This window comes from Roseixanthobacter pseudopolyaromaticivorans (assembly GCF_043195145.2).
Taxonomy (GTDB): domain Bacteria; phylum Pseudomonadota; class Alphaproteobacteria; order Rhizobiales; family Xanthobacteraceae; genus NCEH01.
The window spans coordinates 400743-456929 of record NZ_CM195539.1 but is presented as its reverse complement, the minus strand read 5'-3'; the positions used below and the strand labels follow the sequence as shown (position 1 = coordinate 456929).

Annotated in this window: 51 protein-coding genes and 1 tRNA gene (2 of these 52 running past the window's edge); 37 read left to right on the top strand and 15 right to left on the bottom strand. The window is 67.6% G+C overall.

Annotated elements, in window-relative coordinates; genetic code table 11:
* From V5F68_RS02075 to V5F68_RS02025, 11 genes are all read left to right on the top strand, one after another.
* Window positions 1-642, top strand: partial view of an ABC transporter substrate-binding protein gene (locus tag V5F68_RS02075; protein WP_394014691.1) — the 3' portion only. 591 nt of this gene lie to the left of the window's left edge; only the last 642 of its 1233 coding nucleotides appear in the window; its start codon lies beyond the left edge, outside the window; its stop codon occupies window positions 640-642.
* A 151-nt stretch (window positions 643-793) separates the two neighbouring features.
* Window positions 794-1666 carry a branched-chain amino acid ABC transporter permease gene (locus V5F68_RS02070; RefSeq protein ID WP_394014692.1) on the top strand — a complete coding sequence of 291 codons (873 nt, stop codon included), beginning with the start codon at window positions 794-796 and terminating at the stop codon, window positions 1664-1666.
* 4 nt (window positions 1667-1670) lie between these two features.
* A complete protein-coding gene (locus V5F68_RS02065) occupies window positions 1671-3506 on the top strand; it encodes a branched-chain amino acid ABC transporter ATP-binding protein/permease (RefSeq protein WP_394014693.1) in 1836 nt (611 codons plus the stop codon).
* Window positions 3490-4194 (top strand): ABC transporter ATP-binding protein, encoded by a 705-nt coding sequence (locus V5F68_RS02060; protein WP_394014694.1) that lies wholly within the window; start codon window positions 3490-3492, stop codon window positions 4192-4194. The genes V5F68_RS02065 and V5F68_RS02060 overlap by 17 nt, the downstream gene beginning before the upstream one ends.
* An 18-nt stretch (window positions 4195-4212) precedes the next feature.
* Window positions 4213-5646, top strand: coding sequence for an aldehyde dehydrogenase family protein (locus tag V5F68_RS02055; protein WP_394014695.1), 1434 nt, complete (start codon window positions 4213-4215; stop codon window positions 5644-5646).
* A gap of 1 nt (window position 5647) precedes the next feature.
* The gene (locus tag V5F68_RS02050) at window positions 5648-6445 is read left to right on the top strand and encodes a shikimate dehydrogenase family protein (protein ID WP_394014696.1); all 798 of its coding nucleotides are present in this window, start codon (window positions 5648-5650) and stop codon (window positions 6443-6445) included.
* On the top strand, window positions 6442-7221 hold the full coding sequence (locus tag V5F68_RS02045; protein ID WP_394014697.1) for an SDR family NAD(P)-dependent oxidoreductase: 780 nt from the start codon (window positions 6442-6444) through the stop codon (window positions 7219-7221). The genes V5F68_RS02050 and V5F68_RS02045 overlap by 4 nt, the downstream gene beginning before the upstream one ends.
* A 51-nt stretch (window positions 7222-7272) precedes the next feature.
* Complete coding sequence (locus V5F68_RS02040) at window positions 7273-9480, top strand: alpha-ketoacid dehydrogenase subunit alpha/beta (protein WP_394014698.1); 2208 nt, start codon at window positions 7273-7275, stop codon at window positions 9478-9480.
* Window positions 9477-10886 carry an FAD-binding oxidoreductase gene (locus V5F68_RS02035; RefSeq protein ID WP_394014699.1) on the top strand — a complete coding sequence of 470 codons (1410 nt, stop codon included), beginning with the start codon at window positions 9477-9479 and terminating at the stop codon, window positions 10884-10886. Before V5F68_RS02040 ends, V5F68_RS02035 begins: the two co-directional genes overlap by 4 nt.
* Window positions 10887-10932: 46 nt before the next feature.
* Window positions 10933-12534, top strand: coding sequence for a GMC family oxidoreductase (locus V5F68_RS02030; RefSeq protein ID WP_394014700.1), 1602 nt, complete (start codon window positions 10933-10935; stop codon window positions 12532-12534).
* Between the two features lie 67 nt (window positions 12535-12601).
* Window positions 12602-13480: a LysR family transcriptional regulator gene (locus V5F68_RS02025; protein WP_394014701.1), complete on the top strand. Its 879-nt coding sequence runs from the start codon at window positions 12602-12604 to the stop codon at window positions 13478-13480.
* Window positions 13481-13484: 4 nt separating this feature from the next.
* Here V5F68_RS02025 and V5F68_RS02020 read toward each other — a convergent pair whose 3' ends face one another.
* Window positions 13485-14690, bottom strand: coding sequence for a hypothetical protein (locus tag V5F68_RS02020; RefSeq protein WP_394014702.1), 1206 nt, complete (start codon window positions 14688-14690; stop codon window positions 13485-13487).
* Window positions 14691-14838: 148 nt separating this feature from the next.
* Here V5F68_RS02020 and hemF point away from each other — a divergent pair, with 148 nt between their 5' ends.
* The gene (gene hemF / locus V5F68_RS02015) at window positions 14839-15723 is read left to right on the top strand and encodes an oxygen-dependent coproporphyrinogen oxidase (RefSeq protein WP_394014703.1); all 885 of its coding nucleotides are present in this window, start codon (window positions 14839-14841) and stop codon (window positions 15721-15723) included.
* Window positions 15724-15813: 90 nt separating this feature from the next.
* Window positions 15814-16026: a DUF2158 domain-containing protein gene (locus tag V5F68_RS02010; protein ID WP_394014704.1), complete on the top strand. Its 213-nt coding sequence runs from the start codon at window positions 15814-15816 to the stop codon at window positions 16024-16026.
* Window positions 16027-16143: 117 nt separating this feature from the next.
* On the opposite strand, the gene V5F68_RS02005 is transcribed toward V5F68_RS02010, so the two are convergent.
* From V5F68_RS02005 to V5F68_RS01990, 4 genes are read right to left on the bottom strand one after another with little or no spacing between them, the layout of a single operon-like run.
* The gene (locus V5F68_RS02005; protein ID WP_394014705.1) at window positions 16144-17361 is read right to left on the bottom strand and encodes a CCA tRNA nucleotidyltransferase; all 1218 of its coding nucleotides are present in this window, start codon (window positions 17359-17361) and stop codon (window positions 16144-16146) included.
* Window positions 17358-17618 (bottom strand): DUF6111 family protein, encoded by a 261-nt coding sequence (locus V5F68_RS02000; RefSeq protein ID WP_348846654.1) that lies wholly within the window; start codon window positions 17616-17618, stop codon window positions 17358-17360. Before V5F68_RS02000 ends, V5F68_RS02005 begins: the two co-directional genes overlap by 4 nt.
* Window positions 17618-18253 (bottom strand): CoA pyrophosphatase, encoded by a 636-nt coding sequence (locus V5F68_RS01995; protein WP_394014706.1) that lies wholly within the window; start codon window positions 18251-18253, stop codon window positions 17618-17620. Before V5F68_RS01995 ends, V5F68_RS02000 begins: the two co-directional genes overlap by 1 nt.
* 20 nt (window positions 18254-18273) lie before the next feature.
* Window positions 18274-18897 carry a DUF1285 domain-containing protein gene (locus V5F68_RS01990; protein ID WP_394014809.1) on the bottom strand — a complete coding sequence of 208 codons (624 nt, stop codon included), beginning with the start codon at window positions 18895-18897 and terminating at the stop codon, window positions 18274-18276.
* A 215-nt stretch (window positions 18898-19112) separates the two neighbouring features.
* On the opposite strand from V5F68_RS01990, the gene V5F68_RS01985 reads away from it, so the two are divergent.
* The 4 genes from V5F68_RS01985 (at window position 19113) to V5F68_RS01970 (ending at window position 26040) form a co-directional block, all read left to right on the top strand.
* On the top strand, window positions 19113-20114 hold the full coding sequence (locus V5F68_RS01985; RefSeq protein ID WP_348846656.1) for an AAA family ATPase: 1002 nt from the start codon (window positions 19113-19115) through the stop codon (window positions 20112-20114).
* A gap of 10 nt (window positions 20115-20124) precedes the next feature.
* Window positions 20125-21054 (top strand): DUF58 domain-containing protein, encoded by a 930-nt coding sequence (locus tag V5F68_RS01980; protein ID WP_394014707.1) that lies wholly within the window; start codon window positions 20125-20127, stop codon window positions 21052-21054.
* Window positions 21051-23912, top strand: a complete 2862-nt coding sequence (locus V5F68_RS01975) for a DUF4159 domain-containing protein (RefSeq protein WP_394014708.1) — start codon at window positions 21051-21053, stop codon at window positions 23910-23912. The genes V5F68_RS01980 and V5F68_RS01975 overlap by 4 nt, the downstream gene beginning before the upstream one ends.
* A 61-nt stretch (window positions 23913-23973) precedes the next feature.
* Window positions 23974-26040, top strand: a complete 2067-nt coding sequence (locus V5F68_RS01970) for a hypothetical protein (RefSeq protein WP_394014709.1) — start codon at window positions 23974-23976, stop codon at window positions 26038-26040.
* A gap of 75 nt (window positions 26041-26115) precedes the next feature.
* On the opposite strand, the gene V5F68_RS01965 is transcribed toward V5F68_RS01970, so the two are convergent.
* Genes V5F68_RS01965 through V5F68_RS01950 form a run of 4 tightly spaced genes read right to left on the bottom strand, consistent with a single transcriptional unit; the run spans window position 26116 to window position 29398 of the window.
* Window positions 26116-26481 (bottom strand): DUF6968 family protein, encoded by a 366-nt coding sequence (locus tag V5F68_RS01965; RefSeq protein ID WP_394014710.1) that lies wholly within the window; start codon window positions 26479-26481, stop codon window positions 26116-26118.
* Between the two features lie 5 nt (window positions 26482-26486).
* The gene (locus V5F68_RS01960) at window positions 26487-27305 is read right to left on the bottom strand and encodes an ABC transporter permease (protein ID WP_394014711.1); all 819 of its coding nucleotides are present in this window, start codon (window positions 27303-27305) and stop codon (window positions 26487-26489) included.
* Window positions 27302-28219, bottom strand: coding sequence for an ABC transporter permease (locus V5F68_RS01955; RefSeq protein ID WP_394014712.1), 918 nt, complete (start codon window positions 28217-28219; stop codon window positions 27302-27304). The genes V5F68_RS01960 and V5F68_RS01955 overlap by 4 nt, the downstream gene beginning before the upstream one ends.
* Window positions 28220-28231: 12 nt before the next feature.
* Window positions 28232-29398 carry an ABC transporter ATP-binding protein gene (locus V5F68_RS01950; protein WP_394014713.1) on the bottom strand — a complete coding sequence of 389 codons (1167 nt, stop codon included), beginning with the start codon at window positions 29396-29398 and terminating at the stop codon, window positions 28232-28234.
* 455 nt (window positions 29399-29853) lie between these two features.
* Here V5F68_RS01950 and V5F68_RS01945 point away from each other — a divergent pair.
* Window positions 29854-29928: transfer RNA gene (locus V5F68_RS01945), tRNA-Thr, on the top strand.
* A 234-nt stretch (window positions 29929-30162) separates the two neighbouring features.
* Window positions 30163-31578 carry a PAS domain-containing protein gene (locus V5F68_RS01940; protein ID WP_509274654.1) on the top strand — a complete coding sequence of 472 codons (1416 nt, stop codon included), beginning with the start codon at window positions 30163-30165 and terminating at the stop codon, window positions 31576-31578.
* Window positions 31579-31693: 115 nt separating this feature from the next.
* On the opposite strand, the gene V5F68_RS01935 is transcribed toward V5F68_RS01940, so the two are convergent.
* Window positions 31694-33346 carry a glycosyltransferase family protein gene (locus V5F68_RS01935; protein ID WP_394014714.1) on the bottom strand — a complete coding sequence of 551 codons (1653 nt, stop codon included), beginning with the start codon at window positions 33344-33346 and terminating at the stop codon, window positions 31694-31696.
* 553 nt (window positions 33347-33899) lie between these two features.
* Between V5F68_RS01935 and V5F68_RS01930 the strand changes: the two genes are divergently transcribed.
* On the top strand, window positions 33900-34253 hold the full coding sequence (locus V5F68_RS01930) for a DUF1428 domain-containing protein (RefSeq protein WP_394014715.1): 354 nt from the start codon (window positions 33900-33902) through the stop codon (window positions 34251-34253).
* Window positions 34254-34269: 16 nt separating this feature from the next.
* Here V5F68_RS01930 and V5F68_RS01925 read toward each other — a convergent pair whose 3' ends face one another.
* Window positions 34270-35088 carry a GntR family transcriptional regulator gene (locus V5F68_RS01925; protein WP_394100480.1) on the bottom strand — a complete coding sequence of 273 codons (819 nt, stop codon included), beginning with the start codon at window positions 35086-35088 and terminating at the stop codon, window positions 34270-34272.
* A gap of 169 nt (window positions 35089-35257) precedes the next feature.
* On the opposite strand from V5F68_RS01925, the gene V5F68_RS01920 reads away from it, so the two are divergent.
* The 6 genes from V5F68_RS01920 to V5F68_RS01895 are packed head-to-tail and all read left to right on the top strand — an operon-like array spanning window position 35258 to window position 41083.
* Complete coding sequence (locus tag V5F68_RS01920; RefSeq protein ID WP_394014716.1) at window positions 35258-36532, top strand: ABC transporter substrate-binding protein; 1275 nt, start codon at window positions 35258-35260, stop codon at window positions 36530-36532.
* A 15-nt stretch (window positions 36533-36547) separates the two neighbouring features.
* Window positions 36548-37429 carry a branched-chain amino acid ABC transporter permease gene (locus V5F68_RS01915; protein WP_394014717.1) on the top strand — a complete coding sequence of 294 codons (882 nt, stop codon included), beginning with the start codon at window positions 36548-36550 and terminating at the stop codon, window positions 37427-37429.
* Window positions 37426-38439 (top strand): branched-chain amino acid ABC transporter permease, encoded by a 1014-nt coding sequence (locus V5F68_RS01910; RefSeq protein WP_394014718.1) that lies wholly within the window; start codon window positions 37426-37428, stop codon window positions 38437-38439. The genes V5F68_RS01915 and V5F68_RS01910 overlap by 4 nt, the downstream gene beginning before the upstream one ends.
* 3 nt (window positions 38440-38442) lie before the next feature.
* Complete coding sequence (locus V5F68_RS01905) at window positions 38443-39240, top strand: ABC transporter ATP-binding protein (RefSeq protein ID WP_394014719.1); 798 nt, start codon at window positions 38443-38445, stop codon at window positions 39238-39240.
* Window positions 39234-39956 carry an ABC transporter ATP-binding protein gene (locus V5F68_RS01900; protein ID WP_394014720.1) on the top strand — a complete coding sequence of 241 codons (723 nt, stop codon included), beginning with the start codon at window positions 39234-39236 and terminating at the stop codon, window positions 39954-39956. The genes V5F68_RS01905 and V5F68_RS01900 overlap by 7 nt, the downstream gene beginning before the upstream one ends.
* Window positions 39956-41083 carry a Zn-dependent alcohol dehydrogenase gene (locus V5F68_RS01895; protein WP_394014721.1) on the top strand — a complete coding sequence of 376 codons (1128 nt, stop codon included), beginning with the start codon at window positions 39956-39958 and terminating at the stop codon, window positions 41081-41083. The genes V5F68_RS01900 and V5F68_RS01895 overlap by 1 nt, the downstream gene beginning before the upstream one ends.
* Window positions 41084-41127: 44 nt before the next feature.
* Here V5F68_RS01895 and V5F68_RS01890 read toward each other — a convergent pair whose 3' ends face one another.
* Window positions 41128-41784 carry an antibiotic biosynthesis monooxygenase family protein gene (locus V5F68_RS01890; protein ID WP_394014722.1) on the bottom strand — a complete coding sequence of 219 codons (657 nt, stop codon included), beginning with the start codon at window positions 41782-41784 and terminating at the stop codon, window positions 41128-41130.
* Window positions 41785-41907: 123 nt separating this feature from the next.
* Here V5F68_RS01890 and V5F68_RS01885 point away from each other — a divergent pair, with 123 nt between their 5' ends.
* The 8 genes from V5F68_RS01885 (at window position 41908) to V5F68_RS01850 (ending at window position 50136) form a co-directional block, all read left to right on the top strand.
* On the top strand, window positions 41908-42204 hold the full coding sequence (locus tag V5F68_RS01885; protein WP_348846722.1) for a DUF6166 domain-containing protein: 297 nt from the start codon (window positions 41908-41910) through the stop codon (window positions 42202-42204).
* 154 nt (window positions 42205-42358) lie between these two features.
* Window positions 42359-43150: a sterol desaturase family protein gene (locus V5F68_RS01880; RefSeq protein ID WP_394014723.1), complete on the top strand. Its 792-nt coding sequence runs from the start codon at window positions 42359-42361 to the stop codon at window positions 43148-43150.
* On the top strand, window positions 43147-43542 hold the full coding sequence (locus tag V5F68_RS01875) for a hypothetical protein (protein WP_394014724.1): 396 nt from the start codon (window positions 43147-43149) through the stop codon (window positions 43540-43542). The genes V5F68_RS01880 and V5F68_RS01875 overlap by 4 nt, the downstream gene beginning before the upstream one ends.
* 51 nt (window positions 43543-43593) lie before the next feature.
* On the top strand, window positions 43594-43779 hold the full coding sequence (locus tag V5F68_RS01870) for a hypothetical protein (protein ID WP_394014725.1): 186 nt from the start codon (window positions 43594-43596) through the stop codon (window positions 43777-43779).
* 340 nt (window positions 43780-44119) lie between these two features.
* Window positions 44120-45658 (top strand): glycerol-3-phosphate dehydrogenase, encoded by a 1539-nt coding sequence (glpD, locus tag V5F68_RS01865; protein ID WP_394014726.1) that lies wholly within the window; start codon window positions 44120-44122, stop codon window positions 45656-45658.
* Between the two features lie 30 nt (window positions 45659-45688).
* Window positions 45689-47188: a glycerol kinase GlpK gene (gene glpK / locus V5F68_RS01860; protein ID WP_394014727.1), complete on the top strand. Its 1500-nt coding sequence runs from the start codon at window positions 45689-45691 to the stop codon at window positions 47186-47188.
* 214 nt (window positions 47189-47402) lie between these two features.
* Window positions 47403-48269, top strand: a complete 867-nt coding sequence (pstB, locus tag V5F68_RS01855; protein WP_394014728.1) for a phosphate ABC transporter ATP-binding protein PstB — start codon at window positions 47403-47405, stop codon at window positions 48267-48269.
* 133 nt (window positions 48270-48402) lie between these two features.
* Window positions 48403-50136 carry a methyl-accepting chemotaxis protein gene (locus tag V5F68_RS01850; protein WP_394014729.1) on the top strand — a complete coding sequence of 578 codons (1734 nt, stop codon included), beginning with the start codon at window positions 48403-48405 and terminating at the stop codon, window positions 50134-50136.
* A 33-nt stretch (window positions 50137-50169) separates the two neighbouring features.
* Here the strand turns inward: V5F68_RS01850 and V5F68_RS01845 are convergent, their stop codons facing one another.
* Together V5F68_RS01845 and V5F68_RS01840 are read right to left on the bottom strand one after the other, a co-directional pair.
* Window positions 50170-50676 (bottom strand): DUF1993 domain-containing protein, encoded by a 507-nt coding sequence (locus tag V5F68_RS01845; protein WP_394014730.1) that lies wholly within the window; start codon window positions 50674-50676, stop codon window positions 50170-50172.
* Between the two features lie 76 nt (window positions 50677-50752).
* Window positions 50753-51496: a GntR family transcriptional regulator gene (locus tag V5F68_RS01840; RefSeq protein WP_394014731.1), complete on the bottom strand. Its 744-nt coding sequence runs from the start codon at window positions 51494-51496 to the stop codon at window positions 50753-50755.
* A 103-nt stretch (window positions 51497-51599) separates the two neighbouring features.
* Between V5F68_RS01840 and V5F68_RS01835 the strand changes: the two genes are divergently transcribed.
* From V5F68_RS01835 to V5F68_RS01825, 3 genes are all read left to right on the top strand, one after another.
* Complete coding sequence (locus tag V5F68_RS01835; protein WP_394014732.1) at window positions 51600-53006, top strand: class-II fumarase/aspartase family protein; 1407 nt, start codon at window positions 51600-51602, stop codon at window positions 53004-53006.
* Between the two features lie 80 nt (window positions 53007-53086).
* On the top strand, window positions 53087-54421 hold the full coding sequence (locus tag V5F68_RS01830) for a cation:dicarboxylate symporter family transporter (RefSeq protein WP_394014733.1): 1335 nt from the start codon (window positions 53087-53089) through the stop codon (window positions 54419-54421).
* A 56-nt stretch (window positions 54422-54477) separates the two neighbouring features.
* Window positions 54478-55875 (top strand): class II fumarate hydratase, encoded by a 1398-nt coding sequence (locus V5F68_RS01825; RefSeq protein ID WP_394014734.1) that lies wholly within the window; start codon window positions 54478-54480, stop codon window positions 55873-55875.
* 46 nt (window positions 55876-55921) lie between these two features.
* Here the strand turns inward: V5F68_RS01825 and V5F68_RS01820 are convergent, their stop codons facing one another.
* A protein-coding gene (locus V5F68_RS01820; RefSeq protein ID WP_394014735.1) for an MFS transporter crosses the window boundary here: on the bottom strand, window positions 55922-56187 show its 3' portion. Its footprint extends 1234 nt past the window's final position; 266 of the gene's 1500 nt are visible here — the last part of the coding sequence; the start codon falls outside the window, past its right edge; its stop codon occupies window positions 55922-55924.

Sequence of the window (56187 nt, the reverse complement as noted above, 5' to 3'; positions counted from 1 at the left end):
CGCGCGGCCGAGAAGAAGCTCAACGTCGTCGAGGCGCTCGCTTATTCCGCCAAATCGGTTGACCTCACCCCGGTGATCCTGCGCCTGAAGAGCGCGGGCGTGGATGTGGTGCTGCAGACCTCCTATCAGAACGACACGGTGCTGTTCTTCCGCCAGATGAAGGACCAGGGCTTCAAGCCCAAGGCGGTGATCGGCGCCGGCGGCGGCTATTCGCTGCGCGACACCGTGGCGGCGGTCGGCCCGGAGAACATGGAGGGCGCGCTGGACGTGGACTTCACCCAGTATCGCACCAATCCGAAGGCGGCCCCGGGCATCGAGCAGTTCGTGACCAAGTACAAGGCCAAGTACGGCACCGATCCGCGCTCGGGCCATAGCCTTGCGAACTACATGGGCGCCAAGGTGTTCTTCGACGCCATCGCCGCGTCCAAGGATCTCACCGCCGACAACATCCGCGCCCAGGTGCTGAAGGTGGACCTGCCCGTCGGCAGCACCGCCACCGGCTGGGGCGCCAAATTCTCCGAGCAGGGCCAGAACACCCGCGCCCTTCCCTTCCTGATGCAGTGGCAGGGTGGCGAACTCGTCACCGTGTTCCCGGAAGACGCCGCCGTCGCCAAGATGAAGGTCGGCGTCGGCACCAACTGAGCCTCCCGGCTTGCACCTTGCGGCCGCCGCCCCAAAGCGGCGGCCGTTTTTCAACCAGACGTCGTCGGCCGTCCCCTCAGGGGCCGTTGACGTTCGCCGTGCCGTTGCCCCCGGCGCTTTCCGCCCGCCCCGTCCGCCTGGAGTCCGCGCGATGGACGTTTTCATTCAGCTCCTGATCAACGGCATCCTGCTCGGCAGCATGTACGCGATCATCAGCGTTGGCCTGACCCTCATCTTCGGCATCGTCCGGGTGGTGAACTTCGCCCATGGCGAGTTCCTGATGGTCGGCATGTACGGCGCCTATCTGCTCGCCGCGAAATTCGGCCTGCATCCTTATGTGTCGGCCATTCCCATCGTGCTGCTTCTGTTCGCGTTCGGCGCCCTGGTGCAGCGCTTCATCATCCAGCCGCTGCTGTCGGCGGAAGAGCATATCCAGATTTTCGCCACCGTCGGACTGTCCACCGCGCTGATGAACCTCGCGCTGATGATCTTCGGCGCCGACCTCTATTCGGTTCCCCCGTCCGTGGTGCAGCATTCGATCAATATCGGCGGCTTCACCCTGGTGATCGGCCAGATCGTGATGTTCGTGTGCGCCCTGGCGCTGGTTGCGGGCCTGCATCTGTTCATGCAATCCACCCCGCTCGGCCGCGCCATCCGCGCCACGGCGCAGAACCGCAATGCCGCTTTGCTGATGGGCGTGCGCGTGGACCGCATCTATGTGATCGCCTTCGGCCTCGGCGCCGCTTGCGTCGGCCTCGCCAGCGCGCTGGTGATGCCGCTCTATCCCGTGACGCCCACCATCGGCACCTATTTCGTGCTCACCGCCTTCGTGGTGGTGGTGCTCGGCGGCATGCGCTCCATGTACGGCGCCTTCTTCGGCGCCATGATCATCGGCATCGTGGATAGTCTTTCGGGATATTACATCGCGCCCGACCTCAAGGAGGTCGTCTATTTCGTGATCTTCATCCTGATCTTGATCTTCAAGCCGACCGGCCTGTTCGGCCTCGGCCGCGGGACGGAGTGATCCCATGACCGTGAAAGCCACCTCCGCACCCGCCGCGCATCAGAAGGGCCCCGGCCTGCTCGCCGCCGTGACCAACCCGCGCGTCTATTGTTCGCTGATCGCGCTGGCCTTGCTGCTGATCATTCCGGTGGTCTCCGGCTCGCCGTTCGTGGTGCATGTGTTCGTCACCATCTGCGTGTTCGCCGCGCTCTCCACGGCCTGGAACATCGTCGGCGGCTATGCCGGCCAGCTCTCGCTCGGCCACATGGTGTTCTATGGCATCGGCGGCTACACGACCGCGCTGCTGATCACCCATTTCGGCCTTACCCCATGGCTCGGCATGCTGGTGGGCGCGGCGCTGGCGGCGATCGTCGGGCTGGCCATCGGCTATCCCTGCTTCCGCCTGCGCGGCCCGTTCTTCTCGCTCGCCACCATCGCGTTCCTGGAAGTGGTGCGGCTGCTGTCGATCCATTTCCACGAGGTCACCGGCGGCTCGGCGGGCCTGATCGTGCCGCTGAAGCTCGGCTGGACGTGGATGATCTTCCGCGAGAAGATCAATTATCTCTACATCGCCTTCGGCCTGCTTCTGCTGTGCATTGCGGTGTCCTATTTGATCCGCAATTCGCGCCTCGGCTTCTATCTGACCGCGGTGCGCGAGCGCGATCCGGCGGCCTTGGCGGCGGGCGTCAACAACACCGGGGTGAAGCTGCAGGCGATCGCCATTTCGGCGGCGCTCACGGCGCTCGTCGGCGCGTTCCACGCCATGTACATGACGTTCCTTGAACCGGCGACCATGTTCTCGCTGGCCACCTCCATCGAGATCGCCATGTTCTCGCTGATCGGCGGCCTCGGCACGGTGGCGGGGCCGCTGCTCGGCACGGTGCTGGTGGTGCCGCTGGCGGAACTGGCGCGCGGCTGGCTCGGCGCCTCGGCGAACGGCCTGCACGGCTTCGTCTACGGCACGGTGCTGGTGATCATCACCCTCACCTTGCCCGGCGGCCTGGTGGGCACGTTCGGCAAGCGCGTCGGCCGCTGGATCGACGCTTTGCCCGGCGGCGGCCGCGCGATCCCGGTGCGCGAGGCGCCCGCGCTCACTGCCATCACCGGCACGCCCGGCGAGCCGATCCTGATCGCGAAAAACCTGATGAAGACCTTCGGCGGCCTGATCGCCACCGACAATATCTCGCTCACCCTCAAGCGCGGCGAGATTCTCGGCATCATCGGTCCGAACGGCGCCGGCAAGACCACCTTCTTCAACCAGCTCTCCGGCTTCCTGTGGCCGAACTCCGGCACCGTCTCGATCATCGGGCCCGACGGGGTGGCCGTGACCCCCAAGAGCGCCGACGGCTTCGCCCGCATGGGCATCGGCCGCACGTTCCAGATCGTCCAGCCGTTCGGCAAGCTCACTGTGCTGGAGAACATCATGATCGGCGCCTTCCTGCGCCATCCCAAGGTGGAGGACGCGCGCGCCGCCGCCCTGCGGGTGGCGAAGGTGGTGGGGCTCGACGACGTGAAGGATGTCGAGGCCGGCACCTTGCCCATCGGCGGCCTCAAGCGCCTGGAAGTGGCGCGCACGCTCGCCACCGAGCCCAACATCCTGCTGCTGGACGAAGTGATGGCGGGCCAGAGCCAAGCCGATACCCAGCGGATGGTGCAGCTCATCCGCACCATCCGCGACCACGGTGTCACCGTGGTCGCCATCGAACACAACATGCAGGCGATCATGAGTCTGTCGGACCGCATCGCGGTGATCGATTCCGGCAAGCTGATCGCGGAGGGCCCGCCACAGGACGTGGTGCGCGACCGCCGCGTGATCGAAGCCTATCTCGGGGAGGATTATGCCGATGCTCAAGGTCTCTGAGATTTCGGCCGGCTACGGCCGCACGGTCATCCTCGAAGATGTCTCGATCCGCGTCGGGCGCGGCGAGGTGGTCACCATCATCGGCGCCAACGGCGCGGGCAAGACCACTTTGCTGCGGGCGATCTCCGGGCTGGTGAAGCCGGGGCGCGGCGAGATCGTCTTCGACGGCCAGCGCATCGACAAGCTGGACCCAGCCGAGATTGTCGGGCGCGGTCTCGTCATGGTGCCGGAAGCGCGCCAGCTGTTCCCGGTGATGACCGTGAAGGACAATGTCCTCATGGGTTGCTACCACCCGAAGGCCCGCGCCGGCGCCGCCCGGCGGTTCGAGGAAGTGCTGGACATCTTCCCCCGCGTGCGCGAGCGCCTGAGCCAGCTCGCCGGATCGCTCTCGGGCGGCGAACAGCAGATGGTGGCGATCGCGCGCGGCCTGATGGCGGCGCCGAAACTGCTGATGCTGGACGAACCCTCGCTCGGCCTTGCCCCCATCATCGTGCAGCAGATGTTCGATGTGCTCGACCGCATCTGCAAGATGGGCACGACCGTGCTGCTGGTGGAGCAGAAGGCGTTCCACGCGCTGAAGATCGCCGACCGCGCTTATGTGATCGAGAACGGCCATATCGCCATCGAGAACACCGGCCCCGGCCTGCTGGCCGATCCCCACATCAAGACCGTCTATCTCGGCATTTGAACCCCCGGAATCCTTGCCATGCTGCATAAGAACTTCATTGCCGGCGATTGGGTCGAGGGCACGCGGGTCAACCGCAACATCAATCCCTCCAATCTCGACGACCTCGTAGGCGAATACGCCCTCGCCGACGCCGCGCAGGCGCAAGCGGCCATCGATGCCGCCTTCACCGCCTTCCCGGCCTGGGCCGCCGCGAGCCCGGAACTGCGGGCCGACGCGCTCGACCGCATCGGCACGGAAATCCTCGCCCGCAGGGAAGAGCTCGGCACCCTGCTCTCGCGCGAGGAAGGCAAGACGCTGGCCGAGGGGATCGGCGAAGCCACGCGCGCCGGCCGCGTGTTCAAATTCTTCTCCGGCGAGGCGCTGCGCCTCACCGGCGACAAGCTCGCCTCGGTGCGGCCGGGCGTGGAAGTGGAGATCACCCGCGAGCCGGAAGGCGTGGTCGGGCTCATCACGCCGTGGAATTTCCCCATCGCCATTCCCGCCTGGAAGATCGCCCCCGCGCTCGCCTACGGCAATTGCGTGGTGTTCAAGCCTGCGGAACTGGTGCCCGGCTCGGCCTGGGCGCTGGCGGAAATCATCGCCCGCTCCGGCCTGCCCGAGGGCGTCTTCAATCTGGTGATGGGGCCCGGCTCGCAGGTCGGCAATGCGCTGGTGCATTCGCCCAAGGTGCGCGCCATCTCCTTCACCGGCTCGGTGCCGGTGGGCCGCCGCATCGCCGGCGACCTCGTGGCGCGCGGCGCCAAGTTCCAGCTGGAGATGGGCGGCAAGAACCCGCTCGTGGTGCTGGACGATGCGGACCTGAAGACGGCGGTGGAAGCCGCGGTGAACGGCGCCTTCTATTCCACCGGTCAGCGCTGCACCGCCTCCTCGCGCCTGATCGTCGAGAGCGAGATCCACGATCGGTTCGTCGCCGCCTTGTCCGAGCGCCTCGCCGCCCTGACGGTGGATGATGCGCTGAAAGCCGGCACCGATATCGGCCCGGTGGTGAGCCAGGACCAGCTCGAGCAGGACCTGGACTATGTCGGCATCGGCAAGGCGGAAGGCGCCAAGGTGATCGGCGGCGAGCGCCTGGAGCGCGGCACGCCCGGCTATTACATGGCCCCGGCGCTGATGACCGAGACCGACAATGCCATGCGCATCAACCGCGAGGAGATCTTCGGGCCGGTCGCGAGCGTGATCCGCGTGCGCAATTACGAGGAAGCGCTGGCGGTCGCCAACGACACGGAATTCGGCCTCTCCTCCGGCATCTGCACCACCTCGCTCAAGCATGCGAGCGACTTCCGCCGCCGCTCCCAGGCCGGAATGGTGATGGTGAACCTCGCCACCGCGGGGGTGGATTATCACGCTCCGTTCGGCGGCCGGAAGGGCTCGTCCTACGGCCCGCGCGAACAGGGCGCCTATGCCCGCGAATTCTACACGGCGGTGAAGACCGCATACACGCTGGCGGGATGACATGAGCGAGATCACCGGACACACGCGCCTCTTCGGCATCCTGGCCGATCCCATCCACCATGTGAAAACGCCCCAGGCGCTCAACGCGCTGATGAAGCGCGTCGGCTATGACGGCGTGCTGGTGCCCCTTCACGCCAGCGCCGACGACCTCGCCGCCGTGGTCGGCGGGCTGCGGCTGCTGCGCAATCTTGGCGGCCTCATCGTCACCGTTCCGCACAAGACCGCCATCGTCGATCTGTGCGACGAGGTGAGCGAGAGCGCGCGCCTCATCGGCGCCGTCAACACCATCCGCCGCGAGGCGGACGGGCGGCTGGTGGGCGAGATGCTGGACGGGCACGGCTTCGTCGCCGGGCTTCGGCGGAACGGCATCGAGCCGGAAGGCCGCAGCGCCTATCTCGCCGGCGCCGGCGGTGCGGCGAATGCCATCGCCTTCGCTTTGGCCCAGGCGGGCATCTCGCGCCTGACCATCGCCAACCGCACGCGCGCCAAGGCGGAAGATCTCGCCGGACGCCTCGCCGGCCCGTTCCCGAATCTGCAAGTGGACATCGGCACGCCCGACCCGTCCGGCCACGACCTGGTGGTGAACGCCACCTCGCTCGGCCTGAAGGCGGGGGATCCGCTGCCCCTGGACGCCGCCTGCCTGACGCCCGACCAGATCGTCGCCGAGATCATCATGCAGCCGGTCATCACCGCGCTGCTCGCGGCGGCGCAGGCGCGCGGCTGCCGCACCCAGCCGGGCCAGCCGATGCTGGAGTGCCAGCTCGACCTGATGGCGAAGTTCGTCGGAATGGAACCGTGAACGCGCTCCCCTCCCCCGCGCTCCCGGCCATCGGCCTGCTGAGGGATCGCTGCGCCCTGGTCACCGGCGGCGCCTCGGGCATCGGCCTTGCGATCAGCCGGGCGCTGCGCGCCCAGGGCGCGCGCCTGGTGCTGCTCGATCCCGATCCGAAGTCGGGCGATGTCGCGGCGGAGCTTGGCGAGACCGTCGCGGTTTCCGGCTCCGTGACCAGCCGCGCCGACGTGGCGCGGGCCTGCGACGCGGCGGACGCCTTCGGCGGGCTCGACATCGTGGTGGCGAACGCGGGCATATCCTCGAACCAGCCGACGCTCGACGTCACCGACGCCGACTGGCAGCGGGTGATGGACATCAACCTCACCGGCGTCTTCCTCACCGCGCAGGAAGCGGGCCGGCGGATGCAGGCGCGCGGGCGCGGCTCGATCCTGCTCATGGCCTCCATGTACGGCGTCGTCGCCGCACCGGAGCGCATCGGCTACTGCGTCTCCAAGGCCGGCGTCGTCATGATGGCGAAGGCGCTGGCGGTGGAATGGGCGGCGCGCGGCGTGCGGGTGAACGCCATCGCGCCGGGTTATGTGCGCACGCCGTTCCTGGACGACCTCGCCGCGCGCGGCCGGCTCGATCTCGACCGCCTGGAAAAGCGCACGCCCATCGGCCGGCTGATTACGCCCGACGAGGTGGCGCAAGCGGCGGTATTCCTCGCCAGCGACCATGCCGGCGCCATCACCGGGCAGGTGCTCGGCGTCGACGGCGGCTGGGCCGCCTACGGATATCTCTAAAGATTTGGACGCAGAGAACGGCCCGACCGGCCGGTCTTGAGGAGAATGACAATGCCGGACCGCATCGAGCTGCAAGCCGCGGCACCCTGGATCGAGCTGCGCACCACCGAAGCCGACTGGCAGCAGGCAGACCCCAAGCTCCTGGGCGAAATCCTCACCCAGATGAACCTCATCCGCGCCTTCGAGGAAACGGTGCTGGAGCTGGCCGGCGAGGGCCTGGTGCACGGCCCGGCCCATTCCTCGGTCGGCCAGGAGGGCGGCGCCGCCGGCTCCATCGTCGGTCTGCGGCCCGGCGACCAGGTGAACGGCTCCCATCGCGGCCATCACCAATTCCTCGCGAAAGCCCTCGCCTATATCGCCCCCGGCATCGATCCGAAGGCGGATTTCCCGAAAGGCACCGAGCCGCTGCTCTACCAGTCGCTGGCCGAGATCCTCGGGCTGGAGCCGGGCTTCGGCCACGGGCGCGGCGGCTCCATGCACCTGCGCTGGGGGGAAGCCGGCGCCATCGGCACCAATGCCATCGTGGGCGGCGGCGTGCCGCTCGCGGCGGGCGCGGCCATGGCCCACAAGCTCGCCGGCACGGGCGACGTCGCCATCACCTATTTCGGCGACGGCGCGGTGAACATCGGCGCGGTGCTGGAGACCATGAACCTCGCCGCCGCCTGGAACCTGCCGCTGATGTTCTTTATCGAGAACAACGGGTATGCGGTCGCGACGACCGTGGCCGAGGCGACGCGCGACCCGCGCCTCTCCGGCCGTGGCCCGGGCTTCGGCATTCCCTCCTGGCGGGTGGACGGCATGGACCCGTTGGCGGTCCATCTCGCGACCCAGGAAGCCCTGGCCATCATGCGATCGGGCCAGGGCCCAACCGTGATCGAGGCCGAGGTCTATCGCTATTTCCACCAGAACGGCCCCTTGCCCGGCTCGGCCTTCGGCTATCGCACGAAGGAGGAGGAAGCCTCCTGGCGCGCCCGCGATCCCATCGACCGCACCGGCCGCGCCTTGGTGAAGCGGGGTGAGCTGAGCCAAGGCGATCTGGACGCGCTGCGTGAACGCTGCAAGGCGCTGATGGGCGAAGTCGCGGCCCGCCTCGTGGAGCCGGACGGCAACCGCCGCCGCATCCAGGCGGCGCTCTGGCCCGACGTCGGCTTCGTGGATACCGGCATTCGCGGCGACCTGTCCGAGCTGAAGGACAAGCGCGCGGAAGAAGCTTCGACCTTCACCGGCGCCACCACCGAGCGCAAGTTCGTGGATGCCATCGCCGACGTGCTTCACCGCCGTTTCGAGACCGACGACAAGCTGGTGATCATGGGCGAGGACATCCATCGCCTGAAGGGCGGCACCAATGGCGCCACACGCGGCCTTGCCGCCGCCTTTCCCGGCCGTGTATTCGGCACCCCCATCAGCGAGGGCGCATTCGCCGGCCTCGCAGGAGGGCTTGCCATGGACGGACGCTACCGGCCGATCATCGAATTCATGTATCCCGACTTCATGTGGGTCGCCGCCGACCAGGTGTTCAACCAGATCGGCAAGGCGCGCCACATGTTCGGTGCCGATGTTGACGTGCCGCTGGTGCTGCGCACCAAGATCGCCATGGGCACCGGCTATGGCTCCCAGCATTCGCTGGACCCGGCGGGCATGTTCGCCACCTCGCCCGGCTGGCGCATCGTCGCCCCCTCGACCCCGTTCGACTATGTGGGCCTGATGAATGCGGCCCTGGCCTGCAATGATCCCGTGCTCGTGATCGAGCATGTGGACCTCTACCAGACCATGGGGACGATCCCGGCCGAGGACCTCGACTACATCATCCCGCTCGGCACGGCGCGGGTGGTGCGGGAAGGCAACGACCTCACCATTCTCACCTATTCGGCCATGGTCGCGCGCAGCCGCGAAGCCGTCGAGCAACTCGGCGTCGATGCCGAGATCATCGACCTGCGCACCCTCGACCGCGCCTCGCTGGACTGGGACACGATCGGCGAGAGCATCCGCAAGACCAACAATGTGCTGATCGTCGAGCAGGGCTCGGTGGGCACCTCCTATGGCAGCTTCCTCGCCGATGAGATCCAGCGTCGCTACATGGACTGGCTCGACCAGCCGATCCAGCGCGTCACCGGAAAGGAGGCTTCTCCCACCATCTCCAAGGTGCTGGAGCGCGCCGCCTACGCCGGCACTCCGGAAGTGATGGACGGACTGGCCGTGACCATGGCCGCGCGCGGCACGCCGCTTTCGCCGGCCGCATTGGCGCAGGCCGCATCATGAGCAATGCGAACGACACCCACGCGGCGCTGCTGACGCGCCTTTCGCAGATCGTCGGCCCCGCCGGGCTCATCACCGGCGAAGCCGACATGGAACTCTACGCCATCGACTGGCGGCGGCAGTTTCCTGGCAAACCCCTGTGCGTGGTCCGCCCCGCATCCACGGCCGAGGTCTCTGAGGTTGTTCGGGCCTGCGCCGAGGCGGGCGCGGCGCTCGTGCCCCAGGGCGGCAATACCGGCCTTGCGGCCGGCGCGGTGCCCGATGCCTCGGGCGCCCAGGTGGTGCTCTCCCTCACCCGTATGAACGCCATCCGTGGGCTCGACCCCATCGGCATGACGATTGAGGCGGAGGCCGGCTGCATCCTCAAGGTGGCGCAGGACGCCGCCGCTGATGCCGGCCGCCTGCTGCCGGTGAGCCTTGCGGCGGAAGGCTCCGCCACCGTCGGCGGCATCGTCTCCACCAATGCCGGCGGGGTGAATGTGCTGCGCTATGGCATGACCCGCGCGCTGGTGCTGGGCCTGGAAGTGGTGCTGGCCGACGGCACCATCGTCAACGGCATGCGGCGCCTGCGCAAGGACAATGCGGGCTACGACTGGAAGCAGATCTTCATCGGCAGCGAGGGTACGCTCGGCATCGTCACCGCCGCCATCCTGCGCCTCGTGCCGCGCCCCAAGCACACGGTGACGGCGCTGCTGAGCGTCCCCTCCCCTGCCGCCGCTCTGCATCTGCTGGACCTGGCGCAGGACGAATTGGGCGATTCCATCTCCGCCTTCGAGCTGATCTCCGCCCAATCGTTCGATCTGGTGCGCCGTCACGCCGGCCTGACGCCGCCGATCGCCGCCGGCGACTGGTTTGTGCTGATCGAGGCCGGCGCGAGCCTTTCCGGCCTGCGCGAGGCGGCGGAGAGCGCGCTTTCCGCAGCGCTGGAACAGGAGATCGCGCTCGACGGCGTGGTGGCGGAATCCGGCGCCCAGGCGACCCAGCTCTGGGCGCTGCGGGAGCACATTTCGGAAGGCGAGGCGCGCGAGGGCAAGAGCCTGAAGCACGACGTCTCTGTGCCCATCACCGACATTCCCGCCTTCCTGGAAGCGGCTGATGCCGCGCTCGCGGCCGGCGCGCCGGGCGCGCGGGCCAACGTGTTCGGCCACGTGGGCGACGGCAACCTGCACTACAACGTGCTGGTGGACGCCAGCCACGACGGCGCCGCCATCAACCGCCTCGTGCACGATGTGGTCGCCAGCTTCGGCGGCTCCATCTCCGCCGAGCACGGCATCGGCCAGTATCGGGTCGAGGAACTCCTGCGCCGCCGCTCGGCGGAGGAGATGGCCCTGTGCGCGACCCTGAAGGGCGCCCTCGATCCGCACCAGCGGCTCAATCCCGGAAAGGTGCTGCCGGTCCGCGCGCCCTGAGCGCGGGCCGGGGCCCCATCAAGAAGAGACCCCAAAGGGGGATGGCATGGAAACGTTCGACTACATCATCGTCGGGGGCGGCACCGCCGGGTGCATCCTCGCCGCGCGCCTCTCGGAAGACCCCAAGCACAGCGTGCTGCTGCTGGAGGCGGGAGGGCCGGACAACGGCTTCTGGATTCCCATCCCCGCCGGTTTCTCCAAGCTTCTGAGCGGTGCCGCGTTCAACTGGCGCTTCACCACCGAAAAGGAAGAGAACACCGGAAACCGCGAGATCGTGGTGCCGCGCGGCAAGGGTCTCGGCGGCTCCACGCTCATCAACGGCATGATCTATGTGCGCGGCCAGCCGCAGGATTATGACGGCTGGGCCCAGCGCGGCGCGACCGGCTGGAGCGCCGCGGACGTGCTGCCCTATTTCAAGAAAATGGAGACCTTCGCCGCGCCGGGCGCCGACCCCTCGCGCGGCATCTCCGGGCCGCTGAACGTGGTGCGGGTGGCCGAGCGGCCGGTGCTCTCGGAGGCCTTCATAGAAGCCGCCGAGGAAGCCGGCTATTCCCGCAACCCGGACTATAACGGCCCCGACCAGGCCGGCTTCGGCTATTATCAGGTCAACCAGAAGGACGGCCGGCGCTGGACCGTGGTGGACGCCTATCTGCGCCCCGCGCTCGGCCGGCCGAACCTGAAGGTGGTCACCCACGCCCATGCGCTGAAGCTGGAATTCGACGGCCGCAGGGCGAGCGGCGTGCGCTATCGGCTGGGCTCGCGCGATGTGGTCGCGACCGCGCGCGGCGAAATCCTCCTCACCGCCGGGGCGGTGCAGTCGCCGCAATTGCTGGAATTGTCCGGCATCGGCCATCCCGACACGCTCGCCGCCGCCGGCCTGCCGGTGTTCCATGCGCTGAGCGGCGTCGGCAACAATTACCGCGACCATTTCGCCACCCGCATGAATTGGCGGGTGAAGTTGCCCATCACCCTCAACGAGCAGACGCGCGGCCTGAAGCTGGCCCGCGCGGTGGCGCAATATTTCCTCACCCGCACCGGCATCCTCACCCTCGGCACCGGGCTCGCCCATGGCTTCGTGAAGACCCGGCCGGAACTGGAAACCCCCGACATCCAATATTTCTTCATGCACGCAAGCTATGCCAACGCCGCCGATCGGGCGCTGGACCACCTGCCGGGCATGACCATCGGCGTCACCCAATTGCGCCCGCAATCCGTGGGCTCGATCCATGTGAAATCGGCGGACCCGTTCGCGCAGCCCTCCATCCGCCCGAACTTCCTGGCGGTGCAGGAGGATTGCGACAGCCTCGTCGGCGGCATGAAGATCGCCCGCGCCATCATCGCGCAGAAGGCCATGGACCCCTACCGGGCCTATGAGATGAACCCCGGCCCGGATGTGCAGAGCGACGCGCAATGGCTGGATTTCGCGCGCACCACGGGACAGACCATCTACCACCCCATCGGTACCTGCGCGATGGGCACGGGCCCCTCGGCCGTGGTGGATCCGCGCCTGAAGGTGCATGGGCTCGACGGGCTGCGGGTGGTGGATGCCTCGATCATGCCCACCATCGTCTCGGCCAACACCCAGGCGGCGGTGATGATGATCGCGGAGAAGGCCGCCGACCTTATCAAGGCGGACGCGAAGGGCTGACATCCGCGATCGATTGGGCACAGGCGCCGTCCTGCGCTAGGCTCCCGCGTCGCTATTCCGGTGCCGCATGGACACGATCTGGCTCGAAGACTTCCTGGCCCTGCTGGACGAAGGCAGCTTTTCCCGCGCGGCGGGCAAGCGCGCGGTCAGCCAATCCGCCTTCAGCCGGCGCATCCGGGCCCTGGAGGATTGGGTCGGCGTGCCGCTGGTGGAGCGCACCACCCATTCGGTGCGCCTGACGGCGGCGGGCGAGCGCCTGCGGCCGGTAGCGGAAGAGACGCTGCGGCGGTTGCATCAAGGCCGGCACGAGGCCCTCGTCGCCGCCCAGGCGAGCGGCGCGGCCATCCGCTTCGCCGCGACCCACGTGCTCTCGCTCACCTTTTTCCCGCCCTGGCTGCGCGACCTGGAGGCGCGGCTCGATTCCCCGGCCACCTTCGAGCTTACCGCTGACCACATGGTCGCCTGCGAGAACCTGATGGTGGAGGGCAAGGCCCATCTGCTTCTGTGCCACCATCACCCGGCGGCACGCACGCGCCTGGAGGAGCCGGCTTTTCTCTCCACCACCATCGGCGAAGACCGGCTGGTGCCTGTGGGCACCCCGGCACGCGTGCGGGTCGGCGGGCCGTATCTCGCCTATGCGCCCACATCCGGCATGGGGCGCATTCTCGCCGCCTCGGGCGTGGCGCGCCGCGACGGCGGGGAACCTGCCTTCACCTCGCATCTGGCGGGCGTGCTGGTGACGCTGGCGCGGGACGGGCGCGGCATCGCCTGGGTCCCGCTCAGCCTCGTTGCCGCCGATCTGGAAGCCGAGCGCCTCGCCCGTGCCGGCAGCGCGGACGATCAGATCGCCATGGAGATCCGCCTGTTCCGTCCGCGCGCGCGGCAGAATGCGGCGGTCGAGGCATTGTGGGCGGCCGCGTCGGGAAAGGTCGGTCCCGCCGCCTGAGGCGCTATTTCGCCTTTACGACGATCTGCCAGTTGGGCGGAAAAGTCACCGTGACGTCCTGCTTGCCGATGAGATGCGCATAGCCGCGCCAGTTGGCGGCGAACTCCGTGGGCTTGCGCTCCGCCAGCGGCGTCGTCACCGCCTGGAAGACGAATTGCAGCAGCAGCAGGCCCGCGGGCAGGCGGAGCCACCGTGCGCCGGGGTCCGCCACCAGGCTCGCCCAGATGAAGGCCGCCATCACCGAGGGGATGAAGAAATAGCGGTCCGCATTGGGCGCGTTCAGACTGTCGATCGCATTGGCGAACTTGTGGGCGGTCGCGAACAGGATCATCAGCCCGAAGCCGAGGCAACCGGCGCGCAGCACGCGGTCCCGGCCGAAGATCAGGCTGCCCAGCAGGGTGACGACGAACAGCAGGCTGAGCACCGAGACGGGGCCCGTGCACTGGACCATCCAGCGCAGCAGGAAGGTGCCCAGCGCCAGCGGAAAATCCCGAACCGTCCCCGCCACGTCCACCATGACCGCTTGGCGGGTCATGAAATAAAGCTGCACCAGCGCGCCCGCCGCCGCGATCGCCACCAGCGCCGCGCCGTGCCGGTCGCGCGCACGCCAGCACCGCACCGCGCGCACCGCCCAGAGCGGCGCACTCAGCACCATGAACGGCCCGGTGAGGGCCGCCAGCACCATGAAAGCCAATTGGCTGACACGCACGAACCGGCTCTCGGGCACCGGCGAGAGCGCGATCACCGGCAAGGCGCACGCCATGATCCATTGCAGATTGGTGGGAGTCGCCCAAACCTCGCCCGTGTGGGGCACCACGACCATCAGCAGCGCAAAAGCCAGGCCGACCGCGCGCCGCTGCACCGAGACGCACACGAGCGCGGCGGTCCAGGCCGAAAAGGCAACGCTGGCATAGGCGTAGAAGGCCGGTTGCACCTTGTAGGGAAGCAGGGTGGCGCTCGCCGCGATCAGCCGCGGGATCAGGTGCAGATAGCCCGCATAGGGCTCCAGGAACGGCCGGTAGAAGGGTTCGGAATAGGCCGCGTTCCAGAAGACCAGCCCGTCCTCCGCCCAGAAGGCGGGCGCTGCCAGATAGGGATTGGCCCACGCATACAGGCCAAGGGCGAAGAGGCAGAAGGTCGCGGCGAACAGCGGCCGCGCGTCCGTGCGGGCGCTCGTTCCGGTCTGCACCACCACACCTGGTCGCGCCAATGGCCCCATGCTTCGCCCCCACCCTCCACCGCAGATATCATGCGGGGGGACGGCATCAAACATTCATGGAGCCGCAGCGCCAGCCGTCATGCGTTGAACTTGCGAGCGCTCTGGCGCAGAACGGGGCGTCGTCGCGCAAGGAACATCCATGCTCCCATCCGATATCGAGGATCGCAAAGCCCACGCCCGCGCCTGGTTCGAGGAGCTGCAAGGCCGCATCATCGCCGCCTTCGAGGCGCTGGAGGCGCAGGCGCCCGCCGCGCTCTATTCCGGGCCGTCGGCGACCTTCGAGCGCTCGCCCTGGAACCGCACCGATCACAGCGGCGCACCGGGCGGCGGCGGCACCATGGCGCTCATGCGCGGGCGGCTGTTCGAGAAGGTGGGCGTGCACACCTCCACCGTGTTCGGGGAATTCGCCCCCGAATTCCGCGCCCAGATCCCCGGCGCGGCGGAAGATCCGCGCTTCTGGGCCTCGGGCATCTCGCTGATCGCGCACATGGCGAATCCCCATGTGCCGGCCGTGCACATGAACACGCGCTTCGTCGTCACCACCAAGAGCTGGTTCGGCGGCGGCGCCGATCTCACCCCGGTGCTGGATCGCCGCCGCACCCAGGACGATCCCGATACCATCGCATTCCATGCGGCGATGGAGGCCGCGTGCGCCCCGCATGCGGTGGCGGACTATGCCCGGCTCAAAGCCTGGTGCGAGGAATATTTCTTCCTCAAGCACCGCAACGAGCCGCGCGGCATCGGCGGCATCTTCTACGACTGGCTGGACAGCGGCGATTTCAGCGCGGATTTCGCCTTCACGCAAGATGTGGGCCGCGCCTTCCTGGACATCTACCCCCGCCTCGTGCGGGACAATTTCGCGACGCCCTGGACTGGGGACGACCGGGAGGAGCAGCTGGTGCGACGCGGGCGCTATGTGGAATTCAACCTGCTGTACGACCGGGGCACCATCTTCGGCCTGAAGACCGGTGGCAATGTCGCCTCCATCCTGTCCTCCATGCCGCCGGTGGTAAAATGGCCTTAAATTGCGGTTTGCGGCGCTTCGCCTCGGCTGTGTGATGGCACTGTCATAGAAGCCGTTTAGGCGGAGGGCATCTGTTGAGGAGATGCTGCAATGGCCTTCGCGCCCGGTGAAATCGTTCAACTCAAGTCCGGCAGCCCCGCTTTGACCGTCATCGCCGTCGAAGGCGAGATCGTCGAAGTGCTGTGGTTCGCTGAGGAAGTGGTCGAATTCCGGACTCAGAAGCTTCCGGCGGTCGCCCTCGACGCGCTGGAGATCGAGGAATTCGATCTCGACGAAGACGAAGAAGAAGACGAAGAGGACTGATTGCTGATCGGGCGCTTCGCCCGGCAGGTCACGTACCGTGCAGCATTGGACATGCCGCATTCGACACCGTGCGGTGCTCGAGCTGGAAGGCCCTTCCCCGGAAGGGCCTTTTTCGTTTCAGGGGCGGGCGAGCGCCATCAAGGCGCGCAGGCTCTGCGCGTCGGCGGGAAAATCCGCGGCGATCCACGCTTCTTCCATGCGGGCCAACGCGGCGCCAAGCGCCGGGCCCGGCTTAAGTCCCTGGGCGATGAGATCGGCGGCGCAGAAGGGCGCGGCCGGCACCGGCCAGGAGCGAGCCAGAGCCAGCAGCGGCGCCACCTCCCCGCTCGCCCAAGCGCCGTGCGCCGCACCCGCCAGGAGCCGATCCTCGAACGCGGGGCGCCCGAGCCGGTAGATGGCGGAGCGCGCCTGCCGCGCGTCCATCGCCTCCCCCGTCGCGCCCGCCATGCCCTGGAGCCGCTTGAACGCCTCGTTGGACAGGCGCAGCCGCTCGCGCAGCCGCGCCGCATCCTCGACAATGCGCACAGCCAGGACGCCGAGGCGCCGCACCGCATCGGACGGCTCGCCGAGCGCGGCTTCCAATGCCGCGAGGCGCTCAAGGGAAATGAGGTCCGGCACGCCGGCCAGGATGGTGGGCAAAAATCCGGTCTCGCTCATCAGCCGCACGGTCGGCGCGGCATCCGGCACGGCGAGCAGCTTCAGCAATTCGCTTCCGATACGCTCACGCGACAACCGTAGGATGCCCGCCCGCAGACGGATAGCGGCGGAGAGCGCCGCCGCATCCATGGGCCCGTGCCCATAGGCGGCATGGAAGCGGAACAGGCGCAGGATACGCAGGTGATCTTCGCGGATGCGGGTTTGCGCCTCCCCGATGAAGCGCACCCGGCCGTCCCGCAGATCGGCGAGCCCGTCCACAAGGTCGATCACCTGGCCCTGGGCGTCCGCATAAAGCGCGTTCATGGTGAAGTCGCGCCGCGCGGCGTCGGCTCGCCAATCGCGGCCGAAGCGCACCACCGCGTGGCGCCCGTCGGTCTCGATGTCCTCGCGCAGGGTGGTCACCTCGAACGGCGTTCCGTCTGCGACCACGGTCACCGTGCCGTGGGCAAGGCCGGTGGGCACCGCCTTCAGCCCCGCGTCGCGCGCGCGACGCATGGTCTCCTCCGGCACGGCGGTGGTGGCGAGATCCACTTCGCTTACCGGCCGCCCCAGCAAGGCGTTGCGCACCGCGCCGCCCACCACCCGCGTCTCCTCGCCCGCGCCATCCAGCGCGCCGAGCACCCGGCGCAGCGGCGCGGCCGTGAACCAGGCGGCATCGGCGAGCGAAGGCGCGCTCATTCGAAGCGACCTGGAACGAGCACCCCGTCCTTCACCTCGGCGGGGATATAGCGGGTGCCCGGCGGGGCGCCGCGCCCATGCTCGAACGCGAGCAGGCCGAGCGCCATCAGCGCGATGGCGATGACCGACAGCACCCCCATCATGCGCGGCGACCATTCCGCCGGCAGAATGGAGCCGCGCGTCACCAGCAGCAGCAGGGCATAGAGAACGAACGGCGTGAGAAACAGGCCGCCTTCGATGAGGAGGGTGCGCAGCATCAGCCATAGACCCGATCGTACAGATTGCGCAGGATTCCCGCCGTGGCGCCCCAGATGAAGCGCTCGCGATAGGGCATGGCATAGAAATGGCGCAGCACGCCGTTGCGCTCGCCGGACTGCCGCAGATGGTTCGCCGGCGTCATCAGGAAGGCGAGCGGCACCTCGAAGGCCTCCTGCACCTCGCCGGGATTGAGCGTCATCTCATAATCGGGGCTCAGCCGCGCCACCACGGGAGCGATCCAGAAGCCGGTGCTGGAGAGATATCCGTCGAGAAACCCCAGGGGCTCGATGAAATGCGCGGCGATGCCCACTTCCTCATTGGCCTCGCGCAGCGCCGCCGCCACCTCGTCCTTGTCCTGCGGGTCCACCCGCCCGCCTGGAAAGGCGATCTGGCCGGCATGGTGGGAGAGGTGGGGCGAGCGCAAGGTCAAGAGCACGCTCGGCTCCGCCCGCGCGACGATGGGCACCAGCACGGCGGCGTGGCGCGGCGCGCGCCGGGGCAGAACAGAGGCGGGATCGGCGGCCAGCGCGTGGTCCCCATTGAGGCCCGCCGCGCTCTCCTCGGAAAAGGGCGGCGGCGGCGCGTGCCGCAGCCGGGTCTGCGCCCGGGCCCAGAAATCTTCGAACGTGTCCATGCGCGTCTTCAGCAACTCCGTCATGTCGAGGCCCGGTCCAGTTCGGCCGCCGCCATCATGGGATAGAAGCAGCCGCCGGAGGCGATCCCGAACATGGGCACGCCCTCGACGTCGCGCACCTCGCCCCGCTCCACCAGATCCACGAACGCGGCGCGGGTGAGGCGCGCCTCCAGTCCGCGCCGAACATGGAGGTAGGGACGCACTTCGCCAACCCCCTCGCCGGGTGCGAAGCGCAAATCGTGGCCGGGGCCGCAGCGCACGATGTCGTCGAGATTGGTGCGGAACACCAGCACCTTGCCCTCTTCCGCCTGTTCTTCCGCGAAATCCACCGCCAGGAACGGGGCGTCCTCCACCGTCAGCCCCACCTTCTCCGCCGGGGTCTTCAGCACGAACCGCCCATCCTCGCGCGTCAGCACGGAGGCGAACAGCCGCACCAGGGCCGGACGGCCGATCGGGGTACCAGCGTAGAACCAGGTGCCGTCGGCGGCGATGCGCATGTCGATATCGCCACAGTCCGGCGGATTCCACAGCTCCACCGGGGCCGGCCCCCGCCCGCCGGCAGCGGAAGCGGCCGCCATCAGGGCGTCGAGCCGCCCCGACCCGCCGGGCGCGGAGGCGATCTGTGCCAGCACCGGGGACGGCATTTGGGGCGCTGCATCGCGGCTGTCTGTCATGGGCTCCTCGCGATGAGTTGAGCATGCGAACTTGTGCGTATGCGAAGCTGTGGTTCGACGCGGCGCAAACATATCGTAAGCTGGTCGTTCCGGCCTCCGCGAACTTTAGCGTCGGGAAGGTGGATTTGCGGGCCTCGTCTTGCCGTCTTTGGGCGGGAAGATGCCTCGCCAAAGGAGAAGCGTGGATGTCGGCAGCAAGCGAGACGTTCGATCTGGACCAGATGATCATCCGCAATGCGGAGGCCGCCGCGGCCAGCGTGCGCACCGCCCGCAATGCCATCGCCTCGGTGATTTTCGGCCAGGAAGCCGTAATCGATCACGCCCTTATCACCATTCTCGCCGGCGGACACGGGCTTCTGGTGGGCGTGCCCGGCCTGGCCAAGACCAAGCTTGTGGAAACCATGGGCACCGTGCTCGGCCTCGATGCGCGCCGCGTCCAGTTTACGCCGGACCTGATGCCCTCCGACATCCTCGGCGCCGAGGTGCTGGAGGAAAGCGCCGGCGGCAAGCGTGCGTTCCGCTTCATCCGAGGGCCCATTTTCGCCCAACTTCTGATGGCGGACGAGATCAACCGCGCCAGCCCGCGCACCCAGTCCGCGCTGCTGCAGGCCATGCAGGAATACCATGTCACCGTCGCCGGCGAGCGGCACGACCTGCCCAAGCCCTTCCACGTGCTGGCCACCCAGAATCCGCTGGAGCAGGAAGGCACCTATCCCCTGCCGGAAGCCCAGCTCGACCGCTTCCTGATGGAAATCGACGTGGATTATCCCGATCGCGATGCGGAACGCCGCATCCTGTTCGACACCACGGGCGCGGAAGAAACCAAGCCGCGCGCGGCCATGAGCGTGGAAGACCTGCTCACGGCCCAGCGCCTTGTGCGCCGCCTGCCGGTAGGCGATTCGGTGGTGGAAGCCATTCTCACCCTGGTGCGCTCGGCGCGTCCCAATGCGGAAGGGCCGGAGCAGAAGCTGATCGCCTGGGGCCCCGGCCCGCGCGCCTCGCAGGCGCTGATGCTGGCGGTGCGCGCCCGCGCGCTGCTGGATGGGCGCTATGCCCCCTCGGTGGACGATGTGATGGCGCTCGCCGAACCAGTCCTGAAGCACCGCATGGCGCTGACCTTCTCCGCCCGGGCGGAAGGCGAAACCGTGCCGCGCATCGTGCGCCGGCTCGCCGGCCGGCTGGGCTGAGGCGCCGCGCGTGGAGGACACCACCCAGCGCTCGGTCGAGCGCGCCTCGCAGGATTCCGCAGCGCTAGCGGCGGCCATGCCCCGCCTTGTGCTGGAGGCCCGCCGCATCGCCTCCAGCGTGCAGCATGGGCTGCACGGCCGCCGGCGGGTGGGGACAGGCGAGAATTTCTGGCAGTACCGCCGCTTCACGGACGGCGAACCGGCGGCGCGGGTGGATTGGCGCCGCTCGGCCCGCGACGATCTCTTGTATGTGCGCGAGCGCGAATGGGAAGCCGCCCACACGGTGTGGATCTGGCCCAATCTCTCGCCGTCCATGGACTATGCCTCACCACGCCTCGCACCGAAACGCGAGCGTGCGCTGGTGCTGGCCTTTGCCTTGGCGGACCTTCTGGTGAAGGGCGGCGAGCGCGTGGGCATGCCCAATCTCATGCGGCCTTCCGCCAACCGGCGGATCGTCGAGCGCATGGCGGAAGCGGTGCTCCACGCCCCCGAGCACCCTGCCCTGCCGCCCGCCTTCAATCCCTCCCCGCTGTCCGAAATCGTGCTGCTGGGCGACTTCTGGAGCCCCACCGAGGACGTGACCACGCGCATCCGCCACCTCGCGGGAACCGGCGCCCACGGCCATGTGGTGCAGGTGGTGGACCCGGCGGAGGAGACCTTCCCCTTTTCCGGCCGCGTGGAGTTCCACGGCCCGGACGACGGCCTCTCGCTCACCGTCGGGCGCGCGGAAACTTGGCGCTCCGATTATGAGGGGCGCCTCGCCATCCATCGCGCCGCCATCCGCGCGGCAGCTGAAGGCATGGGCTGGGCGTTCGCCGTCCACCGCACCGATCGCCCGGCGAGCGAGATGCTGCTGACGCTGCATTCGCGCATGGGCAGCGGGGAAGCGGTCGCGCCCACCGCCGCGGAGCCCGACAGCCTGAGGAGCCCCGCGCCATGATGGGGCTGCCCCTCGCCTTTTCCGCGCCGCTGATCCTCACCGCGTTCCTGGCGCTGCCGCTGCTGTGGTTCGTGCTGCGCGTGGTGCCGCCGAAGCCGCGCGAGATCGTGTTTCCGCCCATCCGCCTGCTGCTCGACATCAAGCCGAAGGAAGAAACACCGGCGCGCACGCCCTGGTGGCTCACCGTGCTGCGCCTGCTACTGGCGGCCCTGGTCATCGTCGCCGCCGCCGGGCCGATCTGGAACCCGCCCGCCGCCACGCCCGCCGCCAGCGGGCCCATGGTGCTGCTGCTCGACCAGGGCTGGCCCGCCGCCGCGAGCTGGGAGGCGCGCAAGGCCGCCGCCGCCGGCTTCATCGACGAGGCGGAAAGCGGGGGACGCGGGGTCGCGCTCATCCCCACCGCAGACGTGCCGAAGGATGTGACGTTGCTGCGCCCGGGACAGGCGCGCGACAAGCTGCGCTCGCTAGAGCCGGTGCCTTATGCCCCGCCCCGCAAGGAGGCGCTGGCGCTGGCCGGCCGGCATCTGGCCGCCGAGCCCGAGGCGGGCCTGATCTTCATCAGCGACGGCGTGGACCTGAAGGCGGACGAAACCCTCTCTGCCGATCTGGCGGCTCTGAAGCCGGCCCATCCGCCGCTGGTGATCTCCGGCGGCGTGGACGCCCCGCTCGCCCTGGCCGCGCCGGAAAATGCCGCCGGCGCCCTCACGGTGAAGGTGCTGCGCGCGAGCGTCGGTGCCGGCCGCGCGGGGCGCGTGGAGGCACGCGACCTGAAGGGGCTCAGCCTCGGCGAGGCGGCCTTCGCCTTCGCACCCGACGCCACCGAGACCGAGGCCCGTTTCGACCTGCCGGTGGAGATGCGCAACGACATCGCGCGCCTGGAAATCGTCGGCCAGCATTCGGCCGGTGCCGTGCAATTGCTCGACAAGCGCTGGCGCCGCCGCACCGTGGGCGTGGTTTCCGGCGCGAGCACGGACACCAGCCAGCCGCTGCTGGCGCCGACCTATTATCTCTCCCGCGCGCTCGGGCCGTTCGCGGACGTGCGCCTCGCCGACAGCGGCGCGCCGACGGAAGCGATCAACCGCTTCCTGGACCAGCGCCTGCCGGTGATCGTGCTGACCGATGTGGGCACCATCCCGCCCGCCACACGCACGCGGCTCGCCCGCTTCGTGGAAGACGGCGGGGTGCTGGTGCGCTTCGCTGGCCCGCGCCTCGCCAATGCGCAGGACGACCTGCTGCCGGTCCATCTGCGGCGGGGCGGACGGGTGCTCGGCGGCTCACTCTCCTGGGAAACGCCGCAGGCGCTCGGCACCCTCAGCCCCGACGGGCCGTTCCGCGACCTCGCCCTGCCCGGCGACGTGGTGGTGACGCGCCAAGTTCTCGCCGAGCCCGACGGCGCGCTCGGCGAGCGCACCTGGGCGGCGCTCAAGGACGGGACGCCCCTCGTGACCGGTGCCCGCTGGGGCAAGGGAGAAATCGTGCTGTTCCACGTCACCGCGGACACCTCCTGGTCCAATCTTCCCCTCTCCGGCACCTTCGTGGAGATGCTGCGCCGCGTGCTCGCACTCGCCGACACCAACGCCCTCACGAGCGAGCCGGCGGCGACCGTGGCCGTGCCCGCTGGCCTCGCTGCCGCGGCCGCGCCGCTCACCGTGGTGCCGCCGAGCCGGGTGCTGGACGGCTTCGGCGCCTTTCATCCGCCAGGCGCGACGGCCCGGCCCATTCCCGCGAACTTCTCCGGCCGCGCTGGTGCCGACCATCCGCCGGGCTTCTACGGCCCCCCGGACGGGCTCATCGCCGTCAACGCCTTGCTGCCGGCGGACCGGCTGGCCCCGCTGGACCTCTCGGCCTTCGGCGCGACGGTGGAACCTCTGCGGGAAAGCGCACCGCGGGACCTGCGGGGGCCGCTGCTGGCCGCCGCGATGGTGCTGCTGCTGCTCGATGCGCTGGCCGTGCTGATGCTCGGCAGGGGCCTCAGCCGGCTCGGGCCGCGCGGCGGCGCCGGCAAGGCGACCGCGAAAGCCGGGACAGCGGCGATGCTCGCCTTCCTCGCCGCGTTCGGCGGCCTCGCGCTGGTGGCGCAGCCCGGTCCCGCCTTCGCCGCCGACGAGGATTTCGCCCTGAAGGCGACCTCCCAGACCCGCCTCGCTTATGTGCTGACGGGCGATGCGGAGACCGACGAAATCAGCCGCGCCGGCCTGGACGGGCTGACCAATTTCCTCAGCGCGCGCACCGCGCTCCAGGCCGGGCCGACCATGGGCGTGGACATCGCCAAGGACGAGCTGGCCTTCTTTCCCTTGCTGTACTGGCCCATTCTCCCCAATGCGCCGGTGCCCACCGCCGCCGTGCTGGCGCGCGTGGATGCCTATATGAAGCAGGGCGGAACGGTGATCTTCGATACGCGCGACGCGCTCGAAAGCCCGCAGGGACCCGGCGCGCCGCTCTCCCCCGCCGCCGCGCGCCTGCGCGAATTGCTCTCCGGCCTCGACATTCCCGAGCTGGAGCCGGTGCCGCGCGATCATGTTCTGACCAAGGCCTTCTATCTGCTGAAGGATTTTCCCGGCCGCTTCGCCGGGGGCACCACCTGGGTGGAAGCCCTGCCCGCCGCGCAGGAGGGCGAGGACCGGCCCGCACGGGCGGGCGACGGGGTCTCTCCCGTCATCATCACCTCCAACGATCTCGCCGGCGCCTGGGCCGTGGGGCCGGATGGCGACCCGCTGCTGCCGCTCACCCCCGGCGAGCCGCGCCAGCGCGAGTTCGCCTTCCGCACCGGCGCCAATATCGCCATGTATGTGCTGACCGGAAACTACAAGGCCGACCAGGTGCATGTGCCGGCGCTGCTGGAGCGGCTGGGGCAATGAGCGCACGCCTGCTTCCCGTTCCGCGCCGCACGCGGCCCGACCCCTCCAGCCAGGGTAGCGCATGAGCTACGGCCTCGCCTTCGAACCGTTTCTGCCCTGGCCCGCGCTGCTGGCGCTCGGCGCCGTCGCAGCCGTGCTCGCCGGGCTGCTGCTGGCCTCGCGCACCCGAGGCGCGGCGTTCCGTGCCCTCGCGCTGCTGGTGGGGCTGCTGGCACTCGCCAATCCCTCGCTGACGCGCGAGGAGCGCGAGCCGCTCTCCTCCGTGGTCGCGGTGGTGGTGGACAAGAGCGCCAGCCAGGATTTCGGCGAGCGCACCGCCCAGACCGAGGCCGCCCGCGCCGCGCTCGCCGAACGGCTCGGCCGCCTGCCGAACATGGAAGTGCGCACCATCGAGGCCGACGCCCGCAATGGCGAGACCGACGGCACCCGCCTGTTTTCCGCGCTCTCCGCGGGCCTTGCCGACGTGCCGCCCGAGCGGGTGGCGGGGGCGATCCTGATCACCGACGGGCGGGTGCACGACGTGCCGGCCGATGCCGCCGCGCTCGGCTTTTCCGCGCCCGTGCACGCGCTCATCACCGGCAAGGCCGGTGAGCGCGACCGGCGTGTTGCCTTCGACAAGGCGCCGCGCTTCGGCATCGTCGGCCAGAAGCAGACCATCACCTTCCGCGTGACCGACGAAGGCGCGCCCGCCGGTGCTCGCGTTCCCGCCACCGTGCGGCGCGACGGCGAGGTGATCGGCACCCCCATCGTCACCGCCGGCCGCACCACCAGCATGGATGTGGAGATTACCCATGCAGGGGCGAACATCATCGAGATTGAGGTGCCGCCGCTCCCCGACGAGCTGACGCTCATCAACAACCGCACCGCCATCTCCATCGACGGCGTGCGCGACAAGCTGCGGGTGCTGCTGGTTTCCGGCGAACCCAACGTGGGCGAGCGCACCTGGCGCAACCTGCTGAAGAGCGACGCCAATGTGGACCTGGTGCACTTCACCATCCTGCGCCCACCGGAAAAGCAGGACGGCACCCCCATCAACGAACTTTCGCTGATCGCCTTCCCGACGCGCGAATTGTTCCAGACCAAGATCCGCGACTTCGACCTGATCATCTTCGACCGCTATTCCCAGCAGGGCGTGCTGCCGCAGATCTATTTCGACAATATTGTGCGCTATGTGCGCGCCGGCGGCGCGGTGCTGGTGGCGGCGGGAACCGATTACGTGGATCCCGGCTCGCTCTACAACACCCCGCTGGAAGCCATCCTGCCTGGCATTCCCACCGGCAACACCACGGAAGCGCCGTTCCGCGCCGCGCTGACCGAGCCCGGCAAACGCCACCCGGTGACGCGCGCCTTGCCCGGCTCGCAGACCGAACCGCCGCAATGGAGCCATTTCTTCCGCGTGATCGATTCCAGCGTGCGCTCGGGCACCTCCGTGCTCGCGGCGCCCGGCGACAAGCCGGTGCTGATCCTCGACCGGGTGGGCGAAGGGCGCGTGGCGCTGCTGCTCTCCGACCATATCTGGCTGTGGGCGCGCGGCTATGAGGGCGGCGGCCCCTATATCGACCTGCTGCGCCGCCTCTCCCACTGGCTGATGAAGGAGCCGGATCTGGAGGAGGAGCGCCTGAAGCTCTCGACTTCCGGCCGCGACCTGGTGGTGGAACGCCAGACCATGGGCGACAGCGTGCCCACGGCCCGCATCACCCCGCCCTTCGGCCCGGAGCGCACGCTGACCCTGTCCCAGGTGGAACCGGGCCTGTGGCGCGCGACCACGCCCGCCGACCAATTGGGCCTGTGGCGCGCCGCCAACGGCACCCTCAACGCTTTGGTGAACATCGGCCCGCTGAACCCGAAGGAATTCGCCGAGGTCACCTCGACCCGCGAGGTGGTGGCGCCGATCTCCGCCGCCACCGGCGGCGGCATGTGGCGCCTCGCCGATCTCAATGGCGGCGTGCCACGCGTCGTCACCATGAGCACCGGCGAGCGCCTCGCCGGCGACGATTGGATGGGGCTGCGCACCCGCGATGTCTCGGTGGTGCGCGGCATCGGCCTGTTCCCGCTGTTCGCGGGGCTCTCCGGCCTGCTGCTGATGCTCGGGTTTATTGCGGCGACCTGGGTGCGGGAGGGACGGTGAGCGGAGGTCCCGAGGCGGTGGCGAAAGACGCAAACCGCCCGCTTGCGGCCCTCCCATCGCGGAGACCGGCGCCGATCAATCCGCGTCGTTCGGCGCTCCCGTGCCCGTTAGATAATAACGATCATCCGCGCCGATCTCGTCGTCGCGCAGATTGGACGGCAAAGGAAAGCCGTAGCCCTTCCAGTCCCCCCAAAAGGCCAGCCGGCCCGGCTCGTCGTGGGCGTTGAAGTAAAGTTCGGTGCCGATCATCTGCATGGCGATGTAAAGCGCCTGCACAGCATCATGGCCGCCCGTCTCCAGGGTGCGCACGCGTTCCGGCCAATGAATTTCGGAGCGGCACGCCCAATAGCCTTGGCGCGGTTCCGGCGCATGGAGGCGCACCGCCACCGGGGTCAATCCGTCCGCTCCTTCTATCTGGAGGATCCGCTCGGCGATGACCATCTCCCTCACCCCCGCACGGCCGCCAGCTCTTCCGCCGCGCGCAGCTTCTCTGCCCTTTTGGTGGCGATGGAGGCGATGATGACTGCGACCGTGACCACACCGATCAGGATCGAGCAGGCGGCGTTGATTTCGGGCGTCACGCCCAGGCGCACCTGGGAATAGATGCGCATGGGCAAGGTGGTCGCCCCAGGCCCGGTGGTGAAGCTCGCGATCACGAGATCGTCCAGCGAGAGCGTGAAGGCCAGCATGAAGCCGGAGAGCACCGCGGGGAGGATCAGCGGCAGGGTGATGGTGAAGAAGGTCTTGAACGGCGGGCAGCCGAGATCGAGCGCGGCTTCCTCCAATGAGCGGTCGAAGGTGACGAGGCGCGATTGCACCACCACCGCCACGAAGCACATGGTGAAGGTGATATGGGCGAGCGTAATCGTCCAGAACCCGCGCTCGAAGCCGATCGCCACGAACAAGAGCAGCAGCGACAGGCCGGTGATGACTTCCGGCATCACCAGCGGCGCATAGGTCATGCCGGAAAACAGGGTGCGGCCGAAGAACCGGCCATAGCGCGTGAGCGCCAGCGCCGCCATGGTGCCGAGCACGGTCGCCGCCAGGGAGGAGATGAAGGCCACGCGCAGCGTGACCCAGGCGGCGTCGATGAGCTGCTCGTTCTGGAACAGCGACACGTACCATTGGAAGGAAAAGCCCGCCCACACCGTGACGAGGCGCGAGGCGTTGAAGGAATAGATCACCAGCAGCAGGATCGGGATGTAGAGAAACGCAAACCCCAGAACCAGCGAGGTGACATTGAACCAGGAGAGGTTCTTGTTCATTTCCCCGCCTCCAATTGGCGCGCCTGGATGTTCTGGTAGATCACGATCGGCACCACCAGCAACAGCAACAGCAGCACCGCCACCGCCGACGAAGAGGTCCAGGAGCGGTTGACCGTGAACTCGGTCCAGAGCGACTTGCCGATCATCATGGTGTCCGACCCGCCCAACAGGTCGGGGATGACGAACTCGCCCACCGCCGGGATGAAGCACAAAAGCGCGCCTGCCGCGACGCCCGGCAGAGACAGCGGGAAGGTGATGAGCCAGAATGCCCGCGCCGAGGGGCAGCCGAGATCCTCCGCCGCCTCCAGCAAGGTGGGATCGAGCTTTTCCAGCGCCGAATAGAGCGGCAGCACCATGAAGGGCAGATAGGAATAGACGATGCCGATATAGACCGCGAGATCGGTATTCAGAATCTCCAGCGGCGTATCAATCACGCCCATGCCCATCAGCGCTTGGTTCAGCAGCCCTTCCGGCGAGAGAATGCCGATCCAGGCATAGACGCGGATCAGGAACGAGGTCCAGAACGGCAGGATCACCAGCATCAGCAGCGTGGGCTGGATCGAGCGCGGCGCCCGCGCCATGGCATAGGCGATGGGATAGCCCACCAGCAGCAGCAGCACGGTGGAGATGGAGGCGATGACGAGGCTGGAGCCGTAGGCGCCGATGAACTCGTTATCGAAGCTCAGTACGTAGAAGTAATTGGCGAAGGACAGCTGGGAGACATAGGCCTTCAGCCCCGCCCAGCCCTGGGAAAGATCCAGCAGCGGCGTATAGGGGGGCGAGGCGAGGATATCCTGGGATAGGCTGATCTTCACGACGATCAGGAACGGCACCAGGAACAGCGCGAGCAACCACAGATAGGGAATGGCAATGACGAGGAGCCGTCCGCTTCCCTTTTCGCCGGCCATGGGCATGGTGCGTCTCCTTCAGCGGGTCAGGACCACGCCGGCGCTCGGCGCGAAGGTGACGAAGACCTTGTCTTCCCAGGAAATCGGCCGCTCCACCACGCGTGACTGATTGGGCAGCGACACCTTGATGCGCGTGCCGCACGGCAGTTCCACATGGTAGATGGAGAGATCACCGAGATAGCCGATGTCCCAGATCTCGCCGGTGAAGCAATTGCGGCTCATGTCCGCCGGCGCATCCAGCGAAATCCGCATCTTCTCGGGGCGGATGGCGAGCCAGGCGGTGTCGCCGGCCGCCGCCTCGACACTCTGGGCGATCTCGATCGGCGCCGGCGTGACGCTGGAGGCGAGGCGCACGTCGCCGTTGGCGCAGCTTTCCACCTTGCATTCCAGCATGTTCACGTCGCCGATGAAGTCGGCGACATAACGCGTGGCGGGCGCTTCATAGATGGTGGAGGGCGGCGCCACCTGCACCAGCACGCCGTTGTTCATCACGGCGATGCGGTCGGCCACCGTCATGGCCTCTTCCTGGTCGTGGGTCACGATCAGGAAGGTCATGCCCAGCTCCATCTGCAGGTCCATGAGCTCGAACTGGGTCTCCTCGCGCAGCTTCTTGTCGAGCGCGCCCAAAGGCTCGTCCAGCAGCAGCACTTTCGGCCGGGTGGCGAGCGAGCGGGCGAGCGCCACGCGCTGGCGCTGGCCGCCGGACAATTGGTGCGGCTTGCGCTGGGCGAATTTCTCCAGCTTCACCAGCTTCAGCATCTCGGCCACGCGGCCGGCGATCTCGCCCTTGGGCATGCCCAATTGCTTGGGCCCGAAGGCGATATTGTCGGCGACGCTCATGTGCGGGAAGAGCGCGTAGGACTGGAACATCATGTTCACGGGCCGCTTGTAGGGCGGCACGCCGGCGAGATCCTGCCCGGCGAGCAGCACCCGGCCCTCGGTCGGCTCCTCGAAGCCGGCGAGCATGCGCATCAAGGTGGTCTTGCCACAGCCGGAGGGGCCAAGCAGCGCGAAGAACTCGCGCTCATAAATGTCGATGCTGACATGGTCGACGGCGGTGAATTCGCCGAAACGCTTGACCACGTTGTCAAACCGGATCAGCGGCGTTGCCGCCGGATCGGTCCATGGCGCGAAGGAGCGTCTCACGGCTCCGATGGTTTGCGTGCGCGCCTTTTCGGTTGCCATCGGCTCCCCCGGTCCGCCTATGCCTGAGGGGGAGGCTAGCATCAATCCGGCGCCGCTCAAGTCTTGTGCACGCGCAAAAAACAGAAGGTGAGCGCCCAAGGAAGCGGCAAATCGCCCATCCGGGTAGGGAGAAGCCGGCAAAATGGAAGGAGATCCCCGCCCTGCATCTGCAGCGGCGCCCGGAACGGCCCGTCGCGCCTTCCGCGCCTTGCGTCATGCGGCGCCTCGGCGGGCGGCCGGTACAGCCAGGGGCGGCGGGGAGTTAGGGTCGCTTTTTCGCGCCGATGCAAGGTTGACCACAGATCCGATGGACCACGGGCTTGCACCCTCAGCCGGCTTGTGGCAAGGAACCCCCCACTCGCGGCGGACCACTCCGCCGCCGGGTCGGTTCTGTTCCCTGCGTGCACCGATGCGCGCATGTCCCGGAGGTCCCCCTTCGGCCAGAACCCAAGGATGCTGCGGTAGCTCAGTGGTAGAGCACTCCATTGGTAATGGAGAGGTCGAGAGTTCAATCCTCTCTCGCAGCACCATCTCATCGCTCCAACATCCCGCATCGAAAGACCGCCGCCCATCGCTGCGGCGGCTGCAGACCGCTCTCTTGTGGCATCCGCCCCCGGCGCTGAAGGGCTCTGCAAGCTTGGCACAAGCGCACCCAGTCAGCTTGCACGCTCTTTGGCTTTCAAGGTGAGGGTGTTTCCATGCTCGCGGGTATGTTTCGGAGCGATGCGCAGAGCATTCTCCATGCGATAGAGAATTCGCAAGCCATGATCGAGTTCTCGATGGACGGCAAGATTCTGCGGGCCAACCCGAATTTCTTGAAAGTCATCGGCTATTCCGAAAACGAAATCGTCGGCAAGCATCATTCGATGTTCGTGGAGCCGGCGTATGTGACCACGCCTCAATATCGCGAATTCTGGGCTGCCCTCGGCCGCGGCGAATTCCAGGCCACCGAATTCAAGCGGCTTGCAAAGGGCGGGCGCGAAATCTGGCTACAGGCCAGCTACAATCCCGTGGTCGATCGCTCGGGCCACCCGGTCAAGGTCGTCAAGGTTGCGACCGACATCACCGCAGAAACCATGAAGAATGCGGATTATCGTGGGCAGATCGCAGCGATCTCCAAGTCGCAGGCCATCATCGAGTTCGAGCTCGACGGAAAGATCATCACTGCGAACCCGAACTTCCTCGGCGCGCTCGGGTACCAGCTCGATGAGATCGTCGGCAAGCATCACAGCATCTTCGTGGACCCGGCGGATCGCGCAAAACCCGAGTATCGCGCCTTCTGGGAGAAGCTCGCGCGCGGTGAATTCCAGACCGCCGAATACAAGCGCATCGGCAAGGGCGGAAAGGTTGTCTGGATCCAGGCCTCCTACAATCCCATCCTCGACGCCAGCGGCAGACCCTTCAAGGTGGTGAAGTTCGCGACCGACGTGACCCCGCAGGTGGATGAGCGGATCCGCCGCGAGGCCCTCGTGGTCAGCATCGATGCGGATCTCGAGCGCATTTCGGCTGCCATCTCCGAAACCAACGATCAGGCGACCGTTGCCGCCGCAGCCTCCACGCAAACCTCCAGCAATGTGCAGGCGGTCGCGAGCGGCGCGGAAGAGATGGCCGCCTCCGTGCGCGAGATCGGCACCCGCGTGACCGAAGCGCACCGGATGTCCGCCGAGGCGGTGAAGCATAGCGAGACCACCACCGGCATCGTCTCCGGGCTGGTGGGTGCGGTTCAGAAGATCGGCGAGGTCACGCGCATCATCACCACGATCGCGGAACAGACCAATCTGCTGGCGCTGAACGCCACCATCGAGGCGGCCCGCGCCGGCGATTCCGGACGCGGCTTCTCCGTCGTGGCCACCGAGGTGAAGAGCCTGGCGTCGCAGACGTCGCGGGCAACGGACGAAATCAGCGTTCAGATTTCCGCGGTGCAGGCGGCGACGCAGGAGGCCGCCAACGCCATCAATCTCACCTCCGCCACGATCTCGCAGATCAACGAGATCTCGTCCCACATCGCTAGCTCCGTGGAGGAGCAATCCTCGGTGACGCGGGAGATGTCGCAGAACATGCAGGTGGCCGCGGGCAACGTGCAGGGCGTGATGAACAACATGCTCGCCATCGCCGGCTCCACCAAGCTCGTCGACAGCGCCGCGCGGCAGGTGCGGGAAGCCTCACGCGCCCTGGTGTGACGCGGAGCGACACCAGGTTCCGCGTCCACGCCGCGGGCAGAAAAGGGCGAGCGGCCTGCTGTTCGCCGCCCATCCGCGCGCGTGTCCGCAAACCGGGCGCCGAGCGGCGGCGGGGCTAGTTTGCCGGGGCAGGCGTGCCCTTGAGCGCATCCGCCAGGGCACGGGTCTGCGGGGAGACGTCGGCGGCCGGGATCTGCATCTGGGAGAAGGTCACGGGCACGTCCACGTTATAGGCGCGGGTGCCAAGGCCCGATGTGACAATGCGGAATTGCGTCGGCACCGGCGCCACCTGCGCGGCGTCTTCACCCGCCGCGAGCCGCAGATATTCGCTCGGCCGCACGATGATGGGCGATATGAAGAAGCCGGCGCGCGCCATGGCGGGGATCAGTCGGAAGGTCACCTCGTTCCCCTCCGCCGTCTTCAGCTCCAGGAACACGGGCGGCGCGCGGAACACCAGGTTGAGCAGCCGTCCGAACAGCGTCGGGCGCAGGTCCATCGTGACGAACAGCGGATGCGGCGTCGCCGGCACCGCCATGGTCTCGCGCAGCCGCGCGGTTCCTGTCTGCACCTGGGTCAGCAAGCCGTTGAGCGGCGTGGCCCGCTTTTGCAGCAGCAGCATCTCCTCCAGGCTTTGCACCGGCTCATATTTGGCCAGGAACAGTGGCCAGAGCGCCCCTTCCGCGAGCGAAGGCAGGCGCCCGTCGATGGCCGAGGGCGCAAACAGCAGATAGTCGGGCGCCCGTGCGCTCTCGAAAAACGCGCGATTGTAGGCGATCAAGGACGGGGAATAGGTCGTATATTCCTGGATTGTGGGGCGCGGACGATAATTGAGCCCGTTGGCCAGCACGCGCGCCTGCATGTTGGGAATCATGTCCACCGTCCCGTCCAGCGCCGGTAGCGGATGGGCGGCGCGCAGCGCGGCGAGCGCACCCTGCTGGACCGCCCCCTGCTCGGCGAGAAAGGCGGCCGGGCCAAGATTGAACGCCACGCCGCGCCGCAGCTGCCTCCAGCCCTCATCAAGGGTGGCGACCGCCTGCGTCCAGGGCGTAACCGGCGGGTTCGCCCCCGGCACGGCATATTGCGCGGCGAGGATTGCGGCGACGATCAGGACCATGGAGGCGAACGCCGCCCGCCCCTCGCGCCGGACGCTGTCACTGGCGAGCAGGAGCATGGCGAGCACGCCGAGCGCACCCCAGGCGTGGCGCGAATGCATGTCGTGTCGCACGAAGCCGGTCTTGAAGCCGATGAACAGGACCACGAACACGAACAGGACGCGCGCCGCCTCCGTCCAGGCGACGCCACGATCCCGCCGGGCGCGGACCAGTGCGAGGCGCACCACGCAGCCGAGGAGGATCACCGCCAGCACAAGCCAGCATGTCAGCTCCACCCGGTCGCCAAACAGGCTCATGGCCTCGGTGAAGCCGGAACTCACCTCCAGGCTGGTCTTGAGGAACGCGGGCAGGTCCCGAAGGCTCTGCCCCAACGCAATGAAGAAGAACACCAAGCCGCCGACGAGCGACGCCACGGCAAGAGGGATTCGCCGGGCGCGCAGGCCGAGCCCGGCGATCAGCACCGCCGCCAGAACGGCAACCGGAAGCACGGAAAATTTGGCGAGCGCGATGGCGCCGCACAGGATCATGCCCGCATAGGCCGCGACCCAGCTGCGGTGCTTTTCCGGCCGCTCCAGCACGCCCCACACGGCGAGCACGGCCGGAACCGCCAGCATCGCATCGGTGGAAAAAGGGGAGAGGAGCAGGAAGACAGCCACAAGGATAGCCGCGAGAAGCGACCTGGCATTCCAGATAAACAAGATATAATAAGCGAAATATAAAACCAGAAGAGAGCGGACGAACACCGCAACGTAAGCGCTGTCTACCTGGAAATATTGCGTGTACAAGGCGGAGAACGGACCGCCAGTGAACATAAGATCCACGCCATAGCGCAGATCCCGGCCCTGGGATTCCGCGAGCGTCGCCGCCCAAGATGGATCGAGCCCATCTCCAATAAAAGAAAACTGAAATGGCCGGACGATACTTAAAAGCGACAGGGCAATAAAAACGTACACTACAATCGTTAGGCCAGAACGGATCCAGCTGCGCAGCGTGTTCTGCATGGGAGAGGAAAACCCTTCGGTCCTGCGTGCGGGTGAACGCCGGCGGGCGCAAAATAGCGGGCGCCCCGCGAAGGGTCAAACCGCACGGACCCTAAGTTTTCGCCGCGGCGCCAAAAAACGCGCCGCCCCCATGTCGGATCCCGCCGCGCGCGCACGTCCTTAGGGAAGGTGCTCACGTGCATCAGGTCCGCGACCCAGGGAGACGCAGATGAGTTATGTGGATGGCTTCGTGCTCGCCGTGCCGAAGGAAAACATGGCGGCCTACAAGGAACTGGCCTCCCTCGCCGGCACGGTCTGGAAGGAATATGGCGCGCTCGCCTATGTGGAATGCATCGGCGACGACATTCCCTATGGCAAGCTCACCTCGTTTCCTCGCGCCGTGCAGGCGACTGAGGATGAAGTCGTGGTGTTTTCCTGGATCGTCTACGACTCGCGGGAGCAGCGCGACGCGGTGAATGCCAAGGTCATGGCCGACCCGCGCATGAAGCCCGCCATGGAAAACATGCCCTTCGACGGCAAGCGCATGATCTACGGCGGCTTTGAGACCTTGCTGGAATTCTGAAAGCCGCGCGTCCGCGCTATGCGTCCAGCGTCTTGCGGGCGAAGCTCTCGATATAATCCACCAGGCGCGCCGCGGCGGTTTCCGCCGCCTCGGCATCGCGCCGGGCGATGGCGTCGGCCACGTCCGCATGCAGGCGCGCGGCCAGCGGCAGGTCGGCGACCTGCTTATAGTGCAGATACCAGAAGCGGCGCGAGAGGCCGTGCATCAGCCCCATGGAGCGCGTGGCGAATTCGTTGCGCGCGGCCTGCGCGATCAATTGATTGAAACTGCCGTCCAGGCGCATGAAGGCGATGTCGTCCTCCTGCTCCCCGGCGCTGCGCATGGCGGCGGCGATCTGCGCGAATTCCGCCCGTTCGCCCTCGGTTGCCCGTTCGGCGGCCAGCCCCGCCATTAGCCGCTCCAGCACGCGCCGCACTTCCAGCAGGCGCAATTGGGTGCGCAGGTTGATTTCCGACACCAGCACGCCGCGCCGCGGCAGCACCACCACAAGCCCGTCGCGCACCAGGCGCTGCAGGGCCTCGCGAATGGGCGTGCGGCCGATGCCGAGCCGTTGGGAAAGCGCGAGTTCCGAGAGCGCCGAGCCGGGCGGCAGCTGCAGCGTCGAGATCAGTTCCTCCAGCATGCGATAGGCGCGGTCGGTCAGGCTCGTGTCGTCGGCGGATTCGAGCTCGCCCGACGCACCCTGGGAAGCGGCCGGCGCCGGCTCCTGGAGCGGCTCGCTTGCAGGCGCCTTTGAAGCCGGCGGTTTCGCGCGCCGCGCCGCCGGCCGGGACACCGCGTCCACGGCCGCATCCTCTGTCGGGAGGAGCGTGCGATGCGTCGCCTTTTTCGCCATGGACTCAGCTCCGTGAATGCGCGTCGTCCTGTGTCATCACGGACGCTGGCGATGGTCAAGGCAGGCCCGACCGTTCGCCCGATCGAATTTCTTCCTTGCAGACATTCAAATCATATACTTATGATATGTTACAACTAAAGACGGGCATAGCCCGCTGGGGAGAACGCCAATGAACATCACCCGCCGCACCCTCATGGGCGGCATCGGGGCCGCTGGCCTCGCTGTCGCCGCCCCTGGCATTTTCGCGCCCGCCATCGCGCAGGCGAAACCCGTGCGCATCGGCATCCTGGCGCCCCGCTCCGGCGCCATGGGCACGGTGGGCGAATGCGGCATCCGCGCCGTGCAATGGGCCGCCGAGCGCATGAACAAGGACGGCGGCATCGCCGGTCGGCCGATCGAGCTGGTGATCGAGGAGGAGACCTCGCCCAAGGATACCATCGAGCGCTTCCGCCGCCTGGTGCTGCAGGAGAAGGTGGATTGCGTGCAAGGGCTGATCTCCACCGGCGTCAGCCTGGGCGTCGCCCCCGCCGCCGAGGAGGAGCAGGCGCTCCTCATCATGTGGGACGGCACCACCCAGGACGGCGTGAAGGAGGCCATGCCGAAGTCCAATTATGTCTTCCGCTCCACCGACAACGAGTGCGAGGCGGTGATGGCCTCGCTGCTGGCGATCAAGTATTTCAAGGGCAAGATCAAGCGCATCGCCGGCATCAATCCGGACTATTCCTACGGCCGCAACAATTGGGAAGCATTCCGGCAAATCCTCGCCCGCGCGGGCATCGAGGTGGAGGTGGTGGCCGAGCAATGGCCAAAGGTCGGCACCATGGACCTCACCTCCCATGTTGCCGCGCTGAAGGCGGCGAAGCCGGATTTCATCTTCTCCTCCATGCTGTTCGCCGATCTGCCGGTGTTCATGAAGCAAGGCTCGGCCGCCGGCCTGTTCGAGGGCGTAAACATCGCCCTCCCCGCGGCCGGCTGGCAGATCAACCAGCTGAAGAAGGAATTCATGCCCGAGAATGTGGTGTTCGGGCACAACACGCTGTATTTCGCGCTCCCCACCGCCTCGCCGCTGCAGAAGGCGTTCGTGGACGATTACATGGGCCGCTACAAGGAAGCCCCCCATTGGGAGGCGGACCGGGCCTATTTCGCCCTCGCCGCCTACAAGGCCGGGGTGGAAGCCGCCAACAAGGCCACCGGCCGCTGGCCCAAGCTCGAAGAGATCATCGCCGCCATTCCCGAGCAGAAGGTGCAGAGCCTCGGCGGGCCGGGGCAGTTCCGCAAGGACAAGATCGCCGAGCAGACCTTCTACCAGGGCCTCTCCACCAACAAGAATACTTACGACTTCCCCACCCTCTCCACCGTGGACAGCTTCACGGCTGACCAGCTCCAGAAGCCGCCGGGCGTTGATTTCTGGGATTGGATCAAAACCTCCAAGCTGCCGGTCTGAGAGGGCACCCGAGACATGACCGTCTTCATCGACGTGCTCCTCGGCGGCGTGTTTCACGCCGCCATTCTTTTCCTCGTGGCCGCGGGCCTGCAGCTGGTGTTCGGCGTCCAGAAGGTCGTCAATCTCGCCTGCGGCTCCTTCTATGCGCTCGGGGCCTATTTCGGCATCACCGCGGTCGGCATCGCCACCCAGCTCGGCCTGCCGAGCGTGCTGGTGCTGCCGGTGCTGATCCTGGCGGGCCTCGCCATCGGCCTTGTGGGCCTGCCGGTGGAACGGGTGCTGCGCACCGTCTACAAGCGCGACGAAAGCTATCAGCTTCTGATTACCTTCGGCTTCCTGCTGATGTTCCAGGATGTGTTCCGCTTCTTCTGGGGCGCGACGCCGCGCACGCTGGACAATGCCTATCTTGTCTACGGCACGGCTGAATTCCTGGGCGTCCAGGTGCCCACCTACAATCTGCTGGTGATCGCGGCGAGCATCGCCATCGCGCTCGGGCTCGGCCTGTTCCTCCAGCGCACCCGCATGGGCCGCATCATCCGCGCCACGGCGGAAAACCGGAACATGACGGAAGCCATGGGGGTGGATTCCAACCGCATCTTCGCCGCCGTCTTCACCGTCGGCTGCATGCTCGGCACGGTGGGCGGGGCGCTCGTCGTGCCGGCCTCCGCCTCCTCGCTCGACATGGCGGTGGAACTGGTGGTGGAGGCGTTCGCGGTGGTGGTCATCGGCGGGCTCGGCTCCATGCGCGGCGCGCTGGCGGGCGCGCTCATCGTCGGGCTGATCCGCGCGGCGGCCATCATGGTGCTGCCGGAAGCGGAAATCCTGTCCATCTATGTGGTCGTCATCGCGGTGCTCATCCTGCGTCCGGCCGGCCTTTTCGGGAGGGCTGTCGCGTGAGAACGGAAACTTCGGTGCGCACGGTGGCCGCGCCCTCCGCCCCGCCGCTCTCCCGCCCCAAGGGCTTGTGGGCGCTGCTGGTGATCGTGGTGGCCATGGCGGCGCTGCCGCTCATCGCCTCCACCTACACCCTCACGCTGATGGTGCCGTTCTTCGGCTTCGCCATCGCTTTGCTCGGCTTCAACCTGCTGTTCGGCTACACCGGGCTGCTGTCGTTCGGCCACGCCATGTTCCTCGGCATCGGCGCCTATGCCGCGGCGGCGCTCACCAGCAAGCTTGGCGTGCGCTCGTTCGAGCTGATCCTGCTCACCGCGATCGCGGTGTCGGCGCTCATCGCCCTGCCGGTGGGCTATCTGTGCGTGCGCTACACACGCATATTCTTCGGGATGCTGACGCTGGCGTTCGGCATGCTGTTCCACTCGGTCCTGTTCAAATTCTACGGCCTCACCGGCGGTGACCAGGGCATGCGGGTGGTGCGGCCGCTGCTGTTCGGCATCGAGTTCGAAGGCGGGAAGACCGCCTTCCTCACCGGGCCGTTCTATTATTACGCGCTCGGCCTGCTGGCGGTGCTCGGCTTCGTCATGTGGCGCATCGTGCGCTCGCCGTTTGGCCTGCATCTGCAGGCGATCCGCGAGAATGCGCAGAAGGCGTCCTATCTCGGGGTGCAGGTTTCGCGCACGCGCCTCGCCGCATTCATCATCTCCGGCATCTATGGCGCCGTGGGCGGGACGATCCTGGCGGTGGCGATCGGCCTGGCGGACCCGGAGATGGTCTATTGGACCCAATCCGGCAACCTCGTGTTCATGGCGGTGCTGGGCGGCTCCGGCTCCTTCGTCGGGCCGGTGATCGGCGGGCTGGCCTTCGTCCTGCTCCAGGACAGCGTGATGGCGGCGACCCAATATTGGCGCTTCGTCATGGGCGCGATCCTGGTGCTGCTGGTGATCTTCTTTCCGCGCGGCATCGCCGGCATCGCCGGCGACGTCGTCGCCCGCTTCAAGAAGGGATCTTGATCCATGGCCACCCTTCTCGCCGCCCATGGCGTCTCCAAGAGCTACGGGGCCTTCCAGGCCCTGCGCGAGGTCTCCCTATCGATCTCGGACGGGGAGTTCATCTCCATCGTCGGGCCGAACGGCGCCGGCAAGAGCACGCTGGTGCACGTGCTCACCGGCCTGTTGAAGCCCACCGCCGGCCACGTGCACTTCCACGGCGCCAACATCGCCGGCATCGGCCCGGTGGAGCTGGCGCGCCGTGGCATGGCCCGCGGCTTCCAGCTGGTGAACATCTTCCCCGCCCTCACGGTGCGCGAGACGCTGGCGGTGGCCGCCGCCTCGCGCCTGAAGCGCATCCGCAACCCGTTCCGCTCGCTCACCCGCGACAGCGAGGTACGCGCCGACGTGGAGGAGGTGGCGGACATCTTCAACCTGCGCCACCGGCTCGATCAGCCGGCCTCCGCTCTCTCTCAGGGCGAGAAGAAACTGCTCGATGTGGCGAGCGCCTTCGCCTTGAAGCCGCAGCTCATCCTGATCGACGAGCCCACCTCCGGCGTCTCCACGGGCGACAAGCATTCCATCATGGAATTGCTGGTCAGCGCGGCCCGCCGGGCTGGGGTGCGCGGCATCATCCAGGTGGAGCACGACATGGACCTCGTGGCTCGCTATTCCGACCGCATCATCGCGCTGCAAGGCGGCACCGTGCTGGCGGACGAGCCGCCGGCGACCTTCTTCCGCGATCCCGCGCTGATCGCCGCCGTGGTCGGCACGCGCCCGCCCAGCGTTCCCCATAAATCCGCAGCGGAGGCCCGCCCATGCTGACCCTGTCCGGGCTGAAGGTGGATATCGGCGGCAGCCGCATCCTCAACGGCATCGACCTCACCGTGGCGCCGGGCGAACTGGTGTGCCTCATCGGCCGCAACGGCGCGGGCAAGACCACGACGCTGCGCTCCATCATGGGCTATCGCCGCCCGGTGGCCGGCTCCATCGCCTTCATGGGGCAGGAACTGACGCGCCTGCCCACCTTCAAGATCGCCCAGCTGGGCATCGGCTTCTCGCCCGAGGAATCCGAGGTCTTCGGCGATCTCACGGTGGCCGAGAACATCGCGCTGCCCACCTGGACGCGCCCCGGCGGCGAGGGCAGCGAGGCGCGCATCGAGCGCGCGCTCACCGTCTTCCCCAAGCTGCGGCAATATCTGCACCGCGGCGGCATGCAGCTCTCCGGCGGCGAGCGCAAGATGGTCTCGGTCGCCCGCGCGCTGGCGCTCGATCCGCAATTGCTGCTGCTCGACGAACCGTTCGAGGGGCTCTCCCCCGCCATCATCCCCATCATCGGCGCCGGCATCGCCGCCATCCGCGCCATGGGACAGGCGGTGCTGATGGCGGAATCCAACGTCCATCATTTGCCGGAGGATGTGGACCGCCTCTATGTGATCGAGCGCGGCGAATTGATCTTCTCCGGCTCGGTGGCGGCCGCCCATCGCGACAAGGACGTGATGCGCGTGATCGCCGGCGAAGTGGAGCTGGATCCCGCCTGATGACCGCGCCTCCCTCGTTCCCGCTGCGCTATCGCGCGGCGGTGCTCCACGCGCCCCATGCGCCTTTGTCCATCGAAACCGTGGAAGCGCGCGCCCTCGCGCCGCGCGACGTGCTGGTGCGGGTGAAGGCCGCCGGCCTGTGCCACACCGACCTGGAAGTGATCGAGGGCGGGCTGCGCTATCCCCCGCCCTTGGTGCTCGGCCATGAGGCGGCCGGCATCATCGAGGCCGTCGGCCACGACGCGCAGGGCGTGAAGGTGGGCGACCATGTGGTGCTCTCCTGGAATCCCCATTGCGGCCACTGCTTTTATTGCGACCGGTCGCTGCCCATCCTGTGCGAGGGCTATCTCGCGGAAGGACCGAAGGCGCGGGCGCTGGACGGCAGCGCCAAGGCGCATCTCGCCGACGGGCGAGAGCTGGGCGCGCTCATGTTCCTCGGCGCATTCGGCGACTATTGCATAGTGAGCGACCAGCAGGCGATCGCGGTGCCGCGCGACCTGCCGTTCGATGAAGCCTGCCTCATCGGCTGCGGCGTGATGACCGGGGTCGGCGCGGCGCTCAACGTCGCGCGGATTTCGCCCCGCGACACGGTGCTGGTGCTCGGCTGCGGCGCGGTCGGGCTCGCTGCCGTCCAGGGCGCGCGGCTCGCGGGGGCCGAGCAGATCCTCGCCGCCGACCTCAGCGACGAGAAGCTGGCACTCGCCAAAAGCATGGGCGCGACCCACACGGTGAACGCGCGCACCGGCGACGTGGTGGAGACCGCCCGCACGCTCACGAACGGGCGCGGCGCGGACGTGGTGCTGGAATCCGCAGGCGCGCCCATCGCCTTTCGCACCACGCTGGAGGCGGTGCGCCCGGGCGGCGAAGTGATCTGGCTCGGCAAGATCGACGTGGCGAACGACGTGGCGTTCCGCTGGGGGGCGCTGATGGGGGAAAAGCGCATCCGCCGCTCTTCCTATGGCGGGGCGCGCCCGCACAGCGATTTCCCCTTCCTCGCCCGCGCGGCGCTGGAGGGCCGGCTGGATCTCAAGGGCCTGATCTCGCGGCGCATCGCGCTCGCCGACATCAACGAAGGCTTCGCCGCATTGAAGCGCGGCGAAACCATCCGCAGCGTGATCGAGATGTAGCCAAGCGAGTCCCACCCGCTGTCGGCGGGCCGGGGAAGGTCCGCTCAGCCGGCGTGCGGTGCCTCGGGATAATATTGGGGTGCCTCGCGGCGATCGAACATGCCGTAATCGCGGATGATGCGCACCCGCAGGGCGCGGCGCGCCTCGCCCTCCGCCGCCTCCCAGGCCGGAAGCGGCGCGGCCTCTTCCAAGGGGAACAACAGCAGGCTTTTGCCGGGTGCGTAGATGCTGTCGTAGATCTCGCAGTGCGCGAGATCGATGCCGGAGTCGGCCAGAAGAGCCGACAGTTCCTCTTCCGCAAGAAACGCCCCGGCGGAGGCGGTCATCGCCACCTCCAGGATGCCGACGCCCTTGGCGCTGCCGACCTGCGTCGCGTCGAAGCGCTGCTGGAGCGGCGCCGCATCCCCGGCGCTGTCGCTCACCGCCTCGCCGATGCGCAGGTGATAATCCTCGAAGGTCTTGGTGCGCCCCAGCTCCTGCACGGCGTGGTGGCGCCCCTCGGTGCGCCAGCGCACCAGCGCCTTTTCATCCCGCCACAAAGAGAAGGACAGCAACAGGCCGGGCGTGCGGCGCGCGGAAAAACGCTCCACCGAAAGGAAGCCATCCATGGCGATCAGGCGCGGCCGCAGCTCCTGCGCGAGGGCGAGATAGGCGTCCCACTGATCGGCCCGGGGCCGGACTTCGAAAATCACCGCGAACATGCCGTTTGCCCCGCGCGCAATGGCGCCATTGCTGTGGTTGAACAAGGGTTCCGCACCTTGTGGGCGCCCTGATGAGTCTATAACATATCAGTTCGATATCAATTGCATCCAGGGGATTCGCCAATGAAAACATACCGGGGAGATCGCACCATCGACGGCGTCCACGTTACAGTGGACGATGCCCCCCTGCCAGTGCGCGAGGACATCGCCGTGCTGAGCCGCGACGGCTTCGAATGGAGCTATGAAGGCGAGGCCCCCTCCCAGCTCGCACTCGCGCTGCTGGCGGATCATCTGGGCGATCCCAAGCGCGCGCTCGCCCTGCATCGCAGCTTCATGCGCGAGGTGGTGGCCAATTTCGCCAACGAATGGGAAATGACCTCCGCCGACATCGACGCGGCGCTGATGGCGGTCGCCGCCTGAGACGAACCCGCATCGGCAGGCCCGAAAGCAAGGCGTGCCAGGGGTTCAACGCGCCCCTTGCGTCTGATATGTTAGTCATATATTAGTTTATCCAACGGCCCAGATGCGGCGGTCACGCCAGGGATGATCCCGCACCGAGAGAAGGAAGACCGCGATGGAACTGACGCAGAGCGTGATGTCGGATCGGCAGCGCAAATACCGCGCGACCTATCGCGAGCGGGTGACCGGCTGGTACAACGGCTGGCTCCACATGCTGATCATCTACACCATCGGCTTCACCGCGCTTTATGTGTACGGGTCCAATATCCATGCGGTGAAATGGTGGGAATGGTTCACCGTTCCGGTGGTCTTCCTGTTCTGCAATTTCTTCGAATGGGCACTGCATCGCTACATCATGCACCGCCCCTCGCGCATCCCGCTGTTCCGTGCGGTCTATAATCGCCACACGCTGATGCATCACCAGTTCTTCACCGAAGAAGAAATGCGCTTCGCCGATCATCACGACTGGCGCGTCACCTTCTTCCCGCCCTATGCCCTCGTCACCTTTACCCTGATGTCCATTCCGGGCGCGGTGATCCTGTCGTGGCTGATCTCGCCGAACGTGGGGTGGTTGTTCATCACCACCACCACCTCGGTCTATCTCGTCTATGAATTCATGCACTTCTGCTGCCACGTGGAAGAAAGCTGGTTCGTGCGCAACATGCCGTTCGTGAATACGATCCGCCGGCACCACACCGCCCATCACGACCAGTCGATCATGATGGAGCGCAACATGAACCTCACCTTCCCCATCATGGACTGGCTGTTCGGCACGTCCGACCTCGATCGCGGGCTGGTCGGCCATATCTTCAACGGCTACGACACGAGCCGCGTGAAGACCAACATGCGCCGCACCGCGCGCACCCCGCGCCCGCAGGCCACCTCTCGCTCGGTCGCCGCCGAATGAGCGCCATCGAGCCCAATGTCGCCGCGCTCTTGTGGTTCGCCTTGCTGTGGACCGCCACCTGCCTCGGCTTCCTCATCCTGTGCGGCATGTATCCCATGCACACCCGCCCGGAGGCCGCCCGCAAGTCGGGCGCCCTCGCCCTCATCGTGCTCAACAGCGCCCTTTGGCTGGCGCTCGCGGCCGGTACGCTCGTCTTCGGCTATGGCGAATTGCGTATCACGACGCTGATCGTGGTGGGCGGCCTCGTGATGCTGTTCGCGCCCGCCCCGTTCGAGGCCATGCCGGCCATATGGCGGGACGGACGGCGCGGGCTCGCCGCTTTGCTGGCGGTGCAGGTGGCGGGCCTCGCGGTGTGGCTCGCGATCAGCCAGGCCGGTGCCCCGCTGGTCTGACGGCGATGTGCGCGCCGCAAAACCAAGAGCTTTCTTCGAAGGACCAAGGCCATGCCCTTTCACATCAAGTTCGGCCTCTCGATCATCGTCCTGCTTGTGGCGGCTGCGGGCTATGCCTTGCAGGCGCACCTCGGCCAGACGATGCCGAAATACGCGGTCGCGTTCCTGGGCGTCTTCATGGTGATCGCCATGTGGGTGTTCCCGGAGGTGGAGCGCAAGAAGATCGACCGCCGCTGACCGCGCCCGGCGCGGCGGACGCCGTTCTGCCCTGATCGACGCGCGCCGCTTCCCCCTTCGCCTCCGGCCGCTTGCGCTGCCGGGGGCGCTTTCGTCGGCACCCGGGTTCGGGGTGGGCGCGGCGCCCATCTTGAAAAGGATGGCGCTCCGCCCGCCGGCCGATCATAAAGTCCCCAGCCGCGACGCGCCGGGAGACCGCCATGACCCACACCTTCGCCGACCTCCGCATCGGAGAGGCAGCGGGCATCCCATGGCCCTTCCCGGCACCGGCCCGCAGGCGTCCTGACGGCCCGGCGCGCGGGCGCCGCATGACCGCCGGCCGGTAACGGCCCGCCCGGCCATGACCCAGACCTCGGCGATTTTCGACCTCGCCATCATCGGCGGCGGCGTCAACGGCTGCGGCATCGCCCGCGATGCGGCGGGGCGCGGCGCGTCCGTGGTGCTGTTTGAAAAGGGCGATCTCGCCTGCGGCACCTCCTGCGCCTCCACCAAGCTGATCCATGGCGGACTGCGCTATCTCGAACAGTACGAATTCCGCCTGGTGCGCGAGGCGCTGATGGAGCGCGAGATCCTGTGGGGCCTCGCGCCCCACATCATCTGGCCGCTGCGCTTCGTGCTGCCCTATCTGCCCGGCCTGCGCCCGGCCTGGATGCTGCGGCTCGGCCTGTTCCTCTACGACCATCTCGGCGGGCGCCATCTGTTGCCGCCCTCGTGCATGCTGAACCTGAAGCACGACCCGGCCGGCGCACCGCTGCGGGCGGACCTCAGGCGCGCGTTCGAATATTCCGACTGCTGGGTGGAGGATTCCCGCCTCGTGATGCTCAACGCGCTGGACGCGAAGGAGCGCGGCGCCGACATCCGGCCGGGCACGCGGGTGGTGGGCGCGGTGCGTGCGGACGGGCTCTGGCACATCGAGACGGAAAGCGGCGGCGTGCGGGAGAGCGTGCGCGCCCGCATCCTGGTGAATGCCGCCGGGCCGTGGGTGTCCCATGTGCTGGACACGCTGAACCTGCACGAGCGCGCCCATGTGCGGCTGGTCCAGGGCAGCCATATCGTGGTGCCGCGCCTGTTCGACCATGACCGCTGCTACATTTTCCAGAATGCCGACGCCCGCATCATCTTCGCCATCCCCTATGAGGGCGATTTCACCCTGATCGGCACCACGGACCAGGATTTTGCCGGGAGCGTGGACGATGTGCGCGCGAGCCCGCGGGAGATCGCCTATCTCTGCGCGGCGGCGAGCGAATATTTCACCACGCCGGTCGCGCCCGAGGACGTGGTCTGGAGCTATAGCGGCGTGCGCCCGCTCTATGACGACGGCGCGAGCAAGGCGCAGGAAGCCACCCGCGACTATGTGCTGGTGCTCGATGCGCCGCACGGGGCCGCGCCCCTGCTTAGCGTGTTCGGCGGCAAGATCACCACCTATCGCCGGCTGGCGGAAAGCGCGCTGGCAAAGCTGCATGCCCATCTGCCTGCCGCGCGGCGCGGCGCGCGCCCTTCTACCGCCCGCCCGTGGACCGCAACCGCTCCCCTGCCCGGCGGCGATTTCGAGAAGACGCGGTTCGACGCTTTGGTGGCGGAGCTGGAGGGGCAATATCCCGCCCTCGCGCCCGGCCTGCTGCGCCGCCTCGCCCGCGCCTATGGCACCCGCGCCCGTCGCCTGCTGGAGGGTGTCTCCACACCAGCTGACCTCGGCGCCTCGTTCGGCGCCGACCTTCATGCCCGCGAGGTGGATTATCTCATGGACCAGGAATGGGCGCGCTGCGCCGCCGACATCCTCTGGCGCCGCTCCAAGCTCGGCCTGCGCCTATCGGCCGAGCAGGCGGCGACGCTGGAGGCTTATATGGCCGCGCGGCGCCAAGGACCGCACACTCCCTAAAAACCGCGCCAGAAAAACCTCGGGGGAAACATGGCCACCTACATTCTCGCCATCGACCAGGGCACCACCTCCTCGCGGGCGATCCTGTTCCGTCCCGACACCTCCATCGCCGCCGTGGCGCAGGAAGAATTGCCGCAACATTATCCCGCGTCCGGCTGGGTGGAGCAGGAGGCGGAAGACATCTGGGGCACCACGCTCCGGGTGTGCCGCGCCACGCTCGCGCAGGTCGGCGCCGTGGCGGGCGACATCGCCGCCATCGGCATCACCAACCAGCGCGAGACCACCCTGATCTGGGATCGCGCGACCGGCGAAGCGATCCACCGCGCCATCGTCTGGCAGGATCGCCGCACCGCGCCCGTGTGCGCGCGCCTGGACGCCGAGGGCCACGCCGCGATGGTGAGCGCCAAGACCGGGCTGCTGATCGACCCCTATTTCTCCGCCACCAAGATCGCCTGGATGCTCGACGAGGTGCCCGGCGCGCGGGCGCGGGCCGAGCGCGGGGAACTGGCCTTCGGCACGGTGGACGCCTTCCTGCTCTATCGCCTCACGGGCGGCCGCGTGCATGCCACCGATGCCACCAATGCCGCGCGCACCCTCCTGTTCGATATCCACGCCGGCGCCTGGGATGAGGACCTGCTTGCCCTGTTCGGCGTGCCCGGCGCCTTGCTGCCGCAGGTGCGCGACAGCTCCGGCCTGTTCGGCACCACGGACGCGGGCCTGTTCGGCGCCGCCATTCCCATCTGCGGCATAGCGGGCGACCAGCAGGCGGCCATGGTGGGGCAGGCCTGCTTCGCGCCGGGCATGGTGAAATCCACCTATGGCACCGGCTGCTTCGCTTTGCTCAACACCGGGGCGACGCCCGTCGCCTCCCGCAACCGCCTGCTCACCACCATCGCCTATCAGCTGGAGGGACGGCGCACCTATGCGCTGGAGGGGGCGATCTTCGTCGCCGGCGCGGCGGTGCAATGGCTGCGCGACGGGCTCGGGGTGATCGCCCATGCCCACGAGACCGGCGCGCTCGCCGCCGCCGCCGACCCGGAGCAGGACGTGATCCTGGTGCCGGCCTTCGTCGGCCTCGGCGCACCTCACTGGCGGCCGGACGTGCGCGGCGCCCTGTTCGGCCTCACCCGCGCCACCGGGCCGAAGGAGCTCGCCCGCGCGGCGCTGGAGAGCGTGTGCTTCCAGACCGTGGACCTCATCACCGCCATGCGGGCCGACTGGGCCGGGCAAGAGGAGGAGACCGTGCTGCGGGTGGACGGCGGCATGAGCGCTTCCGATTTCACCATGCAGCGGCTCGCCGACCTGCTGGGCGCGCCGGTGGACCGGCCTTGCGTGCAGGAGACCACCGCGCTCGGCGCCGCCTATCTCGCCGGCCTTGCCTGCGGCGTCTTCCCCGCTCCCGAGGCATTCGCCGCGCGATGGCAGCTGGACCGGCGCTTCACCCCGCAGATGAGCGAAGCGGCCCGCGCCGCCCGGCTCGCGGCCTGGGCGTCCGCCGTGAAGTGCCTCGCGCCGAAATCGGCAACATGACTGCGGATTTCCGCACACTTCGGCTCGCCGAAAAGTCGCGCGCCGAATATTGGGCGAAATCGCGCGTCGAAGAGGTTTCATGCAGCGGAAATTCACGCGATTTTCGCCGAAACAACGTCATTATGTTGCAGTTTCATGACGTGACATGGCGCAAAGACATCGGCGGCCGGCGCAGGGTAATCTTTGAAGATGAACCCGCGATGGTATCGAAATCATGTCCTCACATGCCCGCCCTCCGGTTTTCCCGACAGCGATCCCCGGGCCCCTGCCCGCCCTTGATGCGACAGCCGTCACCCTGCCTGTTGCGACGGAGGCGAGCGCAGAACTGAAGGAAAAGCTGCGTATCAGCCACGTCAATTTTCGCTATGGAAACGAATTGGCGCTGCGGGATGTCAGTATCCCCATCTATGAGCACAAGGCGACAGCGTTCATCGGCCCCTCAGGATGCGGAAAATCAACGCTCCTGCGCATCCTCAACCGTATGTATGATCTGTATCCCGATCAGCACGTCACCGGCTCCGTCTTCATGGACGGGCAGGATATTCTCTCCCACAGTGTCGATGCCATCGCGTTGCGGGCCAAGATCGGCATGGTGTTCCAGAAGCCGACGCCCTTCCCCATGTCGATCTATGACAATGTCGCTCTGGGCCTGCGCCTCAACGAAGAACTCTCGCAATCTGAATTAGATGGCCGGGTCGAGGAGGCCCTGCGGCGGGCCGCTCTGTGGGAGGAGGTCAAGGATATCCTCCCACAGAGCGGCCTCAGCCTCTCGGGCGGGCAGCAACAACGCCTGTGCATTGCGCGGACCATCGCCGTCGAGCCCGAAGTCGTCCTGCTGGACGAACCCTGTTCTGCCCTCGATCCGCTGACGACGGCGAAGATCGAAGAGACCATCGACGAGTTGAAGGCCGACTATACGATCGTGATCGTCACCCACAACATGCAGCAGGCCGCGCGCGTCTCCGAATACGTGGCTTTTATGTATCTCGGGGAGATCGTCGAGTTCGGCCCGGCACAGCAGATCTTCACGATGCCCCGGGACGAGCGCACCCGCCGCTACATCACCGGCCGCTTCGGCTAGGGCTGCCCATGCAACGCCCAGGCAAGCCGATGCCGGAACAATCAAGCAACTGTCGTCGGCCGTCCCTGTGAGCGCACCGCGCTCCCTTGCGCCGACGTTTTCTGGCGCAAAGGGGCACGCGATGTTTGGAGCCTTGCTCCGTAAGCTTTCACCGGACGCGGACACAGCCGTCCGCCCGCTCGAAGTCGCCGCTCCCGCAGCCGTCCAAATCCCGGAGAGCCCCAGCACGGAGACCTCGTCGGACCAGATCATCTCCTTGATCGAGGCTGATATTCGTCGCGCCCGAGCACGTCTCGCCGAGACCGCCGCGCAAATGGCCGCCGCCTGCACCGACGGCGTGCGCGGCACCGAGGCCATTCGCAGCGACAGCGACCGTCTCGCCGGAAAGACCGAACAGGCCAAGACCAGCGCGGCCGAACTCACCGGCGCCCTCACCGCCCTGGCCAGCACCAATGACGAGATCGGCCGGCAGGCGCACGCCTCCGACGAACTCGCCACCCGCGCTGGTGAGGCCGCATCCCAAGCCTCTGGCGCCATTGTCGAATTGCGCTCGGCCATCGGCGAGATCAAGGCCGTGGTCTCGCTCATCGCCGATATCGCCAGCCAGACCAACCTGCTGGCCCTCAACGCCTCCATCGAGGCCGCCCGCGCTGGGGCGGCAGGCGCGGGCTTCGCCGTGGTGGCGAGCGAGGTCAAGGGACTCGCTTCGGCCACCCATCGCGCCACCGGGGAGATCGGCGCGAAGATCGACCGGCTGATGCGCGCGGCCGAAACCAGCACTGACGCAGTCAGCCAAGCCATTGAGGCAGTGGGAGAAATACGCCCCGTGGCGTCTGCGGTCGCCGATGCGGTCGCGGGTCAGGCAGACAGCATCGCCGATATCGGCCGGGCCGCTGCCCTGGCGCGCACCTTCGCCGACGATGTCGATGCCGGCGCCCGCTCTATCCGCGCCGCCACCATAGAAGCCGCCTCCGCGGGTGCGACCATCGAAGCCGCGAGCGGCGCCATGGGCCGTGGCGCGGAGGAGATGTCGCGCCACCTTCTGACGGTGCTGCGCCAGACTCCCATGGGCAATCGCCGCCGGCATCCGCGCTGGCCCGTCGAAATTCCCGGCCGCATCACCGCCGCCGGTGCCGATCTGCGCGTGAAGACCATCGACCTCTCGCTCGGCGGGGCCCTTTTGGCATTGCAGGAGGGGACTTTGCGAGAAGGGCAGTCGTGCACGCTGGAGCTGACCGGCCTCTCGCCCCTGCCCTGCCGGGTCGTGGGCCTCAGCCCGCTCGGTTGTCACCTGGCGTTCGACCAGGTCGGCGCGCCCGCCGTCACGGCCCAGCTCGCCTTGGTCGCGAAATCCTACGGAACCATCATCGCGCGGGCCCAGCGCGGCGCCGCCGCAATCTCGGCCGCGCTGGAAAATTGCGTAAAAAGCGGCAGACTTACCCTGGACGACCTGTTCGACACCGAGTACCGCGTGATCGAGGGCAGCGACCCTGTCCAGTATGAAGTCCGCGCCTTGCGGGTGCTCGATCAGACCCTGCCGGCGATCCAGGAGCCGATTCTCAAGGAGGAGGCCAGCCTCTCCTTCGCGGCGGCGGTGGACATCAACGGCTACCTGCCGGTGCACAATGCCCAATATGCACAGCCTCAGCGCCGTGGCGACCGGGCCTGGAACATGGCCAATGCCCGGAACCGCCGCATCTTCGATGACCGCGCCGGCCTGCTCGCGGCCCGCAACACCGACCCGCAGCTGATCCAGGTCTATGCCCGCGACCTCGGCGACAAGGTGGTGGTGATGCGGGAAGTGGATGTGCCGATCAACGTGGCTGGCCGCCATTGGGGCGGCTTCCGCACCGCCTATCGGCTCTGAGCGCCGCCAGGGCGGCGCCCAGATTTTGAGGTGTCAGGCCGGAATCGGACCGAGATAATCCAGCTTGCCCACCGCCACGCCGGTATGCCGCAGCAGAGCATGGGCGGTCGCGACGTGGAAGAAGAAGTTGGGCAGGGCAAAGTCCAGCAGATAACGGTCGCCGCCGGTAAAGGTGGTGGTGCGCACCGTGATCGCCTTCGCCTCGCTGCCGACGAAAGAAGCCGGATCGAGGCTTTCCAGATAGGCGATGGTGTTGCGGGTGCGCGCGACAAGTTCGGGAATGGTGGTTTCGGTGTCCTCGAACTTCGGCGCGGGCGTGCCGGACAGCCGCTCGCCGGAAGCCTTGGACGTATCACTCGCCCGCTGGACCTGGCCCGCAAGCGTGAGCATGTCGGGATAGAGGCGGGTGGAGGGAAGGGCTTCGGGCTTGAAGCCGCGCTCCTCGGCGAAGGCGGCGCCCTTCTCCAGCTCCACCAGCAGGGCGTTGAGCCCGCGCAGGAAAACCGGAACCGAAACCTGGTACATGGAAAGTGCTGTCATGGCTGATGCCTGATCGTGTGGGGACTGATGGGCGGACTTGTAGACCGCTTCGTGCGACGCCCCCAACACAAAGCTGTCAGCCCGGCCCCGCCGCCTGCCGCGTGAGGCGGGTGGAATAGCTGTAGCGGTCGGCGGGATGGACGCTGATGGAGACTTCAACCATATCCTGTGGGCTGAGGATGTATTGCCGGCGGATTTCGAGCGCATGCGCGCCGGCCTGCGCCTTCAAGGGGCCGGCGACCCGTTCGGGAATGCCTCCGGCCTTGATGTCCTGCCGGATCTCGCGCATCCGCCGCCCGGAAATCTCCTCCACCAGCGTACTGTAGATGCCGGCGTGGCCGGCCATCTTCTCGCGCACCTCGGCGGAAAAGACGCCGTCGATATAGACGTCGGTCCAGCAGATCGGCAGCACGTCCCCCGGCACGATACGCAGGCTGGAGATGCGCAGCCAGCGGTGTCCCGGCTTGCAGCCGAGCTTCTGCGCCAGCTCGGCGTCCGCCACCACGTCCGCGACCTCCTGGGTGTGGCGCTCCGTCTCCACGCCGAACTGCTGCACCGCCTCGACGGTCGCGAGGGTCTGCACGAAGCCGCCGCTGCGGCTCACCGGCACCGCCGCCTCCACCCGCGTGCCCGCGCTTCGGCGGCGGCTCACGAGACCGGAGGCCTCCAGCTCGCGCATGGCGGCACGCACCGTGGACCGGCTGACCGAGAACTGGTCCGCAAGCTCGAACTCGTTCGGCAGGAAGGACCCCACGGGATGGCGACCGCTGGATATCGCTTCGGCAAGGGCGCGGGCGACGTAGGCGTATCGCGTCTCCAAGGTGGGGAATCTCCTTTTGCTTCGGGACTTCATGAAAGCCCGACCGGCGCCACCCCCGTCAAGCCAGACGATTGACACGCCTTTTATGTTGGTACAATAAATTATGTACGAACATAACTTTCTCGGAGGATCCCCCTTGGCCAGCACGGTCTTCGATTCCGCCTTGTTCCGCGACATGTTCGGCACCGCCGAAATGCGGGCGGTGTTCACCGACGAGGCGCTCGTGGGGCGCTATCTCGAAGCGGAAGCCGCGCTCGCCCGTGCCCAGGCGCGCACCGGGACGATTCCGAAGGACGCGGCGGAGGCCATCGACCTTGCCTGCCGCACCATTCAGATCGATTTCAACAAGCTGCGGGAAGAAACCGAGATCGTCGGCTATCCCATCCTGCCGCTGGTGCACCAGCTGGCCGCGGCGGCGGGTTCGGCGGGTGGGTTCGTCCATTGGGGCGCCACCACCCAGGACATCATGGACACCGCCAATGTCCTGCAGATCCGCGCCGCCCTCGACATCGTCGACCGCGACCTGAAAGAGGTCCGCGAGATCCTGGCGGAGATGGCGAAAAAGTATCGCGACACGCCCATGGCCGGCCGCACCCATCTCCAGCAGGCCCTGCCGGTGACCTTCGGCTATAAGGCGGCAGTGTGGCTCTCCTCCATTGACCGGCACATCGAGCGCGTCGCCCAGGCGCGCCCGCGCATCCTGCTCGGCGAATTCTCCGGCGCCGCTGGCACGCTCGCCTCCATCGGCGAAGGCGGGCTGGAAATGCAGCGCCTGTACTGCGAGGAACTGGGTCTCGCCCAGCCCGCCATCACCTGGCACGTGGCGCGCGACGGCATCGCCGAGGCGGTGAGCCTGCTCGGCCTCATCACCGGCACGCTGGGCAAGATCGCCACCGACGTCATGCTGATGGCGGCCACCGAGTTCGGCGAGGTTTCCGAACCCTTCGTGCCGGGGCGCGGCGCATCCTCCACCATGCCGCAGAAGCGCAACCCCATCTCCAGCGAGCTGATGCTCGCTGCCGCCAAGGCGGTGCGCCAGCACGTCGCCACCATGCTCGACGGCATGATCCACGATTTCGAGCGGGCGACAGGCCCCTGGCACCTGGAATGGGTGTCGCTGCCGGAAAGCTTCCTGCTGACCGCGTCCGCCCTCTCGAACGCCAAGTTCATGCTCGCAGGCCTCGTGGTGCACGAAGATCGCATGCGGAAAAACCTCGGCCTCACCCACGGCCTGATCGTGGCCGAGGCGGTGATGATGGCGGCGGCGCCCAAGCTCGGCCGCCAGCATGCCCATGACGTGGTCTATGACGCCTGCCGCACGGCCATCGAGGGCGGCCAGGATCTCGCCGACCTGCTGACGCAGGTGCCGCAGATCGTCGAGGCGCTGGGCGGCGTGGAGGCCATCCGGACCCATTGCGACCCGGCCAATTACCTCGGCTTGTCCGGCGCCATGGTGGACCGGGTTCTCGCCGGCCCCGCACCCACACCTGTGAAGCGTGACGCCGCCTGAGGCGGCTTCACGTACGGATTTCGCCAAGGCAGCACAAGAACGCCACGCACCGTAGAATTCAGATCTTCAGGGAGACGCCAATGGCCACGATGGCAACCACCGACGGCACGGTTTCGCCGCCCCCGGGAACAACAGTGAAGAAGAAGAAATCGATCTGGGGCAACCTCGGCTTCCAGGTTGCCATCTCCATGGTGCTGGGCATTAGCGTCGGCCTCATATGGCCGGAATTCGGCGCCTCGCTGAAGGTGCTGGGCGACATCTTCCTGCGCCTCATCAAAACCGCCGTCGCCCCGCTGGTGTTTCTCACGGTGGTCGTCGGCATCGTCGCTGCAGGCGACATCAAGCGCGTCGGCAAGGTGGGGCTGCTGGCGATGATCTATTTCGAGATTGTCTCCACCATCGCGCTCGCGGTCGGCCTCATCTTCGGCAACCTCTCGGGCGTCGGCAAGAACCTTGGCCACATCACCGCCCCGGCGGCGGCGGCCAAGGGCGCGGCGGCGGCAGCGAAGGCAGCCGAAGGCTCGCACACCACCTTCGACCAGTTCGTACTGAACATTTTTCCCGACAATTTCATCGGCGCCTTCGCCCGCGGCGAGTTGCTGCAGGTGCTGGTGATCGCCCTGATCTTCGGCTTCGGCCTGATGGCCCTCAAGCCCGAGAAGCGCGCGCCCATCGAGGCCGGGCTCAACACCATTTCCACCGCCTTCTTCGAGTTCATCCACATCATCATGCGGCTCGCCCCCATCGGCACATTCGGCGCGGTGGCCTATGCGGTGGGCGCCAACGGCACGGCGGTGCTGATCTCGCTCGCCTATTTCGTGGCGGCCTTCTACGTGCTCATCATCGGCTTCATCATCGTGGTGTTCGGGGCGGTATGCGCGCTGTTCCGCATCAACCTGTTCCATCTGCTGCGCTTCATCCGCGACGAGATCATCATCATGCTCGGCACGGCGTCCTCGGAAAGCGTGCTGCCGCGCCTGCTGGAAAAGCTCCCCCTCTACGGCGCCTCCAAGCAGACCGTCGGCCTGGTGATGCCGACAGGCTACGCCTTCAATCTCGACGGCACCTCGCTGTTCATGTCCATGGGCATCGTGTTCCTCGCCAATGCCTATAACGTGCCGTTGAGCTGGGAGCAGGAGCTGGGCATCCTCGCCATCATGCTGCTCACCTCCAAGGGCGCGGCGACCGTCTCCGGCGGCTCGTTCGTCGTGTTCGCGGCAACCGTCACGGCAACGGGCATCCTGCCAGTGGACGGCCTCGCGCTGATCTTCGGCGTCTATCGCTTCCTCTCCATCGCGCTTGCAACCTGCAACGTCATCGGCAATGCGGTGGCGACCGTGGTGGTGGCCAAGCTCGCGGGTGAATTCGACGAAACGGCGCGCAGCCGCCTCGATGCGGCAGAAGCCACCCTTTAAAACACGCTTGAAGGGGAGGCCGCGCGCCTCCCCACTCTTTTTGGAAACGCCGCTCCATGTCCCAGCTTCCCCGTATCGAGAATGATGCCTTCGGCCCGGTCGAGATTCCCGCCGGCCGCTATTGGGGAGCGCAGACGCAGCGCGCGCTTGCCGTTTTCGACGTGGGCGAGGAGCATTTTCCCGCCAGCCTCATCCATGCCTTCGGCCTGCAGAAGATTGCCGCCGCCCGCGCGAACCTGCGGCTCGGCGTGCTCGACCCCGCCCTCGCACAGGCCATCGAAGCGGCCGCGGCGGAGGTGCTGGCGGGGCGGTTCGACGACCATTTCCCGCTGCGCATCTGGCAGACCGGCTCCGGCACCCAGACCAATATGAATGCCAACGAGGTGATCGCGAACCGCGCCAACGAGCTGCTGGGCCAGCCGCTCGGCACCAAAGCGCCGGTGCATCCCAACGATCACGTGAACCGCTCTCAATCCTCCAACGACAGCTTTCCGACCGTGATGCACATCGCCACGGTGCAGGACTTGCGGGCGCGCCTGCTGCCCGCACTCGCCGAACTGCACGGCCAGCTGGCCATCAAGGCATCGACGTTCGCCGACGTGCTCAAGATTGGCCGCACCCATCTGATGGACGCCGTGCCCATGACCATGGGCCAGGCGTTCGATGCCTTCGCGCGGCAGATCGCGAACGGCATGGCGCGCATCGAAAGCGCGCTGCCCCGCCTGTGCGTGCTGCCCCAGGGCGGCACGGCGGTGGGCACCGGGCTCAATGCGCCGGTCGGCTTCGATGCCGCTTTCTGCGCGGAAGCGAGCGCACTCGCCGGCGTCACCTTCTCTCCCAATCCCAGCAAGTTCGAGGGTATGGCCGCCCACGATGCGCTGGTGGAGGCCTCGGGCGCGCTGAACGTGGTCGCGGTCTCCATGATGAAGATCGCAAACGACATCCGCCTGCTGGGCTCAGGGCCGCGCTGCGGGCTCGGCGAACTCATCATCCCCAATGACGGGCTGACCTCCTCCATCATGCCCGGCAAGCGCAACCCGACCATTGGCGAAGTGGTGGTGCAGGCGGCGTTCCAGGTGATGGGAAACCACGCCACGGTGACCGCCGCCGGGGCCTCCGGCAATTTCGAGCTGAACGTCGCCAAGCCGGTGCTGATCTACAATGTGCTCCAATCGATCCGCATCCTCGCGGACAGCGCCCACATCTTCGCCTCCCGCCTGATCGCCGATCTCGACGTGGACCGCGCGCGGCTTGCGGACAATGTGGCGAACGCGCTGCTGGTGGTCACCGCGCTCAATCCGGTGATCGGATATGACAAGGTGGCGCAGATCACCACCAAGGCGCTGGATGCGGGCATGACGCCGCGCGCGGCCGCGATCACCCTCGGCTATCTCTCCGGCGAGGATTACGACCGGCTGGTGGACCCGACCCTCATGACGCGGCCCCAGGCTTAGGACCCCCGGCGCCGCAGAACAGGGTGCTGCGGAGCCGCCCGCGCCCCTATTCCCCCGCCATGTCGCCCATGGAGGCGGCGGCGGGGTGCGGCTCTCCGACCTCGGTCACCTGAACCGGGATGAGCCACGTCACCGCCGCCGTCAGCAGGGCGACGAGGAAGACCCCCCAGAAGGTCACGTGCAGCGCCTGCTCGAACACCGCCATGACGGTGGCGTCGTCGTGCACCGCGAGCAGGCCGGTGGTCTGGCCGAGCACCGCGTGGACCCGGTGGGCCAGTTCGGCGGTGGAGAAATGCAGCAGGCCGAGATTCA

What these genes read in the sequence shown, in the direction of transcription:
- V5F68_RS02010 (WP_394014704.1), top strand. Translation starts at nt 15,814, where the DNA reads ATGGCCTTCGCGCCCGGTGAAATCGTTCAACTCAAGTCCGGCAGCCCC.
- V5F68_RS02065 (WP_394014693.1), top strand. Translation starts at nt 1,671, where the DNA reads ATGACCGTGAAAGCCACCTCCGCACCCGCCGCGCATCAGAAGGGCCCC.
- V5F68_RS01995 (WP_394014706.1), bottom strand. Translation starts at nt 18,253, where the DNA reads ATGGACACGTTCGAAGATTTCTGGGCCCGGGCGCAGACCCGGCTGCGG.
- V5F68_RS01955 (WP_394014712.1), bottom strand. Translation starts at nt 28,219, where the DNA reads ATGCCCATGGCCGGCGAAAAGGGAAGCGGACGGCTCCTCGTCATTGCC.
- V5F68_RS02060 (WP_394014694.1), top strand. Translation starts at nt 3,490, where the DNA reads ATGCTCAAGGTCTCTGAGATTTCGGCCGGCTACGGCCGCACGGTCATC.
- pstB (WP_394014728.1), top strand. Translation starts at nt 47,403, where the DNA reads ATGTCCTCACATGCCCGCCCTCCGGTTTTCCCGACAGCGATCCCCGGG.
- V5F68_RS01890 (WP_394014722.1), bottom strand. Translation starts at nt 41,784, where the DNA reads ATGTTCGCGGTGATTTTCGAAGTCCGGCCCCGGGCCGATCAGTGGGAC.
- V5F68_RS01985 (WP_348846656.1), top strand. Translation starts at nt 19,113, where the DNA reads ATGTCGGCAGCAAGCGAGACGTTCGATCTGGACCAGATGATCATCCGC.
- V5F68_RS01990 (WP_394014809.1), bottom strand. Translation starts at nt 18,897, where the DNA reads ATGCCGTCCCCGGTGCTGGCACAGATCGCCTCCGCGCCCGGCGGGTCG.
- V5F68_RS02070 (WP_394014692.1), top strand. Translation starts at nt 794, where the DNA reads ATGGACGTTTTCATTCAGCTCCTGATCAACGGCATCCTGCTCGGCAGC.
- V5F68_RS01825 (WP_394014734.1), top strand. Translation starts at nt 54,478, where the DNA reads ATGTCCCAGCTTCCCCGTATCGAGAATGATGCCTTCGGCCCGGTCGAG.
- V5F68_RS01930 (WP_394014715.1), top strand. Translation starts at nt 33,900, where the DNA reads ATGAGTTATGTGGATGGCTTCGTGCTCGCCGTGCCGAAGGAAAACATG.
- V5F68_RS02035 (WP_394014699.1), top strand. Translation starts at nt 9,477, where the DNA reads ATGAGCAATGCGAACGACACCCACGCGGCGCTGCTGACGCGCCTTTCG.
- V5F68_RS01915 (WP_394014717.1), top strand. Translation starts at nt 36,548, where the DNA reads ATGACCGTCTTCATCGACGTGCTCCTCGGCGGCGTGTTTCACGCCGCC.
- V5F68_RS02000 (WP_348846654.1), bottom strand. Translation starts at nt 17,618, where the DNA reads ATGCTGCGCACCCTCCTCATCGAAGGCGGCCTGTTTCTCACGCCGTTC.
- V5F68_RS01885 (WP_348846722.1), top strand. Translation starts at nt 41,908, where the DNA reads ATGAAAACATACCGGGGAGATCGCACCATCGACGGCGTCCACGTTACA.
- V5F68_RS02025 (WP_394014701.1), top strand. Translation starts at nt 12,602, where the DNA reads ATGGACACGATCTGGCTCGAAGACTTCCTGGCCCTGCTGGACGAAGGC.
- V5F68_RS01835 (WP_394014732.1), top strand. Translation starts at nt 51,600, where the DNA reads ATGTACGAACATAACTTTCTCGGAGGATCCCCCTTGGCCAGCACGGTC.
- V5F68_RS01845 (WP_394014730.1), bottom strand. Translation starts at nt 50,676, where the DNA reads ATGACAGCACTTTCCATGTACCAGGTTTCGGTTCCGGTTTTCCTGCGC.
- V5F68_RS01950 (WP_394014713.1), bottom strand. Translation starts at nt 29,398, where the DNA reads ATGGCAACCGAAAAGGCGCGCACGCAAACCATCGGAGCCGTGAGACGC.
- V5F68_RS01880 (WP_394014723.1), top strand. Translation starts at nt 42,359, where the DNA reads ATGGAACTGACGCAGAGCGTGATGTCGGATCGGCAGCGCAAATACCGC.
- V5F68_RS02005 (WP_394014705.1), bottom strand. Translation starts at nt 17,361, where the DNA reads ATGAGCGCGCCTTCGCTCGCCGATGCCGCCTGGTTCACGGCCGCGCCG.
- glpK (WP_394014727.1), top strand. Translation starts at nt 45,689, where the DNA reads ATGGCCACCTACATTCTCGCCATCGACCAGGGCACCACCTCCTCGCGG.
- V5F68_RS02050 (WP_394014696.1), top strand. Translation starts at nt 5,648, where the DNA reads ATGAGCGAGATCACCGGACACACGCGCCTCTTCGGCATCCTGGCCGAT.
- V5F68_RS01905 (WP_394014719.1), top strand. Translation starts at nt 38,443, where the DNA reads ATGGCCACCCTTCTCGCCGCCCATGGCGTCTCCAAGAGCTACGGGGCC.
- V5F68_RS01875 (WP_394014724.1), top strand. Translation starts at nt 43,147, where the DNA reads ATGAGCGCCATCGAGCCCAATGTCGCCGCGCTCTTGTGGTTCGCCTTG.
- V5F68_RS02055 (WP_394014695.1), top strand. Translation starts at nt 4,213, where the DNA reads ATGCTGCATAAGAACTTCATTGCCGGCGATTGGGTCGAGGGCACGCGG.
- V5F68_RS02040 (WP_394014698.1), top strand. Translation starts at nt 7,273, where the DNA reads ATGCCGGACCGCATCGAGCTGCAAGCCGCGGCACCCTGGATCGAGCTG.
- V5F68_RS01920 (WP_394014716.1), top strand. Translation starts at nt 35,258, where the DNA reads ATGAACATCACCCGCCGCACCCTCATGGGCGGCATCGGGGCCGCTGGC.
- V5F68_RS01960 (WP_394014711.1), bottom strand. Translation starts at nt 27,305, where the DNA reads ATGAACAAGAACCTCTCCTGGTTCAATGTCACCTCGCTGGTTCTGGGG.
- hemF (WP_394014703.1), top strand. Translation starts at nt 14,839, where the DNA reads ATGCTCCCATCCGATATCGAGGATCGCAAAGCCCACGCCCGCGCCTGG.
- glpD (WP_394014726.1), top strand. Translation starts at nt 44,120, where the DNA reads ATGACCCAGACCTCGGCGATTTTCGACCTCGCCATCATCGGCGGCGGC.
- V5F68_RS01970 (WP_394014709.1), top strand. Translation starts at nt 23,974, where the DNA reads ATGAGCTACGGCCTCGCCTTCGAACCGTTTCTGCCCTGGCCCGCGCTG.
- V5F68_RS01975 (WP_394014708.1), top strand. Translation starts at nt 21,051, where the DNA reads ATGATGGGGCTGCCCCTCGCCTTTTCCGCGCCGCTGATCCTCACCGCG.
- V5F68_RS01830 (WP_394014733.1), top strand. Translation starts at nt 53,087, where the DNA reads ATGGCCACGATGGCAACCACCGACGGCACGGTTTCGCCGCCCCCGGGA.
- V5F68_RS01895 (WP_394014721.1), top strand. Translation starts at nt 39,956, where the DNA reads ATGACCGCGCCTCCCTCGTTCCCGCTGCGCTATCGCGCGGCGGTGCTC.
- V5F68_RS01925 (WP_394100480.1), bottom strand. Translation starts at nt 35,088, where the DNA reads ATGGCGAAAAAGGCGACGCATCGCACGCTCCTCCCGACAGAGGATGCG.
- V5F68_RS01870 (WP_394014725.1), top strand. Translation starts at nt 43,594, where the DNA reads ATGCCCTTTCACATCAAGTTCGGCCTCTCGATCATCGTCCTGCTTGTG.
- V5F68_RS01940 (WP_509274654.1), top strand. Translation starts at nt 30,163, where the DNA reads ATGATCGAGTTCTCGATGGACGGCAAGATTCTGCGGGCCAACCCGAAT.
- V5F68_RS02030 (WP_394014700.1), top strand. Translation starts at nt 10,933, where the DNA reads ATGGAAACGTTCGACTACATCATCGTCGGGGGCGGCACCGCCGGGTGC.
- V5F68_RS01965 (WP_394014710.1), bottom strand. Translation starts at nt 26,481, where the DNA reads ATGGTCATCGCCGAGCGGATCCTCCAGATAGAAGGAGCGGACGGATTG.
- V5F68_RS01900 (WP_394014720.1), top strand. Translation starts at nt 39,234, where the DNA reads ATGCTGACCCTGTCCGGGCTGAAGGTGGATATCGGCGGCAGCCGCATC.